This is a genomic window from Burkholderia sp. Bp8998, assembly GCF_003854235.1.
Lineage (GTDB): Bacteria > Pseudomonadota > Gammaproteobacteria > Burkholderiales > Burkholderiaceae > Burkholderia.
Genome location: NZ_QTQF01000015.1, coordinates 1 through 56413, shown reverse-complemented (window position 1 = coordinate 56413; position 56413 = coordinate 1). Strand labels below are relative to the sequence as shown.

General features: G+C 66.7%; 58 protein-coding genes and 1 riboswitch (1 of these 59 cut by a window edge). Of the genes, 5 read left to right on the top strand and 53 right to left on the bottom strand.

Annotation, left to right across the window (positions count from 1 at the left end; translation table 11 throughout):
* From DIE06_RS16795 to DIE06_RS16785, 3 genes are all read right to left on the bottom strand, one after another.
* Positions 1–106 carry the start of a cytochrome bc complex cytochrome b subunit gene (locus DIE06_RS16795; protein WP_124662374.1) on the bottom strand. It extends 1277 nt beyond the left edge of the window, so only the first 106 of its 1383 coding nucleotides appear in the window; it begins with the start codon at positions 104–106; the stop codon falls past the left edge of the window.
* Positions 103–723 carry a ubiquinol-cytochrome c reductase iron-sulfur subunit gene (gene petA, locus DIE06_RS16790; protein ID WP_124614659.1) on the bottom strand — a complete coding sequence of 207 codons (621 nt, stop codon included), beginning with the start codon at positions 721–723 and terminating at the stop codon, positions 103–105. Before petA ends, DIE06_RS16795 begins: the two co-directional genes overlap by 4 nt.
* Before the next feature lie 218 nt (positions 724–941).
* Positions 942–1688: a Nif3-like dinuclear metal center hexameric protein gene (locus DIE06_RS16785; protein WP_124662373.1), complete on the bottom strand. Its 747-nt coding sequence runs from the start codon at positions 1686–1688 to the stop codon at positions 942–944.
* A 21-nt stretch (positions 1689–1709) separates the two neighbouring features.
* On the opposite strand from DIE06_RS16785, the gene DIE06_RS16780 reads away from it, so the two are divergent.
* Positions 1710–2915: a Do family serine endopeptidase gene (locus DIE06_RS16780; protein ID WP_124662372.1), complete on the top strand. Its 1206-nt coding sequence runs from the start codon at positions 1710–1712 to the stop codon at positions 2913–2915.
* A gap of 229 nt (positions 2916–3144) precedes the next feature.
* Here the strand turns inward: DIE06_RS16780 and tatC are convergent, their stop codons facing one another.
* From tatC to DIE06_RS16635, 29 genes are all read right to left on the bottom strand, one after another.
* Positions 3145–3927, bottom strand: coding sequence for a twin-arginine translocase subunit TatC (gene tatC, locus DIE06_RS16775; RefSeq protein WP_124662371.1), 783 nt, complete (start codon positions 3925–3927; stop codon positions 3145–3147).
* Positions 3928–3968: 41 nt separating this feature from the next.
* Positions 3969–4499 carry a Sec-independent protein translocase protein TatB gene (gene tatB, locus DIE06_RS16770; protein WP_124662370.1) on the bottom strand — a complete coding sequence of 177 codons (531 nt, stop codon included), beginning with the start codon at positions 4497–4499 and terminating at the stop codon, positions 3969–3971.
* Positions 4500–4525: 26 nt separating this feature from the next.
* Positions 4526–4756 (bottom strand): Sec-independent protein translocase subunit TatA, encoded by a 231-nt coding sequence (gene tatA, locus DIE06_RS16765; protein WP_124662369.1) that lies wholly within the window; start codon positions 4754–4756, stop codon positions 4526–4528.
* Positions 4757–4849: 93 nt separating this feature from the next.
* Complete coding sequence (locus DIE06_RS16760) at positions 4850–5215, bottom strand: histidine triad nucleotide-binding protein (protein ID WP_124662368.1); 366 nt, start codon at positions 5213–5215, stop codon at positions 4850–4852.
* Positions 5216–5244: 29 nt separating this feature from the next.
* Entirely contained in the window at positions 5245–5637 is a 393-nt protein-coding gene (locus tag DIE06_RS16755; protein ID WP_124614618.1) for a hypothetical protein, read from the bottom strand.
* A 71-nt stretch (positions 5638–5708) separates the two neighbouring features.
* The gene (locus DIE06_RS16750) at positions 5709–6074 is read right to left on the bottom strand and encodes a phosphoribosyl-ATP diphosphatase (RefSeq protein WP_044845953.1); all 366 of its coding nucleotides are present in this window, start codon (positions 6072–6074) and stop codon (positions 5709–5711) included.
* Complete coding sequence (hisI, locus tag DIE06_RS16745; protein WP_124662367.1) at positions 6071–6487, bottom strand: phosphoribosyl-AMP cyclohydrolase; 417 nt, start codon at positions 6485–6487, stop codon at positions 6071–6073. Before hisI ends, DIE06_RS16750 begins: the two co-directional genes overlap by 4 nt.
* Entirely contained in the window at positions 6487–7260 is a 774-nt protein-coding gene (gene hisF / locus DIE06_RS16740; protein WP_124662366.1) for an imidazole glycerol phosphate synthase subunit HisF, read from the bottom strand. Before hisF ends, hisI begins: the two co-directional genes overlap by 1 nt.
* A gap of 106 nt (positions 7261–7366) precedes the next feature.
* Positions 7367–8122 carry a 1-(5-phosphoribosyl)-5-[(5-phosphoribosylamino)methylideneamino]imidazole-4-carboxamide isomerase gene (hisA, locus tag DIE06_RS16735; RefSeq protein WP_034183653.1) on the bottom strand — a complete coding sequence of 252 codons (756 nt, stop codon included), beginning with the start codon at positions 8120–8122 and terminating at the stop codon, positions 7367–7369.
* 163 nt (positions 8123–8285) lie between these two features.
* On the bottom strand, positions 8286–8927 hold the full coding sequence (hisH, locus tag DIE06_RS16730) for an imidazole glycerol phosphate synthase subunit HisH (protein WP_124662365.1): 642 nt from the start codon (positions 8925–8927) through the stop codon (positions 8286–8288).
* Entirely contained in the window at positions 8924–9544 is a 621-nt protein-coding gene (locus DIE06_RS16725; RefSeq protein WP_124662364.1) for a YchE family NAAT transporter, read from the bottom strand. Before DIE06_RS16725 ends, hisH begins: the two co-directional genes overlap by 4 nt.
* 62 nt (positions 9545–9606) lie before the next feature.
* Positions 9607–10194: an imidazoleglycerol-phosphate dehydratase HisB gene (gene hisB / locus DIE06_RS16720; protein ID WP_006751804.1), complete on the bottom strand. Its 588-nt coding sequence runs from the start codon at positions 10192–10194 to the stop codon at positions 9607–9609.
* Positions 10195–10259: 65 nt separating this feature from the next.
* Positions 10260–11333, bottom strand: coding sequence for a histidinol-phosphate transaminase (gene hisC / locus DIE06_RS16715; protein ID WP_044845957.1), 1074 nt, complete (start codon positions 11331–11333; stop codon positions 10260–10262).
* Between the two features lie 119 nt (positions 11334–11452).
* Positions 11453–12769, bottom strand: a complete 1317-nt coding sequence (gene hisD / locus DIE06_RS16710) for a histidinol dehydrogenase (RefSeq protein WP_124662363.1) — start codon at positions 12767–12769, stop codon at positions 11453–11455.
* Between the two features lie 24 nt (positions 12770–12793).
* Positions 12794–13447 (bottom strand): ATP phosphoribosyltransferase, encoded by a 654-nt coding sequence (gene hisG, locus DIE06_RS16705; protein WP_006751807.1) that lies wholly within the window; start codon positions 13445–13447, stop codon positions 12794–12796.
* Complete coding sequence (gene murA / locus DIE06_RS16700; RefSeq protein ID WP_124662362.1) at positions 13444–14793, bottom strand: UDP-N-acetylglucosamine 1-carboxyvinyltransferase; 1350 nt, start codon at positions 14791–14793, stop codon at positions 13444–13446. Before murA ends, hisG begins: the two co-directional genes overlap by 4 nt.
* A gap of 13 nt (positions 14794–14806) precedes the next feature.
* Positions 14807–15046: a BolA family protein gene (locus DIE06_RS16695; protein ID WP_006477131.1), complete on the bottom strand. Its 240-nt coding sequence runs from the start codon at positions 15044–15046 to the stop codon at positions 14807–14809.
* A 50-nt stretch (positions 15047–15096) separates the two neighbouring features.
* Positions 15097–15951: an ABC transporter permease gene (locus DIE06_RS16690; RefSeq protein ID WP_260433630.1), complete on the bottom strand. Its 855-nt coding sequence runs from the start codon at positions 15949–15951 to the stop codon at positions 15097–15099.
* Complete coding sequence (locus DIE06_RS16685; RefSeq protein ID WP_124662361.1) at positions 15948–16874, bottom strand: ABC transporter ATP-binding protein; 927 nt, start codon at positions 16872–16874, stop codon at positions 15948–15950. The genes DIE06_RS16690 and DIE06_RS16685 overlap by 4 nt, the downstream gene beginning before the upstream one ends.
* 192 nt (positions 16875–17066) lie before the next feature.
* Positions 17067–17342 (bottom strand): lipid asymmetry maintenance protein MlaB, encoded by a 276-nt coding sequence (locus tag DIE06_RS16680; RefSeq protein WP_124662360.1) that lies wholly within the window; start codon positions 17340–17342, stop codon positions 17067–17069.
* A complete protein-coding gene (locus tag DIE06_RS16675; protein WP_124662359.1) occupies positions 17339–17968 on the bottom strand; it encodes a phospholipid-binding protein MlaC in 630 nt (209 codons plus the stop codon). Before DIE06_RS16675 ends, DIE06_RS16680 begins: the two co-directional genes overlap by 4 nt.
* Positions 17969–18078: 110 nt before the next feature.
* Entirely contained in the window at positions 18079–19044 is a 966-nt protein-coding gene (locus DIE06_RS16670) for a VacJ family lipoprotein (RefSeq protein WP_124662448.1), read from the bottom strand.
* A 32-nt stretch (positions 19045–19076) separates the two neighbouring features.
* On the bottom strand, positions 19077–19637 hold the full coding sequence (gene mlaD, locus DIE06_RS16665) for an outer membrane lipid asymmetry maintenance protein MlaD (RefSeq protein ID WP_124662358.1): 561 nt from the start codon (positions 19635–19637) through the stop codon (positions 19077–19079).
* A gap of 24 nt (positions 19638–19661) precedes the next feature.
* Positions 19662–20429 carry a lipid asymmetry maintenance ABC transporter permease subunit MlaE gene (gene mlaE, locus DIE06_RS16660; protein ID WP_011655796.1) on the bottom strand — a complete coding sequence of 256 codons (768 nt, stop codon included), beginning with the start codon at positions 20427–20429 and terminating at the stop codon, positions 19662–19664.
* On the bottom strand, positions 20426–21247 hold the full coding sequence (locus DIE06_RS16655) for an ABC transporter ATP-binding protein (RefSeq protein WP_014898316.1): 822 nt from the start codon (positions 21245–21247) through the stop codon (positions 20426–20428). Before DIE06_RS16655 ends, mlaE begins: the two co-directional genes overlap by 4 nt.
* An 84-nt stretch (positions 21248–21331) precedes the next feature.
* Positions 21332–22456 (bottom strand): thiamine phosphate synthase, encoded by a 1125-nt coding sequence (thiE, locus tag DIE06_RS16650; RefSeq protein ID WP_124662357.1) that lies wholly within the window; start codon positions 22454–22456, stop codon positions 21332–21334.
* Complete coding sequence (locus DIE06_RS16645) at positions 22453–23268, bottom strand: thiazole synthase (RefSeq protein WP_039322226.1); 816 nt, start codon at positions 23266–23268, stop codon at positions 22453–22455. The genes thiE and DIE06_RS16645 overlap by 4 nt, the downstream gene beginning before the upstream one ends.
* Positions 23269–23306: 38 nt before the next feature.
* Complete coding sequence (thiS, locus tag DIE06_RS16640; protein ID WP_014898319.1) at positions 23307–23504, bottom strand: sulfur carrier protein ThiS; 198 nt, start codon at positions 23502–23504, stop codon at positions 23307–23309.
* Between the two features lie 32 nt (positions 23505–23536).
* Positions 23537–24673 (bottom strand): FAD-dependent oxidoreductase, encoded by a 1137-nt coding sequence (locus DIE06_RS16635; protein WP_124662356.1) that lies wholly within the window; start codon positions 24671–24673, stop codon positions 23537–23539.
* Between the two features lie 234 nt (positions 24674–24907).
* Positions 24908–25031, bottom strand: a riboswitch (TPP riboswitch).
* Between the two features lie 268 nt (positions 25032–25299).
* On the opposite strand from DIE06_RS16635, the gene DIE06_RS16630 reads away from it, so the two are divergent.
* Positions 25300–27069 (top strand): ABC transporter ATP-binding protein/permease, encoded by a 1770-nt coding sequence (locus tag DIE06_RS16630; RefSeq protein ID WP_124662355.1) that lies wholly within the window; start codon positions 25300–25302, stop codon positions 27067–27069.
* Positions 27070–27123: 54 nt separating this feature from the next.
* Here DIE06_RS16630 and thpR read toward each other — a convergent pair whose 3' ends face one another.
* From thpR to DIE06_RS16595, 6 genes are all read right to left on the bottom strand, one after another.
* Positions 27124–27672 (bottom strand): RNA 2',3'-cyclic phosphodiesterase, encoded by a 549-nt coding sequence (gene thpR, locus DIE06_RS16625; RefSeq protein ID WP_124662354.1) that lies wholly within the window; start codon positions 27670–27672, stop codon positions 27124–27126.
* Entirely contained in the window at positions 27669–29159 is a 1491-nt protein-coding gene (locus tag DIE06_RS16620) for a sodium:alanine symporter family protein (RefSeq protein WP_124662353.1), read from the bottom strand. The genes thpR and DIE06_RS16620 overlap by 4 nt, the downstream gene beginning before the upstream one ends.
* A 576-nt stretch (positions 29160–29735) precedes the next feature.
* Positions 29736–30230 carry an RICIN domain-containing protein gene (locus tag DIE06_RS16615; protein ID WP_124662352.1) on the bottom strand — a complete coding sequence of 165 codons (495 nt, stop codon included), beginning with the start codon at positions 30228–30230 and terminating at the stop codon, positions 29736–29738.
* A 282-nt stretch (positions 30231–30512) separates the two neighbouring features.
* Positions 30513–31979 (bottom strand): glutamate synthase subunit beta, encoded by a 1467-nt coding sequence (locus DIE06_RS16610; RefSeq protein WP_124662351.1) that lies wholly within the window; start codon positions 31977–31979, stop codon positions 30513–30515.
* Positions 31980–32064: 85 nt separating this feature from the next.
* A complete protein-coding gene (locus tag DIE06_RS16605; protein ID WP_124662350.1) occupies positions 32065–36768 on the bottom strand; it encodes a glutamate synthase-related protein in 4704 nt (1567 codons plus the stop codon).
* 289 nt (positions 36769–37057) lie between these two features.
* The gene (locus tag DIE06_RS16595) at positions 37058–37771 is read right to left on the bottom strand and encodes a transposase (RefSeq protein WP_124662349.1); all 714 of its coding nucleotides are present in this window, start codon (positions 37769–37771) and stop codon (positions 37058–37060) included.
* A gap of 193 nt (positions 37772–37964) precedes the next feature.
* Here DIE06_RS16595 and DIE06_RS16590 point away from each other — a divergent pair, with 193 nt between their 5' ends.
* Positions 37965–38696: an OmpW family protein gene (locus DIE06_RS16590; protein ID WP_124662447.1), complete on the top strand. Its 732-nt coding sequence runs from the start codon at positions 37965–37967 to the stop codon at positions 38694–38696.
* Positions 38697–38861: 165 nt separating this feature from the next.
* Here DIE06_RS16590 and ugpQ read toward each other — a convergent pair whose 3' ends face one another.
* The 12 genes from ugpQ to DIE06_RS16530 all read right to left on the bottom strand — a co-directional run bounded on the left by ugpQ (position 38862) and on the right by DIE06_RS16530 (position 51021).
* Positions 38862–39626, bottom strand: coding sequence for a glycerophosphodiester phosphodiesterase (gene ugpQ, locus DIE06_RS16585; protein ID WP_124662348.1), 765 nt, complete (start codon positions 39624–39626; stop codon positions 38862–38864).
* 28 nt (positions 39627–39654) lie between these two features.
* The gene (locus DIE06_RS16580) at positions 39655–40740 is read right to left on the bottom strand and encodes a sn-glycerol-3-phosphate import ATP-binding protein UgpC (protein WP_124662347.1); all 1086 of its coding nucleotides are present in this window, start codon (positions 40738–40740) and stop codon (positions 39655–39657) included.
* A gap of 32 nt (positions 40741–40772) precedes the next feature.
* Complete coding sequence (gene ugpE, locus DIE06_RS16575) at positions 40773–41618, bottom strand: sn-glycerol-3-phosphate ABC transporter permease UgpE (protein ID WP_059599794.1); 846 nt, start codon at positions 41616–41618, stop codon at positions 40773–40775.
* Positions 41615–42499, bottom strand: coding sequence for a sn-glycerol-3-phosphate ABC transporter permease UgpA (gene ugpA / locus DIE06_RS16570; RefSeq protein WP_124662346.1), 885 nt, complete (start codon positions 42497–42499; stop codon positions 41615–41617). Before ugpA ends, ugpE begins: the two co-directional genes overlap by 4 nt.
* A gap of 96 nt (positions 42500–42595) precedes the next feature.
* A complete protein-coding gene (gene ugpB / locus DIE06_RS16565) occupies positions 42596–43930 on the bottom strand; it encodes a sn-glycerol-3-phosphate ABC transporter substrate-binding protein UgpB (RefSeq protein ID WP_124662345.1) in 1335 nt (444 codons plus the stop codon).
* Between the two features lie 90 nt (positions 43931–44020).
* On the bottom strand, positions 44021–45229 hold the full coding sequence (locus tag DIE06_RS16560; RefSeq protein ID WP_124662344.1) for a deoxyguanosinetriphosphate triphosphohydrolase: 1209 nt from the start codon (positions 45227–45229) through the stop codon (positions 44021–44023).
* 41 nt (positions 45230–45270) lie between these two features.
* Positions 45271–46350 carry a 3-dehydroquinate synthase gene (aroB, locus tag DIE06_RS16555; RefSeq protein WP_124662343.1) on the bottom strand — a complete coding sequence of 360 codons (1080 nt, stop codon included), beginning with the start codon at positions 46348–46350 and terminating at the stop codon, positions 45271–45273.
* Positions 46347–46901, bottom strand: a complete 555-nt coding sequence (locus tag DIE06_RS16550) for a shikimate kinase (RefSeq protein WP_124501196.1) — start codon at positions 46899–46901, stop codon at positions 46347–46349. The genes aroB and DIE06_RS16550 overlap by 4 nt, the downstream gene beginning before the upstream one ends.
* 40 nt (positions 46902–46941) lie before the next feature.
* A complete protein-coding gene (locus DIE06_RS16545) occupies positions 46942–48612 on the bottom strand; it encodes a type IV pilus secretin PilQ (RefSeq protein WP_124662342.1) in 1671 nt (556 codons plus the stop codon).
* A complete protein-coding gene (locus tag DIE06_RS16540; RefSeq protein ID WP_124662341.1) occupies positions 48609–49475 on the bottom strand; it encodes a pilus assembly protein in 867 nt (288 codons plus the stop codon). The genes DIE06_RS16545 and DIE06_RS16540 overlap by 4 nt, the downstream gene beginning before the upstream one ends.
* Positions 49472–50101, bottom strand: coding sequence for a fimbrial protein (locus DIE06_RS16535; protein ID WP_124662340.1), 630 nt, complete (start codon positions 50099–50101; stop codon positions 49472–49474). Before DIE06_RS16535 ends, DIE06_RS16540 begins: the two co-directional genes overlap by 4 nt.
* Positions 50098–51021: a competence protein ComA gene (locus tag DIE06_RS16530; RefSeq protein WP_124662339.1), complete on the bottom strand. Its 924-nt coding sequence runs from the start codon at positions 51019–51021 to the stop codon at positions 50098–50100. Before DIE06_RS16530 ends, DIE06_RS16535 begins: the two co-directional genes overlap by 4 nt.
* A gap of 226 nt (positions 51022–51247) precedes the next feature.
* On the opposite strand from DIE06_RS16530, the gene DIE06_RS16525 reads away from it, so the two are divergent.
* Positions 51248–53635 carry a penicillin-binding protein 1A gene (locus DIE06_RS16525; protein WP_124662446.1) on the top strand — a complete coding sequence of 796 codons (2388 nt, stop codon included), beginning with the start codon at positions 51248–51250 and terminating at the stop codon, positions 53633–53635.
* 97 nt (positions 53636–53732) lie between these two features.
* On the opposite strand, the gene cyaY is transcribed toward DIE06_RS16525, so the two are convergent.
* On the bottom strand, positions 53733–54059 hold the full coding sequence (gene cyaY / locus DIE06_RS16520; protein ID WP_124662338.1) for an iron donor protein CyaY: 327 nt from the start codon (positions 54057–54059) through the stop codon (positions 53733–53735).
* Positions 54060–54095: 36 nt separating this feature from the next.
* On the opposite strand from cyaY, the gene lptM reads away from it, so the two are divergent.
* A complete protein-coding gene (gene lptM, locus DIE06_RS16515; RefSeq protein WP_124662337.1) occupies positions 54096–54377 on the top strand; it encodes an LPS translocon maturation chaperone LptM in 282 nt (93 codons plus the stop codon).
* 85 nt (positions 54378–54462) lie between these two features.
* Here the strand turns inward: lptM and msrQ are convergent, their stop codons facing one another.
* Positions 54463–55152: a protein-methionine-sulfoxide reductase heme-binding subunit MsrQ gene (msrQ, locus tag DIE06_RS16510; RefSeq protein ID WP_124662336.1), complete on the bottom strand. Its 690-nt coding sequence runs from the start codon at positions 55150–55152 to the stop codon at positions 54463–54465.
* A gap of 20 nt (positions 55153–55172) precedes the next feature.
* Entirely contained in the window at positions 55173–56168 is a 996-nt protein-coding gene (msrP, locus tag DIE06_RS16505; protein ID WP_124662335.1) for a protein-methionine-sulfoxide reductase catalytic subunit MsrP, read from the bottom strand.
* Positions 56169–56413: the final 245 nt, after the last annotated feature.

The following is a 56413-nucleotide window of genomic DNA, read 5'->3' as shown; positions in this document are numbered from 1 at the left end:
CGTAGTACTCGGAAAGGTGCTTCTTCCAGGTGGACGTGAGCGGGAAGCGCTGGTCGATCCAGCCGGTGAGACCTGTCGTGGACACTTCCTTGTTGTCGGCCATCACGCTTCTCCTTTCTCGTCCTTGCCGATCACGAGGGTCGTCGCCGACGTGAACATGTAGGGCGGGATGTCGAGATTCTGAGGCGCCGGCTTGTTCTTGAACACGCGGCCGGCGAGGTCGTAGGTCGAACCGTGGCACGGGCACAGGAAGCCGCCCGGCCAGTCATCCGGCAGGTTCGGCTGCGGACCCGGCGTGAAGCGTTGGCTAGGCGTGCAGCCGAGGTGCGTACACACGGCCATCACGACGAGAATGTTCTTGCGATCGGCCCGCGCGCGATATTCGTTCGCGCAATACGCGGGCAACGGCATCGAATACGGGGATTTCGAGGTCGGATCGGCCACTTCCTTGTCGGCCTTGACCACATCGGCCAGCATCGAATCGGTGCGATTCAGGATCCAGACCGGCTTGCCGCGCCACGGCACGGTGACCATCTCGCCGGGCTTCAGGCCGCTGATGTCGATCTCGACCGGGGCTCCGGCCGCTTTCGCTTTCGCGGACGGCGCAAGCGACGCCGCGAAAGGTATGACGGTGGCTACGCCTCCCACGCCACCTGCTACGGATGTCGCAATCAGCCAGGTACGGCGGCCGCTGTCGACGCGTTTCTCTTCCTTGTCTCGCATCACACGCCCCACTTCTGAGTTGGATTTTCCGTCACGACTTTTCATTCCGCCGCTAGTTTGCGCGAATGGAGTCGCCATTTACAAGGCCCGGAGATGAAAATCCCTTCGAAGTAATTGATAGTTAAGGGTTTTCCCCCACTATCGGAGCGATTAAATCACTTCGCTTTTAAGCATCCGCTACATTGCGAAATTTCGATGCGCCGCCGCAAATCCGTCGTTCAGACCGGATTATGAATGTCGATAAAAAGGTGTTCGATATCGAATTCTTCGGACAAGTGGGCGCCAAGCGCCTGGATTCCGTAGCGTTCGGTTGCATGGTGCCCTGCCGCAACGAACGCGACGCCGCTCTCGGCCGACGCGTGCGTGACGGATTCCGACACCTCGCCGGTCAGGAACACGTCGGCACCCGCGTCGATCGCCGCGTCAAAATAGCTTTGCGCGGCGCCCGTGCACCACGCGATGCGGCGCAATTGCATGTCAGGATCGCCGAGCACGAGCGGCGTGCGGCCGAGCACGCGCTCGACCTTCGCGACGAAGTGCTCGAGGGAGACGGGCATCGGCAGCGTGGCCATCCAGCCGAGGTCGCCGTCGCCAAAGCGCTGCTCGCCGATCAGCCCGAGCTTCTCGCCGAGCTGCGCGTTATTGCCGAACTCCGGATGCGCGTCGAGCGGCAGGTGGAACGCGAACAGGTTCAGGTCGTTCGCGAGCAGCAGCTTCAGGCGCCGGTACTTGCGGCCCGTGATCTGCGGCGCCTCGTTGCGCCAGAAGTAGCCGTGATGGACGAGCACCGCATCCGCCCCCCATTCGAGCGCGGCTTCGAGAAACGCGACCGACGCCGTCACGCCGGTGGCGATCTTCTCGATCTTGCGGCGCCCCTCGACCTGGAGGCCGTTCGGGCAATAGTCCTTGAAGCGCGCGATTTCAAGGGTATTGTTCAAGTACAATTCAAGTTCGATCCGATCCATATAAACCTCTAGTCTATTCAGATGCTTAGACGCTTCTGGCTGTTCTTCGCGCAGGCGGTGACCGTGCTGCTCGCGCTGATGTTCATCGTCGTGACGCTCAAGCCGCAATGGCTGCAACGGCAAGGACAGCTCGGCAAGCAGCTCGCCACGCCGATCGTCGCGCTGCGGGAAGTCGCGCCGGGCATCGGCGGGGCACCGGCGACCACGTCGTACGCCGAGGCCGCGCAAAAGGCGATGCCCGCCGTCGTCAACGTCTTCTCCAGCAAGGACGGCTCGCTGCCGCCCGATCCGCGCGCGAAAGATCCGCTGTTCCGCTACTTCTTCGGCGACCGCAACGCCCGCAAGCAGCAGGACGAACCGGCCGCCAATCTTGGCTCGGGCGTTATCGTGAGCCCTGAAGGTTACATTCTAACGAACCAGCACGTCGTGGACGGCGCCGACCAGATCGAAGTCGCGCTCGCCGACGGCCGCACGGCCACCGCGAAGGTGATCGGCAGCGATCCCGAAACCGACCTCGCCGTGCTGAAGATCAACATGACCAACCTGCCGACGATCACGCTCGGCCGTTCGGACCAGTCGCGGGTCGGCGACGTCGTGCTCGCGATCGGCAACCCGTTCGGCGTTGGCCAGACGGTCACGATGGGGATCATCAGCGCGCTCGGCCGCAATCACCTCGGCATCAACACGTTCGAGAACTTCATCCAGACCGACGCGCCGATCAACCCCGGCAACTCGGGCGGCGCGCTGGTCGACGTGAACGGCAACCTGCTCGGCATCAACACGGCGATCTACTCGCGCTCGGGCGGCTCGCTCGGCATCGGCTTCGCGATTCCCGTGTCGACCGCGCGCACCGTGCTCGAAAGCATTATCACGACCGGATCGGTCACGCGCGGCTGGATCGGCGTCGAACCGCAGGACGTCACGCCGGAAATCGCTGAATCGTTCGGGCTCCAGCAGAAGTCGGGCGCGATCGTCGCGGGCGTGCTGCAGGGCGGCCCGGCCGACAAGGCCGGCATCAAGCCGGGCGACATCCTCGTGAGCGTGAACGGCGACGAAATCACCGATACGACGAAGCTGCTGAACACCGTCGCGCAGATCAAGCCGGGCACGTCGACCAAGGTGCACGTCGTGCGCAAGGGCAAGGAGTTCGACGTGAACGTCGTGATCGGCAAGCGCCCGCCGCCGCCGAAGCAGACGCTCGACGAACAGGACAGCGACAGCGAGTGATCTCCGGCGGGCGCCGTATCGGTGCCGCTTGCAGGCCAAAGATGGAAAGGAAAAAGGGCAGCCAGATCGGCTGCCCTTTTGCTTTGCTCCCGAGATCCTTCTTCACCGTGAAGAAGTCGCGTTCGCCCTCGGCGTCTGCACCGTCCGATCGACCGCCCGGCTCCAACGTTGTCGAGGGGCCGCATCGACGGCGGCTACCTGCCGGCCGCCGCGCGCGCCGTTCGTTCCATCAACTCGCGGCGCCGTTCTCCGCCTCGGGTTCTTCCGTCGGCTTCGGCACGAAGAATCGCGCGGCCAGCAGCCCGATCTCGAACAGCACGACGAGCGGAAGCGCGAGCATCAGCTGCGAGAACACGTCCGGCGGCGTGACGACCGCCGCGACGACGAACGCGCCGACGATCACGTACGGCCGCATCTCCTTCAGCTTCTTCAGCGTCAGCACACCCATCCGGACGAGCAGCACGACGATGATCGGCACCTCGAACGTGACCCCGAATGCGATGAACATCCCGAGCACGAAGCTCAGGTAGTTGTCGATGTCGGTCGACATCTCCGCGCCGAGCGGTGCGTTGTAGTGCGCCATCACTCGGAAGATCGTCGGGAACACGAGGAAATACGCGAACGCCATCCCGCACAGGAACAGGAAGTAGCTGCTGCCGACGAGCGGCGCGACGAGCCGCTTCTCGTGCTGGTACAGCCCCGGCGCGACGAACGCCCAGATCTGGTACAGCACGATCGGCAACGCGATCACGAGCGCGACGAGCATCGTGACCTTCATCGGCACGAAGAACGAGCCGGTGACGTCGGTCACGATCATCCTGCCGCCCTTCGGCAGGTTTTCCATCAGCGGCCGCGCGAGCAGCCGGAAGATGTCGGGCGCCCAGTACACGAGCCCGAGGAACACGACGATCACGGCCAGCCCCGCGCGAATGATGCGATCGCGAAGCTCGACGAGATGGGAAATGAAGGTTTCTTCCGGGGCGTCGCCCGGATTCTGCTGGGGGTCGCTCACACCGGCCCTCGGTAGGATTGACGAGCGAGCATGCGCTCGGCTCAGAAGAAGCGCGTCGGCCGGCGCAGGCTGGCCGGCTGGTGGCGCGCGACACGCGCGGCGCCCGACTGCACGTGCGTGCGGCGGGTCGTCGCGCGCTTGTACCAGACAGGCGTCGCCGCCTGTTTCACCCGCCAGTTGCGACGCTTCGACGCGAGCGCGGCCGTGCTGCCGCGCCACGACGGCGCCGCGGGCGTGTCGGAGCCGTACGTGCCGGCGTCGACCGAGCCTTCGTTGGGACCGCCGACCGCGGAGTGCCACGTGTCGTTCAGTTCCTTCTCGTGCTCGCGCAGGTTGTCGTGAATCGTCGTCTCGACATTGCGCGCGGCCGCCTCGAAATCGGTTTTCATCGTCCGCAACGCGTCGAGTTCGATTTCGCGCGAGACCTCGGCCTTCACGTCGTTGATGTACCGCTGCGCGCGGCCGAACAATGCGCCAGCCGTGCGCGCGACGCGCGGCAGGCGCTCGGGGCCGAGCACCACGAGCGCGACGACGCCGATCAGCGCCATCTTCGAAAGACCGAGATCCAGCATCGCGAATGCCTGTCAGCGTGCCGGCGTTACGCCTTGTTCGAGTCGGAACGCGTCGTTTCCTTCGCGTTGACGTCGACCGAACCCGAGCGCGGCAGTTGCTGCGCGTCCGCCGCCGTCTCGCCGTCCTTCATGCCGTCCTTGAACCCTTTCACGGCGCTGCCGAGGTCGTTGCCGATGTTGCGCAGCTTCTTCGTACCGAAAACCAGCGCGACGATCAGCAGCACGATCAGCCAGTGCCAAATGCTCAATCCACCCATGATGAAACCTCTCCTCAACCACGCCGCGGCGCGGCGCAAATCGCCGGCGGCACGCCGGCTTCGACTATCGATGCGGGGAAACGCCCCGCTACGTCAACCCATCCGCAGCCACGGGCGCGGGCCGGCGAGAATATGCGCGTGCAGGTGGTAGACCTCCTGCCCGCCGCCGGGGCCCGTGTTGATCACCGTGCGAAAACCGGTTTCACCGCCCGTGTACGCGACGCCGAGCTGGTCGGCCAGACGCGCGACCAGCAGCATCAGCCGGCCGAGCATCGGCGCATCGGCGTCGCGTGCCGCCGACAGCGTCGGCACGTGCCGGCGCGGAATCACGAGCACGTGCGTCTCGGCCGCGGGGCGGATGTCGCGGAACGCGACGAATTCGTCGTCCTCGTGCACCTTCGTGCTCGGGATCTCGCCCGCCGCGATCTTGCAGAACAGGCAATTCGGATCGTGACTCATGTTGCTCCTGCGAAACGCCCGCGCACCCGTCAGAACCAGGCCTGCGGATCGAGCGTCTTGTTGTCGTTCAGGTATAGCCAACCCTTGATGATACGGTACAGCGTCCAGATCCATGTGACAAACATGACGACGAATCCCACCACCACGAACATCAGCGCGAAGCCGATCACGTAGGCGATCAGCGCGCGCCAGAACGTGCGGATCTGCCATTCGAAATGATCGGCGTACGGCGTGCCGGCCACGTCGCCGCGCTTCACGTAGTTGATGATGATCGCGATGATGCCGGTAACGCCGCCCGTCAGCCAATGAATCGCGTAGAGGCCATACAGCACGTGCGTCAGCGTGCGCAAACCGTTCAGTCGCTCGGCGTCCGCTGCGCCCGGCACCGATGGTGTCGGAAACTGGCTCGGCGTCTCGGTCATGATGCTACCCCCGTTGGATGACAATTCTTACAGCTTACCGCACTGTTGCCGGCGCGGCAGGCCGTCGGCCGTCACCCGCCGTTTTCCTCGCGCTCGCGGCGTTTGCGCAGCGCCTTTTCCTCGATGCCCGACAGCCCTTCGCGGCGCTCGAGCTCGGCGATCACGTCGGCCGGGCTCAGGTCGAAATGCGACAGCATCACGAGGCAGTGGAACCACAGATCGGCCACTTCGCCGACCAGCGCGGTCGGCGCGCCGCCCTGGCGCACGTCCTTGGCGGCCAGCACGACTTCCGTCGCCTCTTCGCCGATCTTCTTCAGCACCGCGTCGTCGCCCTTGTGGAACAGGCGCGATACGTACGATTGCTCGGGGTCGCCGCCCTTGCGGCTATCGATCACGGCCGCGAGGCGCAGCAGCGTGTCTTCGGTCGATTGCGTCATTTGTAGATGTGTTCGGGGTCTTTCAGCACCGGATCGACCGCGACCCAGTCGCCGCTGTCCACAGTACCTTCGAATTTCTGGAAGAAGCACGAATGCCGGCCGGTGTGGCATGCGATGCCCGACACCTGCTCGACCTTCAGCAGCACGACGTCCTCGTCGCAATCGAGCCGCACCTCGTGCACGTGCTGCACGTGGCCCGACTCCTCGCCCTTGAACCACAGGCGCTTGCGCGAGCGCGAATAGTAGACCGCGCGCTGCGTCTCGATCGTCTTCGCCAGCGCCTCGCGGTTCATCCACGCGAACATCAGCACGTCGTTCGTCGACGCTTCCTGCGCGATCACCGGCACGAGGCCGTTGTCGTCCCAGCGGACCTTGTCGAGCCAAGCGGGCAGGGATTTCGTATCCGTATTCATCACAGCCTCACCGCGATGCCCTGGTCGGCCATGAAGCGCTTCGCCTCGCCGACCGTGTGCTCGCCGTAGTGGAAGATGCTGGCGGCCAGCACCGCATCGGCGCGGCCGTCCTTGATGCCGTCCGCGAGATCCTGCAGGCAACCGACGCCGCCCGACGCGATCACCGGCACCGGCACCGCGTCCGACACGCCGCGCGTGAGCGCGAGATCGAAGCCCGACTTCGTGCCGTCGCGGTCCATGCTCGTGAGCAGGATCTCGCCCGCGCCGAGTTCGGCCATCTTGCGCGCCCATTCGATCGCGTCGAGGCCCGTGTTCTTGCGGCCGCCGTGCGTGAAGACTTCCCAGCGCGGCGTCTCGCCGTCGGCCGTCACGCGCTTCGCGTCGATCGCGACGACGATGCACTGCGAGCCGTACTTGTCGGCCGCGTCGCGCACGAGCTGCGGGTTCGCGACCGCCGACGAATTCATGCTGACCTTGTCCGCGCCGGCGTTCAACAGGCGCCGGACGTCCTCGACGGCGCGCACGCCGCCGCCGACGGTCAGCGGAATGAAGACCTGCGACGCGACGGCTTCGATGATCGGCAGGATCAGGTCGCGCTGGTCGGAGGTCGCGGTGATGTCGAGGAACGTCAGTTCGTCGGCGCCCTGGTCGTCGTAACGGCGGGCGATTTCGACGGGGTCGCCGGCATCGCGCAGTTCGACGAAGTTGACGCCCTTGACGACACGCCCGGCAGTCACGTCCAGGCAGGGGATGATGCGTTTAGCTAGAGCCATGATGTTGCGCCAAATGCCGCGATGGGACGGCCGGTTACGGGCACCTCGCGCGAGGTGCCCGGTCGGGACCGCCTGCTGGCGGCCCCGGCGAACTGAACGACGACGCTCAGGCGTTGTCGAGTTCGCCGTTCAGTTCGTCCGCGCGCTTCTGCGCGGCCGCGAAATCGAGATCGCCGGAGTAGATCGCACGGCCGCAGATCACGCCTTCGACGCCGTGCTCTTCCACTTCGCACAGGTTCTCGATGTCCGTGAGGTTCGACAGGCCGCCGCTGGCGATCACCGGGATGCCGACCGCCTGCGCGAGCTTCACGGTCGCCTCGATGTTGATGCCCTGCAGCATGCCGTCGCGGCCGATGTCCGTGTAGACGATCGACTCGACGCCGTAGTCCTCGAACTTCTGCGCGAGATCGATCACCTCGTGGCCCGTCAGCTTGCTCCAGCCGTCGGTCGCGACCTTGCCGTCCTTCGCGTCCAGCCCGACGATGATGTTGCCCGCGAACGCGGTGCACGCGTCCTGCAGGAAACCCGGGTCCTTCACGGCCGCGGTGCCGATGATCACATAGGACAGGCCGGCGTCGAGATACTTCTCGATCGTCTCGAGGCTGCGGATGCCGCCGCCGAGCTGCACGGGGATTTCGTCGCCGACTTCGTCGAGGATCGCTTCGATCGCCTCGAGATTCTTCGGCTTGCCGGCGAACGCGCCGTTCAGGTCGACCAGATGCAGCCGCCGGGCGCCGAGATCGACCCACTTGCGGGCCATCGCCGCCGGGTCCTCGGAGAAAATCGTGGCCTGGTCCATATCGCCCTGTTTGAGGCGCACACACTGACCGTCTTTGAGATCGATGGCCGGAATCAGCAACATAGCAATCGGGTGTCGTCGTGGAAAATGAAAAGAATCCGGCGCGTACCGGCCAAACCGGTGCCGCGCCGTCTCGCTAGTTTAGTACAACTCTTTCAGAGCATAGGCGGGCGAGCCCCGCGCGACGGGCCTTTCCGGCCCGCCAACTGTGGCACGCACGCGACGTTCACGGCTTCCAGTGTACGAAGTTGCGATACAGACGCAACCCGACCTCCGCGCTTTTCTCGGGGTGGAATTGGGTCGCGAAGAGATTGTCCCGCGCGACCGCGGACGTAAACGGCGCGCCGTATGCCGTTTCGCCGACCGTGTGCGCCGGGTTGTCCGGCGTCACGTAATAACTGTGTACGAAATAGAAGTATGCATCGTCGGGCACGCCGTCCCACAGCGGGTGCGGCCGCGACTGGCGCACGCGGTTCCAGCCCATCTGCGGGACCTTGAAGCGCGAGCCGTCGTCCTGCAGCTGGCCGTCGAGTTCGAAGCGCACGACCTTGCCGGGCAGCAGGCCCAGGCCCTTCGTGTCGCCTTCCGCGCTCCAGTCGAACAGCATCTGCTCGCCGACGCACACGCCGAGCAGCGGCTTCGTGCGCGACGCCTCGATCACCGCTTCCTGCAGCCCCGACTCGCCGAGGCAGCGCATGCAGTCGGGCATCGCGCCCTGGCCGGGCAGCACGACGCGGTCGGCCGCGCGAATCGCGGCCGGCGTGTCGACGATCGCCACGTCGGCGGCCGGTTCGGCCTTCTTGAGCGCCTGCGCGACCGAGCGCAGGTTGCCCATCCCATAATCCACAATCGCAATCGAAGTTTTCATCTCAGTGCAGGCAGTAGCGCCCTCAGTCCATTGACGATGAATTCCACCGCCAGCGCCGACAGCATCAAACCCATCAGCCGCGTGGCGATGTTGATGCCGGTGCGGCCGATCCAGTTCGCGATCGGCTCGGCAAGCCGCATCGCGAGAAAACACAGCAGAGCCAGGACCGCGCCGATCGCGACGAGCCCGGCTCGCTCATACCAGTGATGCGAGTTCGCCGCATAGATGATCACCGTGCTGATCGAGCCGGGGCCCGTGAGCAGCGGAATCGCCAGCGGCACGACCGCGATGTTGTCCTTCAGCTCGGCCTCGTGGCGCTCCTCCGGCGTCGATCGCGTGTTGCCGATCTGCGCGTTCAGCATGTTGATCGCCATCAGCAACATGATGATCCCGCCGCCCACTTCAAGGGAGCCGACCGAAATGCCGAAGAAGTCGATGATCTGCTGCCCGAGCAGCGTCGTCACCGTCATCACGCAGAACACCGACACCGACGCGATCCGGATCGTGCGGCGCCGCTCGTCGTCCGTCTGCTGCGCCGTCAGGCTCAGGAAGAACGGCACGGCGCCGACCGGGTTGATCAGCGCCAGCAGCGAAATGAACGATTTGAGCAGATCCATCGCAAGCCGGCGCGCCGCGCCGAAGCCGTGAGGTTGTCCTTGGCGTCCTGTCCGTTCGAAAGTTAGAGGCTGCCCTTGGTCGACGGAATCTGCCCCGCCGCGCGCTCGTCGAGCTCCACCGCCGCACGCAGCGCCCGGCCAAAGGCCTTGAACACCGTTTCGAGCTGATGGTGCGCGTTGATCCCGCGCAGGTTGTCGATGTGCAGCGTGACGCCCGCGTGGTTCACGAACCCGCGGAAGAATTCGATCGACAGATCGACGTCGAACGTGCCGATCCGCGCGCGCGTGAACGGCACGTGGAATTCGAGACCCGGACGGCCCGAGAAGTCGATCACGACGCGCGACAGCGCCTCGTCGAGCGGCACGTACGAATGGCCGTAGCGGCGGATGCCCTTCTTGTCGCCGATCGCCTTCGCGACGGCCTGACCTAGCGTGATGCCGACGTCCTCGACCGTATGGTGGTCGTCGATATGCGTGTCGCCATGCGCTTCGACCTCGAGATCGATCAGACCATGGCGCGCGATCTGGTCGAGCATATGGTCGAGAAACGGCACGCCGGTGGCCAACTTCTGCCGGCCCGTACCGTCGAGATCGAGCTTCACACGGATCTGCGTTTCGCTGGTATTGCGAACGACTTCCGCCACACGCATGGCAATTCCTTGAATGAGTCTGATGTAAATGGGGATTGATCGTCGCGCGCCGCCGCGCCCTGGGCTCAACCGGGCAGCGCGAGTTTCAAAGCAGCCAGCAGGCGCGCGTTTTCGTCGGGAGAACCGACGGTCAGTCGCACGCATTCGGCCAACAACGGATGCATTTTACTCACGTTTTTGACCAACACCCGCTCGGTGAGCAACGCATCGAACACGGCCGCCGCGTCCGGCACGCGCACCAGCAGGAAATTGCCGGCGCTCGGGAACACCGTCGCGCCCGGCAGCGCGGCCACGGCCTGCGCAAGGCGCGTACGTTCCGCACGCAATTCGGCCGCCTGCGCGTCGAGCACGTCGAGGTGGTCGAGCAGGAAATCGGCGGTCGCCTGGGTCAGCACGTTGATGTTGTACGGCGGGCGCACCTTGTCGAACTCGGTCAGCCACGTCGGCAGCCCGGCGAGATAGCCGAGGCGGATCCCCGCGAGGCCGAGCTTCGACACCGTGCGCATCACGACGACGTTGTCGAACTCGGCGGCGCGCGGCAGCCACGAGCGCTCCGCGAACGGCTGGTACGCCTCGTCGATCACGATCAGGCTGTGGCGCGCGGCCGCGATGATCCGCTCGACGTCGGCTTCGTCGTACAGCGTGCCGGTCGGGTTGTTCGGGTACGCGAGATAGACGATCGCGGGCCGGTGCTCGGCGATCGCCGCGATCATCGCGTCGGCGTCGAGCGTCAGGTCAGCCTTGAGCGGCACGCCGACGAATTCGAGCTGCGCGAACTTCGCGGACAATTCGTACATCACGAAGCCCGGCACCGGCGCGAGCACCTTCGCGCCCGGCTTTGCGCATGCCACCGACATCATGCTGATGATTTCGTCCGAGCCGTTGCCGAGCAGCACGTCGCACGCGGCCGGCACGCCCATCGCGCGGCGCAGCTTGTCGAGCAGCGCGCCCGGGCGCGGCGCCGGGTAGCGGTTCAGCGCGACCTGCGCGAGGCGCTCGCCGAGCGCCGCCGCGAGCGGCGCGGGCAGCGAATACGGGTTCTCCATCGCGTCGAGCTTCACGAACCCGCTCGCGTCGGGCACCGGGTAGCTCGTCATCGCGAGCACGTCGCGGCGGATGATGTCTTGTGGCGTCGTCATGGTCTCAAGCCGGCGTGCATCGCGCCGGCGTCAAATGGTCGGCAAGGCGGCGGCTGCCGCCCTGCTCCGGTCTCCGGGCGACCGAAGCCGATGCGTCGGCATCGGCTCCGGCGCGCGCGTCACCCCTTCATCCGGAGTTCGGCGCTGCGCGCGTGCGCCTGCAGCCCTTCGCCGTATGCAAGCTCGGAGGCGATCTCGCCCAGCGTCTGCGCACCTTCGGCGCTGACCTCGATCAGGCTCGAACGCTTGATGAAGTCGTACACGCCGAGCGGTGACGAAAAGCGCGCGGTGCGCGACGTCGGCAGCACGTGGTTCGGGCCCGCGCAGTAGTCGCCGAGGCTTTCGCTCGTGTAGCGGCCGAGGAAGATCGCGCCGGCGTGGCGGATCTGCTGACCCCATTGCTGCGGCTCCAGCGCGGAAATCTCGAGGTGCTCCGGCGCGATGTCGTTCGCGATCCGGCACGCTTCGGCCATGTCGCGCACCTTGATCAGCGCGCCGCGGCCTTCGAGCGACGCGCGGATCACGTCCCGGCGCGGCATCGTCGGCAGCAGCTCGTCGATCGCCTTCTCGACGCGCTCGAGGAATGCGGCGTCCGGGCACAGCAGGATCGACTGCGCGAGTTCGTCGTGCTCGGCCTGCGAGAACAGGTCCATCGCGACCCAGCTCGGATCGGTCGTGCCGTCGCACAGCACGAGGATTTCCGACGGGCCGGCGATCATGTCGATGCCGACCGTGCCGAACACGCGGCGCTTCGCCGAGGCGACGTACGCATTGCCCGGCCCGCAGATCTTGTCGACGGCCGGCACGGTTTCGGTGCCGTACGCGAGCGCGCCGACCGCCTGCGCGCCGCCGATCGTGAACACGCGATCGACGCCGCCGAGCAGCGCCGCGGCGAGCACGAGGTCGTTCTTCACGCCGTCCGGGGTCGGGACCACCATCACGATCTCGCCGACGCCCGCGACGCGCGCGGGAATCGCGTTCATCAGCACCGACGACGGATAGGCGGCTTTGCCGCCCGGCACGTACAGGCCGACGCGGTCGAGCGGCGTGACTTTCTGGCCGAGCACCGTGCCGTCGCTTTCCGTGTACTGCCAGCTATGGGTGCCGCACTCGATCTTCTGCTTCTCGTGGTACGCCCGCACGCGTGCGGCAGCGGCTTCCAGCGCCGCGCGCGCCTTCGGCGCGAGGCCGTCGAGCGCCGTCTGCAGCGCGTCCTGCGGCAGTTCGAGCGCGGCGACGCTGTTCGCGTCCAGCCGGTCGAAGCGGTTCGTGTACTCGAGCACCGCGGCGTCGCCGCGCGACTTCACGTCGGCGAGAATCTTCGCGACCGACTGCTCGATCGCCTCGTCCTCGCTCGCCTCGAACGCGAGCACCGCACGCAGCGCGGCGTCGAAGCCGTCGCTCGTCGAATCGAGTTTGCGGATGGTGATGGCCATGGGAGTTCCGTTACGGTGATGCGCTCAATTGCCATTCTGCGACGCGCGTTCGAACGCGTCGAGAATCGGCTTGAGCGCCGCGCGCTTCAACTTCAGCGCAGCCTGGTTCACGACGAGGCGCGACGAGATCGCCATGATCTCCTCGACCTCGACCAGATTGTTCGCCTTCAGCGTGCCGCCCGAGCTGACGAGGTCGACGATCGCGTCGGCCAGCCCGACCAGCGGCGCCAGCTCCATCGAGCCGTACAGCTTGATCAGGTCGACGTGCACGCCCTTCGCGGCGAAGTGTTCGCGTGCCGTTTCGACGTACTTGGTCGCGACCCGCAGGCGCGCGCCCTGGCGCACCGCGTTCGCGTAGTCGAAGCCGGCCGGCACGGCCACCGACATCCGGCAGCGTGCAATGTTCAGATCGATCGGCTGGTACAGGCCCGAGCCGCCGTGCTCGACCAGCACGTCCTTGCCGGCCACGCCGAAATCGGCCGCGCCGTATTCGACGTAGGTCGGCACGTCGCTCGCGCGCACGATGATCACGCGCAGGTTCGGATCGGTCGTCGGCAGGATCAGCTTGCGCGACGTTTCCGGATCCTCGGCCACCTGCACGCCAGCGGCCGCCAGCAACGGCAGGGTTTCCTCGAAAATCCGGCCCTTCGACAGGGCGAGGGTCAACGGCGCGGTCATGCTTGGCTCCCGGAGAGGCGGCGCACGTTCGCGCCGACGGCGGTCAGTTTGGTTTCCATGCGGTCGTAGCCGCGGTCCAGGTGATAGATGCGGTCGACGAGCGTTTCGCCTTCGGCGCGCAGCGCGGCGATCACGAGGCTCGCCGACGCGCGCAGGTCGGTCGCCATCACGTTCGCGCCGGACAGCTTGTCGACGCCCGTCACGAGCGCCGTATTGCCGTCGATCGTGATGTTCGCGCCGAGCCGGTTCAGCTCCTGCACGTGCATGAAGCGGTTCTCGAAAATGGTCTCGACGACCTGCGCGGTGCCCGTCGCGACCGAATTGAGGGCCATGAATTGCGCCTGCATGTCGGTCGGGAACGCCGGGTATTCCGACGTGCGGATCGTCACCGCCGACGGGCGGCGGTCCATCTTCACGCGCAGCCAGCTGTCGCCTTCCTCGATCGACACGCCGGCCTCGCGCAGCTTGTCGATCACCGCGTCGAGGATGTGCGGGCGCACGCCCGTCAGCATCACGTCGCCGCCCGCCGCGGCGACCGCGCACAGGAACGTGCCGGCCTCGATACGGTCGGGAATCACCGAATGGCGTGCGCCATGCAGCCGCTCGACGCCCTGGATCACGAGGCGGTCGGTGCCGATCCCGTCGATCTTCGCGCCCATCGCGACCAGCAAGTGTGCGAGATCGCTCACTTCCGGCTCGCGCGCCGCGTTCTCGATCACCGTCTCGCCGTCGGCCAGCGTCGCGGCCATCAGCAGGTTTTCCGTCCCCGTCACCGTGATCATGTCGGTCACGATGCGCGCGCCCTTCAGGCGCTTCGCGCGTGCCTCGATGAAGCCGTGCTCGATGCTGATCTCGGCGCCCATCGCCTGCAGGCCCTTGATGTGCTGGTCGACCGGCCGTGCGCCGATCGCGCAGCCGCCCGGCAGCGACACCTTCGCCTCGCCGAAGCGCGCGAGCAGCGGCCCGAGCACGAGGATCGACGCGCGCATCGTCTTGACGAGCTCGTACGGCGCGACGAGGTTGTCGACACGCGATGCGTCGAGCTGCACGCGGCAGCCGTCCGCTTCGCTCTTCACGCCCATCTGGTTCAGTACCTTCAGCGTGGTGCGCACGTCCTTCAGGTTCGGCACGTTGTCGAGCTCGACCGGCTCGGCGCTGAGCAGCCCCGCGCACAGGATCGGCAGCGCGGCGTTCTTCGCGCCCGACACGACGATCTCGCCCGACAAGCGGCGACCGCCTTCGATCACCAGCTTGTCCATCCCATGTCCCTGCGATTCCCCGTTGGCGGCCGGGTGTGCCGTGGCGACGCTCTGGACGGCGTCGCGCTCGTTGACGGTGACTTGCACTCAGTGGTTCCGGTTATGCGTTCTGCCATTCGGCGGGCGTCAGCGTCTTCATGCTGAGCGCGTGGATTTCCTGCTTCATGCGATCGCCGAGCGCCGCATAGACGAGCTGGTGCCGCTGGATCGGCCGCTTGCCTTCGAAGGCCGCCGACACGATCGTCGCGAAGAAATGCTGGCCGTCGCCTTCGACTTCCAGATGAGTGCAGGCGAGACCGCCGGCGATGTATTGCTTGACCTGTTCGGGAGTCGGCAACATGAGGGGCTCCTGTCGGCGCGCGCCGCCCGTGGCGGCCGCCGCCGTCGATATCAATGACGCAGTTTGTAGCCGGTCGCGAGCAGCCGCATCGCGAACATCGCGAGCAGCACGAAGAAACCGGTGACGATCGCGAGGCTCGCGAGCGGGTTGATGTCGGACGCGCCGAAGAACCCGTAACGGAAGCCGTCGATCATGTAGAAAAACGGGTTGAGACGCGAGATCTCGCGCCACACGGGCGGCAGCGAGTGCGTCGAATAGAACACGCCGGACAGGAACGTCAGCGGCATGATCAGGAAGTTCTGGAACGCGGCCAGCTGGTCGAACTTCTCGGCCCAGATCCCGGCGATCAGCCCGAGCGTCCCCAGGATCGCCGAACCGAGCAGTGCGAACGCGATGATGAACAACGGTGCCGCGAAATGCATCGGGATAAACCAGATCGTCACGACGAACACGCCGGTGCCGACCGCGAGCCCGCGCACGACGGACGCGAGCACGTACGCGCCGAAGATGTCCTTGTACGACAGCGGCGGCAGCAGCATGAACACGAGATTGCCGGTGATCTTCGACTGGATCAGCGACGACGAGCTGTTCGCGAACGCGTTCTGCAGCACGCTCATCATCACCAGGCCCGGGACGAGGAAGCTCACGTACTCGACGCCCGGATACACTTCGACGCGGCCCGACAGCGCGTGGCCGAAGATCGTCAGATACAGCAGCGCCGTCACGATCGGTGCGCATACCGTCTGGAACGACACCTTCCAGAAGCGCAGGAGTTCCTTGTAGAACAGCGTTCGGAAACCGCTTCCCGCTACTCGCCCGACAGCGCCGGGTTCAGGAGTTTGGCGGGAACGAGGGGGCTGCGCCCCCCCGAGCGAACGCAGTTCGCGTGTGGGTTGTTTATTCATGCCAGCCCCTCGACGACTTCTGCCCCGTTCATCACCTGGACGAACACATCCTCGAGATCCGCCTTGCGGACCTCGATCTCGTCGAACGTGCAGCCCGCCGCGCGGCATTGCGCGAGGATGCGCTCGACGTCGTCGTAGTTCGACAGGCGCAGCAGATGCTCGCCCGGCGCACGCGCGGCCGGATCGGTCTCCAGCCCGCGCAATTCGGCTGGCAGCGCACCCGTTGCGAACCGCAGGTACAGCTGCAGCCCCGCGAAGCGGCGCAACAGCGCGTCGGTGCGATCAAGCGCGACGACCTCGCCGCGACGGAGCATCGCGATGCGGTCGCACAGCGACTCGGCTTCCTCGAGGTAATGGGTGGTCAGGACGATCGTGTGGCCCTCGCGGTTCAGCCGCGAGATGAATTTCCACAGCGTCTGGCGCAGTTCGACGTCGACGCCGGCAGTCGGCTCGTCGAGCACGATCACGGGCGGCCGGTGCACGAGCGCCTGCGCGACCAGCACGCGGCGCTTCATCCCGCCCGACAGCGCGCGCATGTTCGCGTCGGCCTTCTCGGTGAGGTCGAGATTGGCCATCACTTCGTCGATCCAGTCGTCGTTGCGGCGCAGCCCGAAATAGCCGGACTGGATCCGCAGCGTTTCGCGGACGGTGAAGAACGGGTCGAACACGAGTTCCTGCGGCACGACGCCGAGCGCGCGGCGCGCACCCCGGAAGTCCTTGACGACGTCGTGGCCGCGCACCGAGATACTGCCTTCATCGGCCCGGGCAAGCCCGGCGAGGATACTGATGAGCGTGGTCTTGCCTGCGCCGTTCGGGCCGAGCAGACCGAAAAACTCGCCCTCCTCGACCGACAGGCTGACGCCCTTGAGCGCCTGAAGCGATTTGTAGCGCTTCCTGACGTGACGGATTTCTATGGCTGACATGACTGTGCGCGGCGCAAGGGCCGCGACGCCTATTCTGTGCTTGCTGCGAATGAAAATGGGGGCCGGACGCCGATTGGCTGCCCCGCAAAACGCTTGATTATAGGGCAAACCGGCGGGTGGAGCCGGCGCCGGAGGCGCGCGGCCGGAAGCGTGCGCGCGCCGGCTGGCGCGGCAGGCTTCGGTCGGACAGGGTCAATGTCGCCCGGTGCCGTCGATGAGCGCGTCGACGCCGTAGGCGCGCGCGAGGCTGGCGAGCTTCGAGGGGAGATTGAGGATATCGAGGGTCGCGCCGCGGGCTTTGGCGGCACGTTGCCATGCGAGCAGCACGGCGAGCGCGGACGAGTCGAACTGCGTCAGCGCCGCGCAATCGACGGCGGTCGCGCCCGCTCCGATGCGCGCGAGACCGTCCGCGAGCGCGGACTTCGCGCTCGCGACGGTCAGCGAGGAGTCGGCCGCGAAGCCGCTCACGACGCCTGCTTGCCGGCGGCAAGTTCCTGGTTGCGCTGCGTCAGGAACTTGATCAGCCCGTCCACGCCGCTTTGCTGGATCTTCTCGTTGAACTGCTGCTGGTACGTCTGGATCAGCCACGCCCCGAGCACGTTCAGGTCATACACCTTCCAGCCATTGGCCGTCTTGTACAGGCGGTAGTCGATCTGAACCGGCTGGCCGTTGTTCATCGCGACCGTCTTCACGACCACGTCGGTATCGGCCGGATCGGCGCGGAACGGCGGGTACTGGATCTGCTGGTCCGGCTTCAGTTGCGCAAGCGCGCCCGAATACGTGCGGATCAGCAGCAGCTTGAACTGCTCCTGAACCTGCTGCTGCTGCTCGGCCGACGCCGCGCGCCAGTTGCGACCCATCGCGAGCTGCGTGGTGCGGCGGAAGTCGGTGTACGGCAGGATGTCCTTGTTGACGATCGTAATGATGCGGTTGGTGTCGCCTTGCTTGATCGTCTGTTGCTTGACCTCGTCGAGCACCTGCTGCGTCGCCGTCTTGATCAGCGACTGCGGGTTCGATTGGTCGACTTGCGCGTGAACTGCGCTGCCGAACGAGAACAGCGCCGCGAAAACGGGGATCAGGAACAGTTTTTTCATCATAGTGACCTGCATGAAGAGTCGATGCAAAGGTTGGAGCCGGTAGCTTACGCGCAAGTTCGCGCGCGCTACCGACTGAATCGTTTCGGGCTGTAACGAATGTAAGCGGGTCAGTGCAGCCGGATGCTCGGGAAGCGGAACCCGCCCGGCGACGGCGGCGTCACCTGCATCGGCGGCACGGTCGTCGCGCTGGCCGGGTTCGGCACTTCCGCGGTACCCGACGCCGGTGCGGCGACGGCCGCGCCCGACGCGCCGGCCGGTGCCGTCGCGCCGCCGACTGCCGCTGCGCCCGCCGTACCGGCCGCGCCGGCTGCCGCCGGCGCCGCACCGTCGTCCGGCAGGTCGTACTTCGGCAGCGCATCGTTGCTCGACGTCGCCGAGGCCTCGCCCCGCGCGTTGTCGATCAGCATCTGGCGGCGTTGCAGGTACGCGTTGCGCACGAACGAGTACTTGTCGAGCGCCGCAGCATCCAGCACGTCGCCCGCGCCGAGCAGGTTCGCACGCGTGTTGACGAGGTTCACGCCGAACAGGCCCCAGCTCAGGCCGTCCGGCTTCACGTAGGTGAGCGGGTTGCCGACGTAGTCGACGCCGAGGCCAGCCGTGTCGCGCAGCGTGCTCGGGCCGAGCAGCGGCAGCACGAGATAGGGGCCCGAAGGCATGCCGTAGCGGCCCATCGTGATCCCGAAGTCGGCCGTGTGCTTCGGCAGTTTCGCGATCGTCGCGACATCGAACAGGCCGCCGACGCCGAACACCGTGTTGATCACGACGCGCATGATGTCGCCGACGCCGTCCGCGATCCGCAGCTGCACGATGTTGTTCGCCGCGATGTACACGTCGCCGATGTTCGAGAAGAAGTTCGTCACGCTGTCGCGCACCGGCTGCGGTACCACGTACTGGTAGCCCTTCGCGACCGGCCTGAGCGCGTACGTGTCGACCGTGTCGTTGAACGTGTACATCGTCCGGTTGAAGCCTTCGAGCGGATCGCCCTTGGTCGGCGTCTGCACGGTCGCGCAACCGCTCAACGCGGCGACTGCCGCCACGGCGAGCGCGGCGTGCCTGATGCGGATCGTCTGCATGGTCATTACCCTCTTGTCTTTCTCTCGTGTGGTTATTGGGCGGCCGAACCGGACACCGCGGACGCCGGCACCGCGACCGGTGCGGGTGCGGCGGGCGCAGCCGATGCCCCGGCTGCCGGCTTGGCGCCGCCCGCGTCGGCTGCCTTGCTGTACAGGAACTGGCCGATCAGGTTCTCGAGCACGATCGCCGACTGCGTCATCGTGATCGTATCGCCCGCCTTCAGCATTTCGGTGTCGCCGCCCGGATCGAGGCCGATGTACTGCTCGCCGAGCAGGCCCGACGTCAGGATCTTCGCCGACGAATCCTTCGGGAACGGGTACTGGCCGTCGATATCGATCGTCACCAGCGCCTGGTAGGTGTTGGGATCGAAGCCGATCGCCTTCACGCGGCCGACCACGACGCCCGCGCTCTTCACGGCCGCGCGCGCCTTCAGCCCGCCGATGTTGTCGAATTTCATCCTCACCGAGTAGGTCGGCTGAAACGACAGCGAGCTCATGTTGCCGACCTTGAGCGCCAGGAACAGCACCGCAAGGAAGCCCACCACCACGAACAGGCCGACCCAGAAGTCGAGAGCAGTCTTTTTCATCGTCATCCCAAAATTTGGCTTGGCTGAGGCTTAGCTGAACATCAGCGCGGTCAGCAGGAAATCGAGGCCGAGTACGGCGAGCGACGCGAACACGACGGTCTTGGTCGTCGCGCGCGACACGCCCTCGGGCGTGGGCTTCGCTTCATACCCTTGAAACAGCGCAATGAAGGTCACGGCGAACCCGAACACGATGCTCTTGATCACGCCGTTGCCGACGTCGGCCCACACCTGGACCCCGCCTTGCATCTGCGACCAGAACGCGCCCGGATCGACGCCGATCAGCACGACCCCGACGAAATAACCGCCGAGCACGCCGACCGCGTTGAAAATCGCGGCGAGCAGCGGCATCGCGATGATGCCGGCCCACAGGCGCGGCGCGATCACCGTCTTGATCGGGTCGACGGCCATCATCTCGAGCGCGGTGAGCTGCTCGCCGGCCTTCATCAGGCCGATCTCGGCCGTGAGCGACGTGCCCGCGCGGCCCGCGAACAGTAGCGCGGTCACGACCGGGCCGAGTTCGCGCACCAGCGACAGCGCGACCAGCAGGCCGAGCGCCTGCTCGGACCCGTAGCGATTCAGCGTGTAGTAGCCCTGCAGGCCGAGCACGAAGCCGACGAACAGGCCCGACACGGCGATGATCACGAACGAATAGTTGCCGAGGAAGTGGATCTGCTTCGTGACCAGCCGCGGCCGGCGCAGCAGCGGGAAGAATTCCAGCACGAGGCGCACGAACAGCCGCGTGCCGTAGCCCGCGCGCTCGAGGCCGCCGATGACGTAACGTCCGATCGCGCTGATCATGCGCGCCCTCCGCCGAGCCCGAAATCCGCTGCCAGCGGCGGGCTCGTGTAATGAAATTTGAACGGGCCGTCCGGCGCGCCATCGATGAACTGGCGCACGCTCGGATCAGTCGACGCGCGCAGCTCGTCGGGCGTACCCTGCGCGAGCACGCCGCCGTTGGCCAGAAAATACACATAATCGGCAATCGCGAACGATTCCGGCACGTCGTGCGTGACGAGGATCGACGTCGCGCCGAGCGCCTCGTTCAGCGTGCGGATCAGGTTCGCGGTGATGCCGAGCGAGATCGGATCGAGGCCCGCGAACGGTTCGTCGTACATGATGAGCTGCGGGTCGAGCGCGATCGCGCGCGCGAGCGCGATGCGGCGCGCCATCCCGCCCGACACCTCGGACGGCATCAGGTCGCGCGCGCCGCGCAGGCCGACCGCGTTGAGCTTCATCAGCACGAGGTCGCGGATCAGGTCTTCGGGCAGGTCGGTGTGTTCGCGCAGCGCGAACGCGACGTTCTCGAACACGGACATGTCGGTGAACAGCGCGCCGAACTGGAACAGCATGCCCATCTTGCGGCGCAGCGCGTACAGGCCGTCGCGCGTCTGCGCGCCGACGTCGGCGCCGTCGAACAGCACCTGGCCGCGGCGTGCGCGCACGAGGCCGCCGATCAGGCGCAGCACGGTCGTCTTGCCGCAACCCGACCCGCCCATGACGGCGACGACCTGGCCGCGCCCGAAGCGCAGGTTCAGGTTCGACAGGACGAGGCGGTCGCCGTAGCCGAAGTCGACGTCGCGAAGTTCCAGCAGGGTCTCGGTAGGAGTGGGGCTCACGGAGCTGACAGTCCTTTTACGCAGAACGCCGAATTATAGGGCCTGCCTTGGAATGATGTCGTGACGCCGTTCCGGGCCCTGCGGTCAATGATTGTCAAATTGTCGGGCAAAACATTGCTGCGACGCAACAATCGCCGCCCGATAATCGCTGGCACCCGTGACCGCACTGACGACCGCGACGCTGCCGACGCCCGTTGCCAGCACGTCCGGCAACGCGTCGAGCCCCACGCCGCCGATCGCGACGAGCGGAGCCCGTGCCCCTGCGAAGCGCGCATAGCGGGCAATCCGCGCCAGGCCCTGCGGCGGCGCCGCGACTGCCTTGGTCGCCGTCGCGTACACGGGGCCGAGCGCCAGATAGCTCGGGCGCTCGTGCAATGCCCGCAACATCTCGTAATAGCCGTGGCTCGACAGTCCGAGCCGCAGGCCGGCGCGCGCAATCGCGGCCAGATCGGCCGTTTCCAGGTCTTCCTGACCCAGATGTACGCCGTACGCACCCGCTTCTACCGCGATCTGCCAGTGATCGTTGATGAACACGCGCGCATCGGGATAGCGGCGCCCTGCCGCGACCGCACGCGCGACCTCCTGGCGCAACGCGTCCGGGTTCGCTTCCTTCACGCGCAGCTGCACGGTCCGCGCGCCGCAATCGAGCGCGCGCTCGACCCATTCGGCGTCGGGAACGACCGGGTAGAGGCCGAGTTGCGCGGGGCACGGCGGGAATGCGGGCTCGGGTGCTGCAGCCAGGCCGGCGACGCGCGGGAACCGCGCGGCGTCGACCGGCCACGCATCGGCATCGCGCGTTTCGTCGCCGTCGCGCCACGCCAGCGCGAGCACCAGTGCATCGATCGGCGCGAAACCACAATCGAGGAACGCCGCGAGCGCCGCGATCCAGTCGTCGGCGAGCGGATGCGCGGCTTCCAGCGCGTAGCGCGCGCCCGCGGCATGCAGCACCGCGCCATGCTCGTCGAACTCGATCGCGACCGCGTCCGGTGATGCGGGGCGCGATGCGGCCGACGCGCGCGCCTGCGCGGCATGGTCGCCGGCCGACACGATCAGCACGTCGCCGTCGACCGGCACGTCGGGCGCCGCGACGCAGAGCCGCCACCGCGTCGTGCCGGTCGGCCAGTCGCCCAGCCGGGCGCGAATCCGTTCGGCCGCTTCGGCCAGCTCATCGGCCGGCGGCCAGAACGCATCGGCGAAGCGCGCGCTCATGCGCCGCCCCCGTCCTGATGCCAGAACGGCATCCCGACGACCGGCGTGCTCGCATGCGCGGTCTCGCGCGCATCCATCGGCCCGGCGAGGTAGGCCGCACGGCCGGCCTCGACACCCTGCGCGAACGCGCGCGCCATGATCTCCGGGTGCGTGGCCTGCGACACGGCCGTGTTCAGCAACACGCCGTCGAATCCCCACTCCATCACCTGGCACGCGTGCGACGGCACGCCGAGCCCGGCATCGACGATCAGCGGCACGTCCGGCAACCGCTCGCGCAGCACGCGCAGCCCGTACGGGTTCACGACGCCCTTGCCGGTACCGATCGGCGCGCCCCACGGCATCAGCGCCTCGCAACCGACGTCGAGCAGGCGCCGGCCGATCACGAGATCCTCGGTGCAGTAAGGCAGCACCTTGAAGCCGTCCTTGACCAGTTGCGCGGCCGCCTCGATCAGCCCGACCGGGTCGGGCTGCAGCGTGTAGTCGTCGCCGATCAGCTCGAGCTTGATCCAGTCGGTGTCGAAGACCTCGCGCGCCATGTGCGCGGTCGTCACCGCCTCGGCGACGGTCTGGCAGCCGGCCGTGTTCGGCAGCAGCGGCACCGCGTGACGCTTGAGCAGGTCGAAGAAGCCGGCCTCGGCGGTGCCGCCCGTCATCTGGCGGCGCAGCGCGACCGTCACCATCCCGGGGCGCGACGCGGCGATCGAATCGGACAGCGACTGCAGCGACGGATAGCGCGACGTGCCGAGCAGCACGCGGCTTGCGAAGGTTTCGCCGTACAGCGTCAGCGCGTCGGCGGAAGTGAGGGACGTCATGTCGTTTTCCTGGAAGAGCGGGGGCGAACCGGCGGCGCTCAGCCGCCCGCGACGGGGTGCACCACGTCGAGCTTGTCGCCCGTCGCGAGCGCGCGCGCCGCATGCTGCGTGCGCGCGACGAAATTGCCGTTCAGCGCGACCGCGTATGGCGGACGTGCGCCGTACGCGGCGAGCGCGTCGGCCACCGTCGCGCCGTCGGGCAGCGTCAGCGTCTGTTGGTTGATCTGGATATCCATGAGGCTTGATCGAATTCGGTCGGCGGCGCGCGTCAGGCCGGCTGGCGCGCGTCGTCGCGGTGATGAAGGAGCGTCGGCCAGCGCGCGGCATCGCGCCACGCGGCGAACGCGTCGGCATCGGCGAACGCGCCGCCGAGTGCCGCTTGCGCGAACGCGGCCGCCGCCTGCGCGACTTCCGGCGCGATCATGAAGCCGTGCCGGTACAGGCCGTTGACGGCGAGCGTCGTCGCGCCGTCCCAGATCACCGCCGGGCGGTGATCGGGCAATGTCGGGCGGCACTGCGCGTTGAGCTCGAGGATGCGCGCCTCGCCGAACGCCGGGTGCACGGAGAACGCCGCGCTCAGCAGTTCGAGCGCCGAGCGCACGCTGACGGGCGACATGTCCTCGCCCTCCACCTCGGTTGCGCCGATCACGTACAGGTCGTCCTGTTTCGGCGCGATGTACAGCGGATAGCGCGGATGTAGCAGCCGCACGGGCCGCGTGAGCCCGATGCCGGGCGCACGCACGCGCGCGACTTCACCGCGGATGCCGCGCAGCGCGGGGAGCACGGATTTCGCGCCAAGCCCGCGGCAATCGATCGTGAAATGCGCGTCGGGCCGGTTCGCATCGTCGATCGTCGCGTGCCAGTGCAGCTCGGCGCCGCGTTGCGCGAGGCCCGCCGCGAGTGCGCGCAGCGCCTGCCGGTTGTCGAGCTGCCCTTCGCGCGGCAGCATCAGGCCGCGCGCGAAGCGCCCCGCGAGCGCGGGTTCGGCCGCGTCGACCTGTGCACCGGCCAACGCGACGAAGCCGCCGTCGAACAGTTCGGCCGGCGCGTTCGCGCGCACGCGCCGCTCGAACAGCGGCGCCTCGGCACGATCCGCGTGATGCCAGACGACGAGCGTGCCGTGATGCTGAAAGAACACGGGTTCGGGCAGTTCCGCGAGCCATTGCGGCCAGCGCGCGAGCGATGCGGCGCCGAGCTCGGTGATCAGCAACTCGGCACTCGCCGCCTCGGCGAGCGGCGCGAGCATCGCGGCCGCGACCCACGCGGCCGACTGCTCGCCGTCCGGGCCGCCGCGTTCGTACAGCGCGACGCGATGCCCGTCGCCCGCGAGCCGCCAGGCGATCAGGCGGCCGACGAGGCCGCCGCCGAGTACCGCGAAATCCGGCCGGGAAGCGAGGAGGTTCATCGCACGCCCTCCCCCCGAACCGCGCGGACGCGTGCGACGGACGTCGACGTGCACACACCGTCCCGTGCGAACGCACGCGACAGTGGATCGGGAACAGCGCAAAAGACTGAAGATTGAGCGGTCATCATTCCTTCCGTAACGCGCGACGCGCGTACCCAAAAGGACGAAACCGGCAGCAAAGGCCGGCCGGGCGGGACTCGGGCGCTGACCATGTGGGATGGCAGCCAGCGCGGCCCGGCGGGATCAGAAACTTCCCTCGCCGGTATTACCCGGATCGGGTGCGAAGGGTCTTTCTCAGCCTCGCCGCGTTGCCCGGAACTGTCCGTCGGCCGCGCTCGAAGCACCCCTGTTTCGTCGTCGGCCATTAGACCATAAAAGCGGAAAGCCCCGCAAACTGTCCCCTTGCGGCAAATTCGCCGTCGCGCCGCGCCGCTCTGGCACAATGCCCGCAGGCCGGCCGCGCGAGCGGCCGGTTGCCGCGTCACCGTCGGCCTTAAGTGCCGTTTAAGACGCGCGGGCCACCATCCGGACGCTCGCCGTCAGTCGGCACCTCGTCCCGGATTGCCGTATCGCGGCGCGCGTCCGGCTTCGCCCGGCCCGCGCGCCGGCTACTCATCAGGAAGCACATGACCCAATCGATCGATTCCGTCCGCTCCGCCTCCGACGCGCTGCAGGACGAGCGCCCGGTATCCGCATGGAGCCTCATCAAGCCCTACTGGGTGTCGTCCGAATGGAAAGTCGCGTGGGGGCTGCTGGTCACGATCATCGCGATCAACCTCTGCGTGGTCTGGATCAACGTCAAGCTGAACAAGTGGAACGCGCAGTTCTATAACGCGCTGCAGTCGAAGGACGTCCACGACTTCCCGAACCTGCTGATGCAGTTCTCCGCGCTCGCGTTCGGCTTCATCATCCTCGCGGTGTACGGCCGCTACCTGCGCCAGATGCTCGGGTTCCGGTGGCGCCAGTGGCTCACCGACCGGTTTCTCGACCAGTGGCTCGGCGATCGCGCGTTCTACCGGATCGAACGCGACCGCCTCGCCGACAACCCCGACCAGCGGATCACCGACGATCTCCAGTCGTTCGCGACGACGACGCTCGCGTTGTCGCTCGATCTGCTGTCGACGGTCGTCACGCTCGTGTCGTTCATCACGATCCTGTGGTCGCTCGCCGGCGCGCTGACGCTCTCGCTCGGCGCGACGCCGATCACGATCCCCGGCTACATGGTGTGGGCGGCCGCGCTGTACGCAGTGGTCGGCTCGCTGATCATCCAGAAGGTCGGCCACCCGCTCGTGTCGATCAACTACCAGCAGCAGCGCGTCGAGGCCGACTTCCGCTTCGGGCTGATCCGCGTGCGCGAGAACGCCGAGCAGATCGCGTTCTACGACGGCGAGAAAACCGAGACCGGCAACGCGCAGAGCCTGTTCATGCGCATTCGCGACAACTGGTGGCGCGTGATGAAGTACACGAAGCGCCTCACGTTCGTGCTGAGCTTCTACGGGCAAATCGCGATCATCTTCCCGCTCGTCGTCGCGGCGCCGCGCTATTTCGCGGGCGCGTTCTCGTTCGGCGTGCTGATGCAGATCTCGTCCGCGTTCGGTACCGTCAGCGATTCGTTCTCGTGGTTCATCAACAGTTACTCGACCCTCGTCGAATGGCGCGCGACCGTCAACCGTCTGCGTGAATTCAAGCGCGTGATGGGTACGTCGCACCTGAAGGAAAGCCTGTCGCCCGCGACCGAGCACGGCGGCATCAACCTGCACTACGTCGATGCCGCGAAGCTGTCGACGTCGTCGCTGAAGCTCGCGCTGCCGAACGGCAACGCGCTCGCGAACATCGGCAACCTGACGATCGAACCCGGCTCGCGCTGGCTCGTGATCGGCAAGTCGGGTTCCGGCAAGAGCACGTTCATGCGCGCGCTCGCGGGCCTGTGGCCGTTCGGCGACGGCGCGATCGACGCGCCGGTCGGTGCGCGGATGATGTTCGTGCCGCAGACGAGCTACTTGCCGATCGGCACGCTGAAGGCCGCGCTCACCTATCCGGCCACGCCCGACGCGTTCACCGACGACGCATGCCGCGACGCGTTGCGCGCGTGCCGCCTCGAAGACTACGTCGAGCGCCTCGACGAGACCGGCCACTGGACGCGTGTGCTGTCGCCGGGCGAACAGCAGCGCCTCGCCGGCGCGCGCGTGCTGCTGCACAAGCCGGACTTCCTGTTCCTCGACGAAGCGACGAGCGCGCTCGATGCCGACAACGAAGCGCGGCTCTATCACCTGTTCGCCGAACGGCTGCCGAAGGCCGCGATCGTCAGCATCGCGCACCGCGAGGCGCTGGCCGCGTTCCACGTCGGCACGATCAACGTCGAACGCGTGAACGACAGCGACAAGGTCGCCGCGTAACCGCAAAAAAGGCCGGCGCATACCGCGCCGGCCTTCTCTTCCTCGTCCTTCCCGCTACGCCAGCGCGACCGGCGCCGACACGATCGGCACATGCGACACGCCGTCGTGCGACAGCCGGCTTTCAAATAGCGTCAGCGCGACGAAACGCAGCGCGACCGGCCGCCCGGTCGCACCGCCGCGCGCAGGCTGCCCGTCCGCGTCGCGCGGTAGCCGCGCGAGCGTGACGTGCGGCCGGAACGGCCGGCGGTCGGCCGGCACGCCCAGTTCGCGCAGCAGCGCGGACACGTCGGCATTCAGCGCCGCACAGGCGGGATCGGGCGCCAGTTCCGCGACGATCAGCCTCGCGCGCGGCAGGCTCGGCCACCACGCGATCCGCTCGACCAACTGTAACGGCAGCGCGTGCCGAGCCGCGAGGGCCGGCAGGCGCGCGGCCAGCGCATTGCACAGCTCGCGTTCGATTGCACCGATGAACGCGAGCGTCACGTGCAATTGAGCCGGCATCGTGCGCCGCGCGCCGCGGGTGACCGGCAACGCGTGCAGCGCATCGCGCGATGCCGCATCCGGCACCAGCGCGACGAACGCACGGAGCCGGTCGCCGTTCATGACTCGCGCACCGCCACGCGCGCTTCGACCACCGCATCCTCCGAAGCCGGACGCTGCGGCAGCGGACCGTGCTCGCCCCACACGTCGGCGGGCAACATGCTTGCAAGCTCGGGAATCGTGTTGCGCGTGAACACCGGATCGGCGACACCTTCCGCGCGCTGGCGGCGATAGTCGCGCCACGCGGCATGCGCATACTTGCCGAGCGCGAGGATCGCGACCAGGTTGATGATCGCCATCAGTCCCATGCTCGTATCGGCCATCGCCCATACGAGCGGCAGTTGCCCGACGCTGCCGAACATCACCATCCCGAGCACCGCGATGCGGAACAGCGGCAGCACGCCGCGCCGCTTTGTGATGAATTCGACGTTGCCTTCCGCGTATGCGTAATTGCCGATCACCGACGAGTACGCGAAGAAGAAGATCGCGACGGCCATGTAGATGCCGCCCCAGTCGCCGACGTGGCTCGCGATGGCACGCTGCGTGAGCGCCGCGCCTTCCATGCCGGTGCCGAGTTCGTACTGGCCCGACAGCAGGATCACGAACGCGGTCGCGCTGCAGATCACGATCGTGTCGACGAACACGCCGAGCATCTGGATCAGCCCTTGCACGACCGGATGCCGCACGCTCGCGGTCGCGGCCGCGTTCGGCGCGCTGCCCATGCCGGCCTCGTTCGAGAACAGCCCGCGCTTCACGCCCATCGCGACCGCCTGGCTGACCGCATAGCCGGTCAGGCCACCCGCCGCCTGTTCGAGCCCGAACGCGCTCTTCACGATCAGCGCGATCACGCCCGGCACAAGGGTGACATGCGTCGCGACCGCGTAGACCGCCAGCGCGAGGTAGCCGATTGCCATCACCGGCACGATCACCTGCGCGACCGACGCGATGCGGCGAATCCCGCCGAAGATGAGCGGCGCGGTGAGCAGCACGAGGCCGAGGCCGACCGTCTCGCGGCTCCAGCCGAACGACGTATGGAACGCGTCGGCGATCGCATTGGCCTGCACCGCGTTGAACACGAAGCCGAACGCGAGAATCAGCGACAGCGAGAACAGCACGCCGAAGCCGCGCGAACGCAGGCCCGTCTGGATGTAGTACGCGGGGCCGCCACGATAGCTGCCGTCCGGATGCGACACCTTGAAGATCTGCGCGAGCGTCGCCTCGACGAACGCGGACGACATCCCGACGAGCGCCGTCATCCACATCCAGAAGATCGCGCCCGGCCCGCCGATCGTCAGCGCGACCGCGACGCCCGCGATGTTGCCGGTGCCCACGCGGCTCGCGAGCCCGGTCGCGAACGCCTGGAACGACGAGATGCTGCCCGGCTCGCCCTTGCTGCCGACCAGCTTGATGCTGAGGAGCAGCGCCTTCAGCTGGATCATCCGGAACCGCAGCGTGAACCACGCGCCCACGCCGAGCAGCAGCGCGATCAGCACGTAGTTCCACAGCACGCCGTTGACGGCGTCGATCAGGCCTTGTACGAGTGCTTCCATCCAGAGTCCTTGTAAATGGGGTCAGTCAAATGCGGCGGCCACGCGAACGCGACCGGAGGGGCGTCATGATATGACAGTTTTCAAGGATTATTACAAAACGAAAGGAAACGGGATCGCGAAAAATCAGCGCCCGATGTGATCAGGTTAGGCGACGCTTCGGGGAGATGCGGGGGTATGCGACGGGGGCGCGGCGAGTGCATGCCCGGGGCTTGCGTCATGCCCCGGATCCCTGCCCGTTGTCACACGGCGAGCCTGGCTCGGCGAGCAGCGATCCCAAGCGGAAATACCGTAGCGGGCGAGTCGCGATCTTTGACGCCCGAAAACAATCGCAACAGTGAATCACCAAACAGAAATGGCGATAAAAACGAATTTATTCTTTAAGCATTTTTTCACCACCCGTTAATCGCACCCTCCAGAGACCCCCAAGCTCTAAAAATAGAAATAAACCGCGCGAATCTGATACAGTTTCTTGCAATACCGATTGATTTCCGTTAAAAAATTCACCCGTCGACAACGCGCAGGCGTCCACGTCAGTCGCCGCGGGCATCCTCTGCCCGCGGCGACCGCAAACAATTCTTATGCTCGTAGCGAGTGCGGCGCTCTTTCGGCGACTGCCTGGAAGGCATGAACCGGCGTCCATTGTTGTGCGTGGGTCCCGTTGTAGGGGAATGCCCAGACGAGGTTGTTGGCTTGCAGACTATCGTAATGATCGTCGATCACGAGGCCGGTGTTGGCGAGTGACGTGATGTAACCGGGGCGAATGGAGATGCTCCACCGCTGCGAAGGCGCTCCCGTGAACGGACGCAGGACCAGCGGGGTCTCGGGGGCGACCTTGCCGTTTGCGAAGTCGACCGCCAGCTTGCCTCCGCCGTTCGAATCGCTGAAATCCAGAATGATGAAACCAAGGGTGGGATCGTAGTCCCACAGGGTCTGCACATTCGGGTCGGTGAAATAGCGAAGTTGCACCGGGGCATCGGGGCCGATCACGCTGCCGTTGGTATTGTTTTGGGCAACACCGAGGACGCGCGTCGGATCCTGCGTAAACTGAAACGACATCGATACATACGCCATGATTTTCTCCAAAGGGTATGAAAACCAGACCGTTCAATATGCCCGAATTAATCGGACGAAAATCACTATAGGTGGCAGCAGACCCCGATTCAACCTCTATTTCCAGATAAATATCGATATTTTTGTTTTTATAAATGGTCGATTTAATTGATGCCGAATTAATTGTCGACAGCTCACGGAAAATCCCGGCCAACCCAATCGCCGCAGGCTCGCGCCCCATAAAAAAACCGGGCGCCCTTTCGAACGCCCGGTTTTCATCAGAACCTGCTTACGCGATTGAGCTTACCGCGGCAGTTCCGAATGCCCCATCAGGTACGCATCGACCGAGCGCGCGCACTGGCGGCCTTCGCGGATCGCCCAGACGACGAGCGACTGGCCGCGGCGCATGTCGCCTGCCGCGAACACCTTGTCGACCGACGTGTAGTACGAGCGATCGCCTTCGGTCGCCGCACGCGCGTTGCCGCGTGCGTCCTTCGCGACGCCGAACGCCTCGAGCACGGTGGCTGCCGGCTGCGTGAAGCCCATCGCGAGCAGCACCAGGTCGGCCTTCATCTCGAACTCGGAGCCCGGCACTTCCTGCATCTTGCCGTCCTTCCATTCGACGCGCGCCGCGATCAGCTTCTCGACCTTGCCGTTCTTGCCTTCGAGACGCTTCGTCGCGACCGCCCAGTCACGCTCGCAGCCTTCCTCGTGCGACGACGACGTGCGCAGCTTGATCGGCCAGTACGGCCACACGAGCGGCTTGTTTTCCTCTTCCGGCGGCTGCGGCAGCAGCTCGAACTGCGTGACCTGCTTCGCGCCGTGACGGTTCGACGTGCCGACGCAGTCCGAACCCGTGTCGCCGCCGCCGATCACGATCACGTGCTTGCCCTTCGCGACCAGCTGGTCGACGAGCTTGTCGCCCGCGTTCACGCGGTTCTGCTGCGGCAGGAAGTCCATCGCGAAATGCACGCCGGCGAGCTCGCGGCCCGGCACCGGCAGGTCGCGCGGCGTTTCCGAACCGCCCGCGATCACGACCGCGTCGAACTCTTCCTTCAGCTTCTCCGGCGAAATGGTTTCCTTCGCGAGGCTGCCGATCGACTCGGGCAGCGGATCCTTGCCGATGAACACGCTGGTGCGGAACGTCACGCCTTCCGCTTCCATCTGGCGCATGCGGCGATCGATCAGCCACTTCTCGAGCTTGAAGTCGGGGATCCCGTAACGCAGCAGGCCGCCGACGCGATCGTTCTTCTCGAACACCGTCACGTCGTGGCCGGCGCGCGCGAGCTGCTGCGCGGCGGCGAGACCCGCAGGGCCCGAACCGACGACCGCCACCTTCTTGCCGGTCTTGTGCTCGGGCGGCAGCGGCTTCACCCAGCCTTCCGCCCAGGCCTTGTCGATGATCGCATGCTCGATCGACTTGATGCCGACCGGATCGTTGTTGATCCCGAGCGTGCAGGCTGCCTCGCACGGTGCCGGGCAGATGCGGCCCGTGAACTCGGGGAAGTTGTTGGTCGAATGCAGGACTTCGATCGCCTGCTGCCAGTCCTGGCGGTAAACGAGATCGTTGAAGTCCGGGATGATGTTGTTGACCGGGCAGCCGTTGTTGCAGAACGGGATGCCGCAATCCATGCAGCGTGCGCCCTGGACCTTCGCGTCCGCGTCGGTCAGTGCCGCGACGAATTCCTTGTAGTGCTTCACGCGCGTGAGCGGTGCTTCGTACGCCTCGTGGCGGCGTTCGAACTCCAGAAAACCGGTTGCCTTGCCCATAAGGTGCTCTTCTGTTCGGTGTATCAGGTGGGGGAGCCGCGCGCGGCAGTCAGGCGCGCGCGGCATTCGCTATGTCGTTCGTCGCTCAGGCGGCCAGCACTTCCTTCGCCGCCTTCTTCGCACCGATCTCGCCCAGCGCGCGCTTGTATTCGTGCGGGAACACCTTCACGAACTGGCGGCGCGCCGCGTCCCAGTTTTCCAGCAGCGACTTCGCGCGCGGCGAACCCGTGAACTGGAAATGACGCTCGACGAGCCCCTTGAGCAGCGCTTCGTCCGTCGTGCCTTCGTGCCAGAGCGCGCGGTCGACCGTACGCTCCTGCTCGGCCTGCTGCAGCACCGGATCGAGCGCGACCATCGACTTGTTGCACTTCGCCGCGAACGTGCCTTCCGGATCGTAGATATATGCGAGACCGCCCGACATGCCGGCCGCGAAGTTGCGCCCCGTCTCGCCGAGCACGACGACCGTGCCGCCCGTCATGTATTCGCAGCCGTGGTCGCCCGTGCCTTCGACGACCGCCGTCGCGCCCGAGTTGCGCACGCAGAAGCGCTCGCCCGCGACGCCGCGGAAGAAGGCTTCGCCTTCGATCGCGCCGTACATCACCGTGTTGCCGCAGATGATGTTTTCCTCGGACTTGCCGCGGAAGTCGTTGGTCGGGCGGATGATGATCCGGCCGCCCGACAGGCCCTTGCCGACATAGTCGTTGCCGTCGCCGACGAGGTCGAGCGTCACGCCCTTCGCGAGGAACGCGCCGAAGCTCTGGCCCGCCGTGCCCTTCAGCTGGATATGCACCGCGTCGTCGGCGAGGCCGTCATGGCCGTGCTTCTTCGCGATCACGCCCGACAGCATCGCGCCGACCGTGCGGTTCACGTTGCGCACCGGCTGGATGAACGACACATGCTCGCCGTTCTCGATCGCGGCCTTCGCCTTCTCGATCAGCACGTGGTCGAGCGCGCGCTCGAGGCCGTGATCCTGCACGTCCACGTGACGCGGCGCGACGTCCTCGCACTCTTCCGGCTGGTAGAACACGCGCGAGAAGTCGAGGCCCTTCGCCTTCCAGTGCTCGATGCCCTTGCGCGTATCGAGCAGGTCGGCACGGCCGATCAGGTCGTCGAACTTCGCGACGCCGAGCTGCGCCATGATTTCGCGCACTTCCTCGGCGACGAAGAAGAAATAGTTCACGACGTGCTCGGGCTGGCCCTTGAACTTCGCACGCAGCACCGGATCCTGCGTCGCGACGCCGACCGGGCACGTGTTCAGGTGGCACTTGCGCATCATGATGCAGCCTTCGACGACGAGCGGCGCCGTCGCGAAGCCGAATTCGTCCGCGCCGAGCAGCGCGCCGATCACGACGTCGCGGCCCGTCTTCATCTGGCCGTCGGCCTGCACGCGAATGCGGCCGCGCAGGCGGTTCAGCACCAGCGTCTGCTGCGTTTCGGCGAGGCCGAGTTCCCACGGCGTGCCCGCATGCTTGACCGACGACAGCGGCGATGCGCCCGTGCCGCCGTCATGGCCGGCGATCACGACGTGGTCGGCCTTCGCCTTTGCGACACCGGCCGCCACCGTGCCGACGCCGACTTCCGACACCAGCTTCACCGAGATGCTCGAGCTCGGGTTCACGTTCTTCAGGTCGTGGATCAGCTGCGCCAGATCCTCGATCGAGTAGATGTCGTGGTGCGGCGGCGGCGAGATCAGGCCGACGCCCGGCACCGAGTAACGCAGCTTGCCGATGTATTCCGACACCTTGTGACCCGGCAGCTGGCCGCCTTCGCCCGGCTTCGCGCCCTGCGCCATCTTGATCTGGATCTGGTCGGCCGACGCGAGGTACTCGGCGGTGACGCCGAAGCGGCCCGATGCGACCTGCTTGATCTTCGAGCGCAGCGAATCGCCATCCTTCAGCGGAATGTCGCTGACGATCTCGTCGCCGATCACCGACTTCAGCGTCTCGCCCGACTTGATCGGAATGCCGCGCAGTTCGTTGCGATAGCGCTTCTCGTCCTCGCCGCCTTCGCCGGTGTTCGACTTGCCGCCGATCCGGTTCATCGCGATCGCGAGCGTCGCGTGCGCTTCGGTGCTGATCGAACCGAGCGACATCGCGCCCGTCGCGAAGCGCTTGACGATGTCCTTCGCCGGCTCGACGTTTTCGATCGGGATCGCCTTGGTCGGCTCGACCTTGAACTCGAACAGGCCGCGGAACGTCATGTGACGCTTGGTCTGGTCGTTGATCAAGTGCGCGTATTCCTTGTACGTCTGGTACGAGTTGCTGCGCGTCGCGTGCTGCAGCTTCGCGATCGAATCCGGCGTCCACATGTGGTCTTCGCCGCGCACGCGGTATGCGTACTCGCCGCCCGCGTCGAGCATGTCGCGCAGGACCGGGTTGTCGCCGAACGCGTCGCGGTGCAGGCGGATCGCTTCTTCCGCGACTTCGAACAGGCCGATGCCGCCGACCTTCGAGGCCGTGCCCTTGAAGTACTTCTCGACGAGGTCGCTCGACAGGCCGAGCGCTTCGAAGATCTGCGCGCCTGTGTACGACATGTACGTCGAGATGCCCATCTTCGACATCACCTTCTGCAGGCCCTTGCCGACCGCCTTCGTGAAGTTGTAGACGGCCTTCTCCGGCGACAGGTCGCCCGGCAGGCCTTCGGCCATCTTCGCGAGCGTTTCCATCGCGAGGTACGGGTGCACGGCTTCCGCGCCGTAGCCCGCGAGCAGCGCGAAGTGGTGCGTCTCACGCGCGGAGCCCGTCTCGACGACGAGGCCCGTGCTCGTGCGCAACCCTTGCTGGACGAGGTGCGTATGGATCGCCGACGTGGCAAGCAGCGCCGGAATCGCGACGTGCTCGGCGTCCGTCTTGCGGTCCGACACGATCAGCATGTTGTAGCCCGACTTCACCGCGTCGACGGCTTCCGCGCACAGCGACGCGAGGCGTGCCTCGATGCCTTCCTTGCCCCACGCGACCGGGTAGCAGATGTTCAGCTCGTACGCGCTGAACTTGCCGCCCGTGTACTGGTCGATCGCGCGGATCTTCGCGATGTCCTTGAAGTCGAGCACCGGCTGCGACACTTCGAGACGCATCGGCGGGTTGATGTTGTTCGTGTCGAGCAGGTTCGGCTTCGGGCCGATGAACGACACGAGCGACATGACCATGTTCTCGCGGATCGGGTCGATCGGCGGGTTCGTGACCTGCGCGAACAGCTGCTTGAAGTAGTGATAGAGCGTCTTGTTCTTGTTCGACATCACCGCGAGCGGCGAATCGTTGCCCATCGAACCGACGGCCTCTTCACCCTGCTGCGCCATCGGCGCCATCAGGAACTTCAGGTCTTCCTGCGTGTAGCCGAACGCCTGCTGGCGGTCGAGCAGCGCGGCGCCCTGCGTGCGGCCGGCCGCGACATCCTCGGCCTTCGGCTCGATCTCGTCGAGCTTGATGCGCACGGCGTCGATCCAGCTCTTGTACGGCTTCGCGTTCGCGAGGTTGTCCTTCAGTTCCTTGTCGTCGATGATGCGGCCGTGTTCCATGTCGATCAGGAACATCTTGCCCGGCTGCAGACGCCACTTCTTGACGATCTTCGATTCAGGGATCGGCAGCGTGCCGGCTTCCGACGCCATGATGACGAGATCGTCGTCGGTCACGATGTAGCGCGCCGGGCGCAGGCCGTTACGGTCGAGCGTCGCGCCGATCTGGCGGCCGTCGGTGAACGCGATCGCGGCCGGGCCGTCCCAAGGCTCCATCATCGCGGCGTGGTATTCGTAGAACGCGCGGCGGTTCTCGTCCATCAGCGTGTGCTGTTCCCACGCTTCGGGGATCATCATCATCACCGCGTGCACGAGCGGGTAGCCGGCCATCACCAGCAGTTCGAGACAGTTGTCGAACGATGCGGTGTCCGACTGGCCCGGGTAGATCAGCGGCCACAGCTTGGGCAGATCGTCGGCGAGCACGTGCGACGCGATCGCGCCGGTACGCGCGTTCAGCCAGTTCACGTTGCCCTTCACGGTGTTGATCTCGCCGTTGTGCGCGATCATCCGGTACGGGTGAGCCAGTTCCCAGGCCGGGAACGTGTTGGTCGAGAAGCGCTGGTGCACGAGCGCGAGCGCCGACACGACGCGCGCGTCCTGCAGGTCGCGGTAGTACACGCCGACCTGGCCCGCCAGCAGCAGCCCCTTGTAGACGATCGTGCGCGCCGACATCGACGGCACGAAGTATTCCTTGCCGTGCTTGAGCTTCAGTGCCTGGATGCGGTGGCTCGCGGTCTTGCGGATCACGTACAGCTTCCGCTCGAGCGCGTCCGTCACCATGATGTCCTTGCCGCGGCCGATGAAGATCTGGCGGATCAGCGGCTCGCTCGCCTTGACCGTCGGCGAGATCGGCATCGCATGGTCGACCGGCACGTCGCGCCAGCCGAGCACGACCTGGCCTTCGGCCTTCACCGTCCGCTCGAGCTCCTGCTCGCACGCGAGACGCGATGCGTTTTCCTTCGGCAGGAAGATCATGCCGACCCCATATTCGCCAGCCGGCGGCAGATTCACGCCCTGCTTCGCCATTTCCTCGCGATAGAACGCGTCCGGAATCTGGATCAGGATGCCCGCACCGTCGCCCATCAGCGGATCGGCGCCGACCGCGCCACGGTGATCGAGGTTCTCGAGGATCTTCAGACCCTGCTGAATGATCTCGTGGCTCTTCTTGCCCTTGATGTGAGCGACGAAGCCGACGCCGCAGGCGTCGTGTTCGTTTTGCGGGTCGTACAGACCTTGTGCGGCGGGCACCGCGGCGAGCGGCTGCTGGTGGTCGTTCATGGGGACACCGTCGTAAAGGGGGCCTGGAGGCCGTTGAACCATTTTCTTGTTGCCGTCGATCCCGCTCCCGACGGGAGACGGCACGGCCGACAGTGGTTGGGCGAGCTTCACCCAAGCCACCGGAATTCGGAATATACGCGACGAATCAAAGGAATAGCAACAAAAACCGCTTGGTCGAACCCCAATTAAACAGATGCTCCGATCTGGTGCCACTTTATTGGGGTCGCATTGCTTTGGTGCAAAAAGAAGCGGCGCCCGCAGCGCCGCCTCGTGATCCGCCTTTCCCGCGTTACTGCTGGATCGGCGGCGTGTTTTCACGCACCTTTCTGGGGCGTCCGCGCGGCAGCGGCGACACGCGGCGGTTCGCGGTGCGCGCCGCCCACTCGCGGTAGTTTTCGCCGCCGAGCACCCAACCCTTCAGCGTCGCCTGCTGAAGCTGATCGGCCTGCCGCTCGTCGAGCGGCTGCTCGCACAGTTCCTTGTACGCGCGCTGACGGTCGAACGGCGTGTTGCCGAGCGCCCAGTAGAGCGGATGGTCGGTGATCAGGCTGTCGACGGTGAGCCCGACGTGGTGCCGGTAGCTCGACCAGCGATAGGCGTCGGGCGTCGCGACCAGCTGCGAGCGCACGGGGCTCATCTCGACCACGCGGCTCGCGAGCAAGAAATAGCGCTCGCCTTCGATCACGGTGGCGCGATAGCGGCCTTCCCACAGGGTGCCGCGGCGCGAATAACGCCGGTTGAAATGCGCGACGTAGCGGCGGCCGACCGCCTGCATCGCCTTCGGCAGGCTCGCCTCGTCGCTCGGCGTCACAAGGAGCTGCACCTGACGCGGAAGCAGCACGTAGGCATGTATCGAAAGATGGTGATCGCGTGCCGCGGCCTTCAGACAATCGATGAAGAGTTCGTAGTCCTGGTCGTCGACGAACGCGGGTTGCTGATCCAGGCCGCGCAGTATCACGTGCTGCGGCTGGTCGGGAACGTAGAGTCGTGCTAACCGTGCCATGCTGAATGTCCGTTTGAACGCGTTAGGAAATACCCGAAGGTCCGAAAATGCGCACCTGCGTAGAATGCTTGTCCCGGCGGGGCGCGGAAGCGTACGGTCGTGCGAATCCTAGGGAGAAAGCTCTAACTTCCGAGCTTGTTTGGTTTTAAACGCAGTCGTCATAATGAGCACGCCTTTGATCGGAGGAGACACAATGAAACGAAAACTGGCCATTACGGGGGCCGCAGCGCTCGCATTCGCATTTGCGGGCGGTACGGCACACGCACAATCCGCAGGTGATTTCTACGTCAGCACCGGCTGGTTCCACCTGTCCCCGCAGGACAGCAGCGACCCACTGTTCCTGTACGGGGTCGGCGGCACGCCCATCAACCAATCGATCCCCAACACGGGCGCCGGCATCAACGACGCCGATACGCTTGGGCTCGCAGCTGGCTACTTCGTCACCGACCACATCTCCACCGAGCTCGTCATGGGGATACCGCCGAAGTTCGACATTACCGGCAAGGGTCAGTTCGAAAAGTTCGGCATACTCGGCCGTGCGTATCAGTGGAGCCCCGCCCTATTGCTTCGCTACCACTTCAATGACGCCAACGCGAAGTTCCGTCCGTATGTCGGCGTCGGCGCGACGTATGTCTGGTTCACCGGCGCAAAGATCACAAACAGCAGCTTCGAGAACGGCGTGCTCGGTGGCCCGACCAGCGCTACGACCAGCAACCAATGGGCCCCCGTTTTCAATGCCGGCTTCACGTACAACTTCACGAAACACTGGTTCGGGGGCCTGTCGATCTCGTACATCCCGGTCAGCGTGACCGCAACCTTCACGACGGCCCGCCGGACGCCGGTCGGCACCCTGACCGAGACGTCGAAAGCGAAGATCTCGCTCAACCCGATCGTCACGTACCTGAACATCGGCTACCGCTTCTAAGCGTAGTCGAATATTTGGGGAATGGTTAATCCTGCTGCAATTTGTAGCGGAATTTTCCTCGAGTAACGGGCCCGCGATGCAAAACGCCCCGGTCGGAATCCCGCCGGGGCGTCGTTTTTTCGCGTCAGGCACGTTCCCGCGCAGGGTTTTGCCGGATGCGCGGCGTTACACGATGTCGTCGAGCGCCGTCGGGCCGATCAGGTCGATCCGGTCCGTGCAGACCGCATCGACGCCCCAGCGCACGAGTTCGCGCGCCCGGCCGAGGTCGTTGACCGTATAAACCAGGATGCGCAGCCCGGCCGCCTTGATCGCTCGCACGAGCGGTTCGTCGAGTTCCTTGTGGCTTGCGTGCAACGATACGCAGCCGAGCGCGCCAACGACCTGCGCATGCCAATCGTCCGGCACCGCCTCGTACAGCATCCCGCGCGGCAGCGCCGGCGCGCTTGCGCGCGCCTGTTGCAGCGCGTCGAACGAGAACGACGACAGCAGCGGCGGCACGGGCGCACCGTGCCAGTACGCTGCCGCATCGGCGGCCACTCGTGACCCGGTCTCGCGCTCGCGGCCGGGGCACGGCTTGATCTCGACGTTCGCGGCCAGCCCGTGCGCGATGCAGCGCGCCGCAGCAGCCTCGAACGTCGGCATCCGCTCGCCCGCGAAACGCGTGTCGAACCAGGCACCGGCGTCGAGCTCGGCCAGCGCCGCATAACGCATGCCCGCCGCCGGCCCGCTGCCGTTCGACGTGCGGTCGACCGTGTCGTCGTGCAACAGGAAGCTCACGTCGTCGGCGGACAGCTTCGCATCGAACTCGACCATCCGGTGACCGCGCCGCGCGCCCTCGTCGAGTGCGGCGAGCGTGTTCTCCGGCGCAAGCGTGCCGCCGCCGCGATGGGCGACGACGCGCGGATAGGGCCAGTCGGTACGGGAAGTCATCGTGCGCCTCGCAGCAGGTCCGTCAGGCTCAGCCGGCACGCTTGCCGGTCTCGGGATCGAAGAAATGCAGCCGGTGCGCGGGCAGCGCGGCGCCCAGCGCCGTGCCGCGCGCGGGACGATCCGCGTGCGGCAGCCGCACCGCGACGTCGTGGTTACCCCAGCGGCCGTGCGCGAGGTTGTCCGCACCCAGCAGTTCGCACGAGTCGACCGGCAGCGTCGCCTGCGCGACACCCGGCTGCGGCGTCATGTGCTCCGGCCGCACGCCGAGCACCCAGTCGCGCCCGGTGGCGATCGCGGTGCCGATGCCGGGCGCGCCGGCGACCGGCAGCGCCGGACCGCCGCCCGCGACCGTAAACGTCGCGCCATCCTCCGACAGCCGGCCGTGCATCAGGTTCATCGCCGGCGAGCCGATGAAGCCCGCGACGAACACCGTCGCCGGCTTCTCGTACACGTCGACCGGCGCGCCGATCTGCTCCGCATAGCCGCGGTTCATCACGATCACGCGCTGCGCGAGCGTCATCGCCTCGATCTGGTCGTGCGTCACGTATACGCTCGTCGTCGCGAGCCGCGCATGCAGCCGCTGGATCTCGAGCCGCATCTGCACGCGCAGCTTCGCATCGAGGTTCGACAGCGGCTCGTCGAACAGGAACACCGACGGCTCGCGCACGATCGCACGCCCCATCGCGACGCGCTGCCGCTGGCCGCCCGACAGTTCACGCGGCCGCCGCGCGAGCAGCGGCTCGAGCTCGAGGATCTTCGCGGCCGCGGCCACCCGTGAGTCGATCGTCGCGCGCTCGATGCCGCGGATCTTCAGCCCGTAGCCCATGTTCTGCGCGACCGTCATGTGCGGATACAGCGCATAGTTCTGGAACACCATCGCGATGTCGCGATCCTTCGGCTCCAGCGCGTTGACGACGCGATCGCCGATCGCGATCTCGCCGTCCGTCACCGTCTCGAGCCCCGCGATCATCCGCAGCAGCGTCGACTTGCCGCAGCCCGACGGGCCGACCAGCACGATGAATTCGCCGTCGGCGATCTCCACGTCGATGCCGTGCAGCACGTGCTGCTTGCCGTCGTAGGATTTCCTGACGCCCTTCAAGCTCAGCGCAGCCATACTTGGTTCTTCTCCCGGTTGCCGTCCGTGGTTCATTTCTCGGAATCGACGAGGCCGCGCACGAACCAGCGCTGCATCGCCAGCACGACGACGAGCGGCGGAATCATCGCCAGCAGCGTCGCCGCCATTACGTATTGCCACTCGGTCGCGGCGTCGCCGCTCGCGATCATCGTCTTGATGCCCACCACCGCCGTCGACAGCGACGCCTCCGTCGTGATCAGGATCGGCCACAGATACTGGTTCCAGCCGTAGATGAACGTGATCACGAACAGCGCCGCGATGCTCGTCTTCGACAGCGGTAGCACGACGTCGCGGAAAAAGCGCAGCGGCCCCGCGCCGTCGATGCGCGCGGCGTCCATCAGCTCGTCGGGCAGCGTCATGAAGAACTGGCGGAACAGGAACGTCGCGGTCGCCGATGCGATCAGCGGCAGCGAAAGCCCGGCGTAAGTGTTCGTCAGGTTCAGCGTCGACACGACCTGCACGGTCGGGAAGATCCGCACCTCGACCGGCAGCATCAGCGTGATGAAGATCAGCCAGAACGCGGTGTTGCGGAACGGGAAACGGAAATAGACGATCGCATACGCGGACAGGATCGACACCGCGATCTTGCCGACCGCGATCCCGAGCGCCATCACGAAGCTGTTGACGAGCAGCCGGCCGAACGGCGCCGTCGTGCCGCCGCTGCCGTGCCCCCAGATGTAGGCGATGTTCTCCAGCAGGTGCGTGCTCGGCACCAGCGACAGCGGGATCGTGAACACTTCCTGCGCGTTCATCGTTGCCGCGCAGAACGCGACGTACACCGGGAACACGATCAGCACGACACCCGCGATCAGCACCGCGTGGCAGAACAGGTCGAAGCCCTTGCGATTTTCGATCATGCGTATTGCACCCTGCGTTCGACGAAACGGAACTGGATCACCGTGAGCCCGACGACGATGATCATCAGCACGACCGACTGCGCGCCCGAGCTGCCGATGTCGAGCCCCTGGAAGCCTTCCGTGAAGATCTTGTAGATCAGCGTCTTCGTGCTTTGCGCGGGGCCGCCCGCGGTGGCCGCGTCGATCACCGGGAACGTGTCGAAGAACGCGTAGACGAGGTTCACGACCAGCAGGAAGAAGCTCGTCGGCGACAGCAGCGGCAGCACGATGTGGAAGAAGCGCCGCACCGGCCCGGCACCGTCGATCGCCGCCGCCTCGATCAGCGAGCGCGGGATTGCCTGCAGCCCCGCGTAGAAGAACAGGAAGTTGTAGCTCACCTGCTTCCACACCGACGCGAGCACGACGAGGAACATCGCCTGGCCGCCGTTCAGCGCGTGATTCCACACGATGCCGCCCTTCGCGAGCGCATAGGTGACGAGGCCGATGCTCGGGTTGAACAGGAACGCCCACAGCACGGCCGCGATCGTCGGCGCGACCGCATACGGCCAGATCAGCAGCGTGCGGTACACGCGCGCGCCGCGGATCACGCGGTCGGCGCAGGCGGCGAGCAACAGCGACACGACGAGCCCGCTGACCGTGACGAGCGAGCTGAACACCAGCGTCGTGCGGAACGAGTCGAGGTACAGCGGATCGGCGAACAGGTGGGCAAAGTTCGCGAAGCCGACGAATTCACTCGACGTGCCGAACGCGTCCTGCATCTGCGTCGACTGCCACAACGCGACGCCGGCCGGCCACAGGAAGAACACGGCGGTGATCGCGAGCTGCGGCGCGATCAGCAGGTACGGCAGCAGGCTCGCGCCGAAACGGGAACGGGATTGCATCGCGGGCATCCGGTCAGGCAAAACGGAAAGGGAACCGCGCCGCCGGCCGCGCGCGCCCATGCGGCGCGGCGACCGGCGGCACGAACGCGATGCGGGTCAGCCGCCCGACTTCTCGAAGCGGCGCAGCAGCTCGTCGCCGCGCGACGCCGCCGAATCGAGTGCGTCCTTCGGCGACTTCTTCTGCGCCCAGACCTGCTCCAGCTCTTCGTCGACGATCGTGCGGATCTGCGGCATGTTGCCGAGGCGCAGCCCCTTCGTATAAGGCAGCGGCGGCTTGTTCATCATCTGCTTGATCGCGGTTTCCGCGCTCGGGTTCTTCGCATAGAAGCCCTGCCGGCGCGTGAGGTCGTACGCGGCCGTCGTGACCGGCAGATAACCCGTTTCCTGGTGCCACTTCGCGGCGATCGGCGGCGAGGCCAGGAACGCGAGGAATTGCGCGACGCCCTTGTAGGTCGCCGGATCCTTGCCGGCCAGCACCCACAGGCTCGCGCCGCCGATGATCGCGTTCTGAGGCGCACCCTTCACGTTCGCGTCGTACGGCATCATGCCGGTGCCGTAGCTGAACTTCGCGAACTTCTGCACGTTCGCGAGCGCGCCCGACGACGTCGTCAGGATCCCGCAGTCGCCGCTGTAGAACTTCGCGGACGCTTCGTCCTTGCGGCCCGCATACGTGAACGTGCCGTCCTTCTGCATCTGCTGCAGGAACGCGATGTGCGCGATCTGCTGCGGCTTGTTGAATTCGAGCGCCGCGTCGGTGCCGTCGAAGCCGTTGTTGCGGCTCGCGAACGGCAGCGCATGCCACGCGCCGTAATTCTCGAGCTGGATCCAGCCCTGCCAGCCGGTCGTGAAGCCGCACGCCATCCCGGACTTGCGCAGCTTTTCCGCGTCGGCCTGCACGTCGGCCCACGTCTTCGGCGGCTGGTTCGGATCGAGCCCGGCCTTCTTGAACGCGTCCTTGTTGTAGTAGAGCACCGGCGTCGAGCTGTTGAACGGCATCGACACGAGATGGCCCGTCTTCGCGTCGCTGTAGTAGCTCGCGATGGTCGGCACGAACGCCTTTTCGTCGAGCGGCACGCCGGCCTGCTTGAACACGTCGTAGACGGGCACGACGGCCTTCTTCGCCTGCATCATCGTCGCGGTGCCGACTTCATAGACCTGGAGGATCGCCGGCGCGTTGCCGCTGCGATAGGCGGCGATGCCGGCCGCGAGTGCCTGGTCGTAGGTGCCCTTGAACACCGGCACGATCTTGTAGTCACCCTGCGATGCATTGAACTGCGCGGCGAGTTCATTCACGCGCTCGCCGAGCGCCGACTCCATCGCATGCCAGAACTGGATCTCCGTCACGGCGAACGCCGCATGCTGCATACCGAACATGAGCGCGCCACCCAGCGCGATCGAGCGAACCACTGTCCCCGCAGGCTTCTTCTTCATCGACCTCTCTCCTATGAAAACGTTACCAACAGCGTGTGCAACATTCCCATCGCCATTGAACCGGCGAAGTCTAGTGATCGTTTGTGACAGTCAGTTGTCGTTGATGACGAACAGGCGCTGATATTCCTTCAGCGCGAAGCGGTCGGTCATGCCGGCGATGTAGTGCGCGACGAGGCGCGGCTGCTGCGCTTCGTCGTCCGACTGATACGGCGGCGGCAGCAGGCGCGGATCGTCGATGAACGCGTCGAACAGCCCGGTGACGACGCGCTGCGCCTTGTTCGCCATTCGCATCACCTTGTAGTGGCGATACAGGTTCTTGAACAGGAAACGCTTGAGGGCGGCCGCCTGCGCGGCGATCGCCTCACTGTGCGCCACGAGCGGCGGCGCGGCGCGCACGTCGTCGAGCGACGCGGGTGCGACGCGCGCGAGATTGCGCGTGGTCTCGTCGATCAGGTCGACGATCAGCGTGTTGATGATGCGGCGCACCGTCTCGTGCACGAGGCGGCGGCCTTCGAGATGCGGGAATTCGGCGAGCGCCGCGTCGTAGTGGCGCTGCCACAGCTCGACTTCGGCGAGCTGATCGATCGTGATCAGGCCGGAGCGCAGGCCGTCGTCGACGTCATGGTTGTTGTATGCGATTTCGTCTGCGATGTTCGCGAGCTGCGCTTCCAGCGACGGCTGGCGGCCTTGCAGGAAACGCTCGCCGAGCGCGCCGAGCTTGCGCGCGTTCTCGCGCGAGCAGTGCTTGAGGATGCCTTCGCGCGTCTCGAAGCACAGGTTCAGGCCGTTGAACGCGCCGTAGTGCTCCTCGAGCTCGTCGACCACGGCCAGGCTCTGCAGGTTGTGCTCGAAGCCGCCGTGCTCGCGCATGCACGCATTCAGCGCGTCCTGCCCGGCATGGCCGAACGGTGTATGACCGAGATCGTGCGCGAGCGAGATCGCTTCGACGAGATCCTCGTTGAGCCGCAGGTTGCGCGCGACCGAACGCGCGATCTGCGCGACTTCGAGGCTGTGCGTGAGACGGGTACGAAACAGGTCGCCTTCGTGATTGACGAACACCTGTGTCTTGTATTCGAGCCGGCGGAACGCGGTCGAATGAACGATGCGGTCGCGGTCGCGCTGGAATTCGGTGCGCGCCGCCGGCGGCGTTTCCTGATGGCGGCGGCCGCGCGACTGCGACGCGTGGGCGGCATACGGAGCGAGATGGGCTTCCAGCGCCGCCAGCGTCGGCGGCTCGGCCAGCGCCGCGACGGATGCGCGGCCGGCTTTGGTCGGTTTGCTGCTGGATGTCTCGCTCACGTCTCCTCCATGTCAGGGGCGCCGGGGCATCCGGGGCGCCGTTACCGGGTCGTCTGCGTCAGGGTGGCGAACACGGCTTCGTCGGGCGCCTGGGTGATCAGCGTATCGCCGAATCGCTTCAGCAGGATGAACTTGATCGCACCGGCTTCGGCCTTCTTGTCGACGCGCATCAGGTCCATGTAGCGCGCATCGCCGAGTGCCGGCCCGCGGACCGGCAGATGGGCGGCGGCAATCACCGCATCCAGCCGCTGCCGCGACGCTTCGTCGAGCAGGCCGAGCCGCACCGACAGGTCGCCCGCCATCACCATCCCGCAGCCGACCGCTTCGCCGTGCAGCCATTCTCCGTAGCCGAGCCCGGCCTCGATCGCATGGCCGAATGTATGGCCGAAATTCAGGATCGCACGCAGGCCGCCTTCGCGTTCGTCGGCCGCGACCACGCTCGCCTTGATCTCGCACGAGCGCTTCACCGCATGCGCGAGCGCGGCCGGCTCGCGGCGGTTCAGTGCGTCGACGTTCGCCTCGATCCAGCCGAAGAATTCCGCATCGGCGATCGCGCCCGTCTTGATGACCTCGGCCACGCCGGCCGCCAGCTCGCGATCGGGCAACGTGGTCAGCGCGCCGATATCGGCGATCACGGCCTGCGGCTGGTAGAACGCGCCGATCATGTTCTTGCCGAGCGGGTGGTTGATGCCCGTCTTGCCGCCGACCGACGAATCGACCTGCGACAGCAGCGTCGTCGGCACCTGGATGAACGGCACGCCGCGCATGTAGCACGCAGCGGCGAAGCCGGTCATGTCGCCGATCACGCCGCCGCCGAGTGCGACGAGCGTCGTCTTGCGGTCGGCGCGCTCGGTCAGCAGGCCGTCGAAGATCAGGTTCAGCGTTTCCCAGTTCTTGTAGGCCTCGCCGTCCGGCAGCACGACCGTCGAGACGCGCTTGCCGAGCGGCGCGAGCGCCGCGCGCAGCGCGTCGCCGTAAAGCGGGTCGACCGTCGTGTTCGTGACGATCGTGACCGACGAACCGGTGATGTGGGGGGCGAACAGTTCGGTGCGGCCGATCAGGCCGGCACCAATGTGAATCGGGTAGGCGCGGTCGCCCAGGTCGACGTTGATGGTAATCATGCTTGTAGCGGCTTGGCGATGACGCCTGCCAGTTCGAGTTGCATCAGCACCATGTTGACGAGGCCGTTGACCGACGGGCGGCCGGTCTCGATGATGAAGTCCGCGCATTCGCGGTACAGCGGGTCGCGCACTTCGTAGAGCGCTTCGAGACGCGCCTTCGGATCGTCGGTCTGCAACAGCGGGCGGTTCTTGTCCTTGCGTGTTCGCAGCCACAGATCGTGCGGATTGGCGCGCAGATAAATGACGATGCCGTTTCCCTTCAGGCAATCGCGATTCTCGGGCCGCAGCACCGCGCCGCCGCCCGTCGCGAGCACGATGTTCTCGCGCTGCGTGAGATCGGCGATCACCTGCGATTCGCGGTCGCGAAACCCGGCCTCGCCCTCCATCTCGAAGATCACCGGAATGCGCGCACCCGTGCGGGCCTCGATTTCGTGGTCGGAGTCGAAGAACGTCCTGTCGAGCCGGCGCGCGACCGCGCGGCCCACGGTGGTCTTACCCGCTCCCATAAGGCCGACGAAAAATACGTTTGCATGTGGGTCCCGCGCTTGCAACGGCTTCCTCTGCTTGAATCTTGCTGGTGTGTGGCGCAGCTTACTGGCAAAGCGGCTGCCTTGTCGAGCCTGCGCCGCCGGCTTCCGGCCCCGTTTTTCCCGCATCCGCGTCGCCCGCGCCGGCCGTCTCGCAACGCGCGCCGACGACCGTCGGCGTGATGAAGACGACCAGTTCGCTGCGCTGCTCACGCCGCGCGCGGTGCCGGAAAAGCGCGCCCAGAACCGGTATTTTGCCCAAGAGCGGCACCCGCGTCACATCATCCCGGTTCAACTGCTCGTAAATCCCGCCGATCGCGACCGTTCCGCCATCCTCGACCTCGACACGCGTCTGGACGTGCTTCGTATGAATCGCCGGGCCAGCCGCCGTCGGCTCGCCGATGCTGTCCTTCGCCACGTCCAAGTCGAGCACGACGCGCCCGTCGGGTGTGATCTGCGGCTCGACCTCGAGCTTCAGTGTCGCACGGCGGAACTGCACGCCGCTCACACCGTTGCCGACCTTGGCCTGGTACGGCAGCTCCGAGCCCTGTTCAACGATCGCCTTCACGCGGTCGGCCGTCACCACGCGCGGACTGGAAACGATCTGGCCCCGCCCCTGCGCCTCGAGCGCGCTCAATTCAACGTCCAGCACGCGGCTGAGCGGCGCGGCGAACAATGTGAAGCCGGCCGTCGCCGCCTCGAAGCCGCCGAGCGGTCGTGCGGCCAGGTCGAGCGCGTTGCGCGTGTCCGCCGCGAATGGCGCGCCGTCGGCCGCGGGCGCCCGTCCCTGCGCACGCAGCGCGACGCGTGCGCCGAGGTTGCGCGAGAAGCCCTGCTCGCCTTCGACGATACGCGCCTCGATCCGGACCTGCCGCGACGGCCGGTCGATCGCGTCGATCAGGCCCGCGATCTGTACGATGCGGGGCGCAAGATCGGTGACGAACAACAGGTTCGTGCGCGGATCGGCCGCTGCAGCGCCGCGTTTCGACAGCAGGCGCTGGCCCGTCGCCCCGGCCAGCAACCGCTGCACGTCGTGCGCGCGCGGGTAATGCAGTGCGAAGGTCCGGCTCGCGAGCGGCTCCAACTCGGCCGCGCGTGCGTGCGTTTCGAAGCGCTCGCGCTCCCGCGCGGCGAGTTCGGCCGCCGGCGTGACCCAGACCACGTTGCTGCGCCGGGACATCACCAGCCCGTGCGTGTCGAGCAACGTGTCGAACGCATCGCGCCAGCGGACATTGTTCAGACGTAACGTCACGGTGCCGCGCACCTGTTCGCCGACGATGATGTTGAGCCCGGTGAATCGCGCGAGCGCGCCGAACGCGGCCGCGAGCCCGGCGCCCTGCAGATTCAGCGAGATCCGCCGCGCGTCGTCCGCATCACCGGGATGCCGCGCCGCGGCGTCGCTCATGCGCGTCGGCGGCGGCAATGGAACCGGCGGCCCTTCCAGCCGGGGCACCGGTGCGGTTGTGTCCGGCTGACGCGCCGCGCGCGCCGCCTGATCGAACGGCAGCGGGCCGTCATGCGCGGGCGCTGCAACGTCCACGCCTTCCGCGCTGTACGCCGCGCCGGGCGCGCCCTGCGGCAGCGGTATGTCCTGTGCGTGCGCCTGCATCGATGCGATCGGCCAGCCGGCCGGCGGCAAAGGCGGCAACGGGGGCAGAGGCGGTAGCGCCGCATGCGCCGCGGCCACGCGCGATCCGAGCCAGAATGCGATCGCCCACCATCCGCACTTCGTCATGGGCGACCTCCGTCGTCCACGACGAACCGGCGCGCACCATCGGCCGTCGCAAGCGTCACGGCACCGGCATCGACGCTCACCACGCGCGACACCCCGAACGCTTCGCCCGGCGCGACGGTCGCGAATACGCCATCGCCCGCGTCGAACAGCGCGAGCCCGGTGCGTACGTCGCGAATCGTGCCGACCAGGCGCGGTGCCGCATCGACGGCCACTGTGGGCGAACCGGCGCCGCCGAATGGATCGTCGCTCGGCGCACCGGCCAGCACCGGTACCGCGCCATCCCGGACGCGGGCCCCTGACAGCGCAGGAAACACGTCAATCGTCAAGTCCACTCGCGACGCGGGCGGTTTCCGCTCGATATGCAGCCTCGACGGCACCACCAGCGCGGGAAAGCCCGCCAGCCCGCCCATCAGCCGCAGCAGCGCCGGAAAACCGCCCTCGGCGACGATCCGCACCGTACGACGGCCATCCGGCGCCGCATCGTCAATGTGCCGCGGTTCGATCGACACGATCCGGAGTCCGCTCGCGCCGGCCAGGTCCGCCAGCTCCAGCATCAGCGCGGGCCACCCTGGCGCACGCGGCGAGATGGGGTCGCGCCCGGCAGCCGGGCCTGTGTCGCGCCGTGGCGCGGCCGCGAGCAGCCGCTGTGCGTCGGCGGCACGCACTTGTGCCGTTGCCAGCAACGCGCGACTGCGTGCGAGCCCGCTCGCGTCGACGGCATCCATCAGATGAATACTGCCCGCCATCACGAATGCGAATGCCAGCGCGCAGCCGACGGCATGCGCGGCGGCCGGCGACATCCGCGTCACGCGGCCGAGCCACTTGGCACCGTCACGCATGGACCGATGCACGATCGCCGTCATGCGTCGCCTCCGACTGCCTTCTGCCTCGGCGGCGCGTCGTGCCAGCGCACCTGCACGGAAAACCGGAACGGCACGGCCGAGCCCGTGACCGGCGTGGCCGAAGCCGGTGTCAGCGCACCGACATCGAATCGCCACTCGCGCTGCTCGGCCGCGATCCGTGCGAGCCATCGCGCGGCCGCCCGGTAACTCGTCGCGCGTGCGTCGAGCACGGCGCCGGACGATGTCGTGCGCAAGGCCTCGAGCCGAACGGTATCGTCGCGCACCTGCGCCAGCGTCAGGAGCAGCCCGGCGACACGCCGGTAAGGCGCGGCAAGCCCGACCGCCCGTGCATCGCGTTGCACGAGATCGGCGGCCGCGCCGGCGGCGCGCCGTGCGGCATCGACCCGTGGCTGCAGCTGCCGCAGCCGCGCCTCCACACGCGTACGCTCGGCATCCACGCGCCATCGCCACACTGTTGCCGCCCCCGTCCACACGCAGGCCCCGAGTATGCCGAGCACGATCGCCGCCCCGCACTGCATGGCACGGCGCCGCCGCAATGCCTGCGCGAGCCGCTCACGGTACGGCAGCAGATTGAAGCCGCCGAGCGCGGCATGGCCGGCGGCAACCCGCCCGAACCCCGCCGTCATTCCCACACCCCGCGCAGCGCCAGCCCCACCGCGAGGGCAAACGCCGGACCGCCCGGCGCGCCGGCGGACTCGCCCGGCAGCCCGTCCCATCCGGTGCAATCGAACGGCACCGCGGCCACCCCGAGTGCGTCGCCGATATCGGCGATCGACGTGCCGCAGCGGACGATGCAGCGCTCGTCGCCGGCCACGAGCACGCAGCGCACCGGCTCGAACACGCACTGGCGCAATGCGTCGGGGAATGCCGCCTGCACGTCACCGGATACCGAGAGTACCGGCGCGGCGATCGCGCCATCGACCCGCCAGCCGCGCACGCCCGTGTCGCAAAACCAGAATGCAGCGTACGGGCCGTGCGCGTCGGGTTCGAACTGCGCGGCATAGCGCAACGCGCGAAGCGCGGCGGCCGACTCGCCGTCGACGGCCGTCAGATCGATGCCGGCCTGCGCGGCCACGTCGATCCGCCGCTCGAGCAATGCCTGCGGCGCCACGGCGACCGCAATCTCGCCCGCGCACGCGCCGTCGTCCTGCCGCCAGTCGAACGCGAGGCTGTCGGGCGCCAGCCCCGAGATCCGTTCTGCCGCCTGCCGGGCGGCGTCCGCGATGTCGTCGCGCCCGGCCAGGTCGAGCGTCGCGGTCCGCATCTCGTCGTCGCGCAGCGCCATCACACCGCGCGCGTCGCAGTGCACGCCCGCCGCCGATAGCCGCGACACGGCCGCGGCCAACGCGCGTGCGACCGCGGCCCAGCGCGCGTCATCCGGCCCGCCCGCCAATCCGACCGGCTCCCGCTCGAGCCCTTCGACCCGCACATCCACGACCCGGCCGCGCCGGCTCAGCACGGCCACCCTCACCTCGTCCGCCCCGACGTCGATGCCCGTCGAACGGTGCCTGCCCGGCGCGAACCGCGCCGCCCATCGTCCTGCCATCCCAGCCTCCCGCGATCGTTGCGGCCCACGCCGCGTTTCCGAGGCCTGATTCTGCAAAGCGGCGCGCATGCCCGACAGTCGGCCGGACGGCCAGCCATGGCGCGGAACGGCCGCGCGGACGCTATGCTGGCGGCATCGCGATGCGCCGCTTTCCGGCGGGCGCCCCCCGCGTCAGGACCGGTCTTACCGGGCAGCTATAATCGCGGGACTGTTTTCCGGTATGCCTATGCAATCCACGTCTCCTACGTCCCCGCCTCCCGCGCCCGAGCCGAAGAAGCGGTCCTGGTGGCTGAAAGTCCTGATCGGCCTCGCCGCGATGTGCGTGGCCCTCGTCGTGGCCGGCGGCCTCGTGCTCGGCTACGCGCTCGTCGTCGCATGGCCGAACATGCCGTCGCTCGACGCGCTGACCGACTATCGTCCGAAGGTACCGCTGCGCATCTACACGTCCGATCATGTGCTGATCGGCGAATTCGGCGAGGAACGCCGCGACATCGTCCATTTCAAGGACGTGCCCGACTCGCTCAAGAAGGCGATCCTCGCGATCGAGGATGCGCGCTTCTACGATCACGGCGGCGTCGACCTCACCGGCATCGCCCGCGCCGGCTTCGTCGCGCTGACGAACGGCCATGCGTCCCAGGGGGCGAGTACGATCACGATGCAGGTCGCGCGCAACTTCTTCCTGTCGAGCGAGAAGACCTATACGCGCAAGATCTACGAGATGCTGCTCGCGTACCGGATCGAGCGCGCGCTGACGAAGGATCAGATTCTCGAGGTCTACATGAATCAGATCTATCTCGGCCAGCGGGCGTACGGCTTCGCGAGCGCCGCGCGCGTGTATTTCGGCAAGGATCTGAAGGACATCACGCTCGCCGAAGCGGCGATGCTGGCGGGGCTGCCGAAGGCGCCGTCCGCGTATAACCCGGTCGTCAATCCGAAGCGCGCGAAGGTGCGTCAGGAGTACATCCTGCAGCGAATGCTCGAGCTGAACTTCATCACGCGCGCGCAGTACGACGAAGCCGTCGCGCAGCCGCTCGTCGTCAAGGGCGCGGGCCGCGAGTTCAGCGTGCACGCCGAGTACGTCGCCGAAATGGTCCGACAAATGATGTACGCGCAGTACCGCGAGGAAACCTACACGCGCGGCTTCAACGTCGTCACGACGATCGATTCCGCCGACCAGCAGGTCGCGTACACCGCGCTGCGCAAGGGCATCATGGATTACGAGCGCCGCCACGGCTATCGCGGGCCGGAAGGCTTCATCGAGCTGCCGGCCGGCGCCGACGACCGCGAGCAGGCAATCGACGATGCGCTGCTCGAGCACCCCGACAACGGCGAGCTGATCGCGGCGGTCGTCACCGCAGCCACCCCGCGCCAGATCACCGTCGCGTTCATCGACGGCAGCAGCGCGACGATCGAAGGCGACAACCTGCGCTTCGCGTCGGGCGCGCTGTCGACCAGCGCGCAGCCTAACCGCCGCATCCGCCCGGGCGCGATCGTCCGGGTCGTGAAGAACGACGCCGGCAAGTGGTCGATCACGCAATTGCCGCAGGTCGAAGGCGCGTTCATCTCGATCATCCCGCAGGACGGCGCAATCCGCTCGCTTGTCGGCGGCTTCGACTACAACAAGAACAAGTTCAACCACGTCACGCAGGCGTGGCGGCAACCGGGCTCGTCGTTCAAGCCGTTCATCTACTCGGCGTCGCTCGACAAGGGCCTCGGGCCGGCCACGGTGATCAACGACGGCCCGCTGTATTTCAGCGCCGCGGAAACCGGCGGCCAGCCGTGGGAACCAAAGAACTACGGCGGCGGCTTCGAAGGCCCGATGTCGATGCGCACCGCGCTGCAGCGCTCGCGCAACCTCGTGTCGATCCGGATCCTGAACCATATCGGCACGAAGTACGCGCAGCAGTACATCACGCGCTTCGGCTTCGACGCCGAGCGCCATCCGGCCTACCTGCCGATGGCGCTCGGCGCTGGCCAGGTCACGCCGTTGCAGATGGCCGGCGCGTACTCGGTGTTCGCGAACGGCGGCTTCCGCGTGAATCCGTACCTGATCGCCGAAGTGACGGATCCGAACGGCGCGATCGTCGCGCGTGCGCAGCCGCTCATCGCCGAGCAGAACGCGCCGCGCGCCATCGACGCGCGCAACGCATACGTGATGAACAGCCTGCTGCAGAGCGTCGCGCAGCGCGGCACGGGCGCGCGTACCAACGTGCTGAAGCGCACCGACCTCGCGGGTAAGACCGGCACGACGAACGACTCGCACGACGCGTGGTTCGCCGGCTACCAGCACACGCTCGCGGCGATCGCGTGGATCGGCTACGACAACCCGCGCAGCCTCGGCGATCGCGAAACCGGCGGCGGGCTGTCGCTGCCGGTCTGGATCGACTACATGGGCGCGGCGCTGAAGGGTGTGCCGGAGTTCAAGCCGGCGATGCCGGACGACGTCCAGGCGCTCGGCAGCGAGCTGTACTTCACCGAGTTCACGCCGGGGCACGGCTTCGTGTCGACGGTCGGCGTGCCGCAGGCGCCGGCGGTGCAGAGCACCGATGAACCGGTGCCGCACGTCGACGAGCAGGAGAAGCAGGACATCATGAACCTGTTCCGCGGCCACTGACACGCACGGCCCGAACATGAGAAAAGCGCCCCGCGGGGCGCTTTTTCTTTGTGCTTCGACCCGGCGTATCAGCGCCCGGCCGGGCGCGCGCCGGACGTTACGCGCTGAACGTGATCGGCAGGCCGGCCTGCTGCGTCGCATAGTCGGTGAGTGCCGCGAAGAACTCGGTACCGGTGCGCGTATCGCGCCATTCGCCGTCCACGAAACGGTAATGGAAGCCGCCCGCCTTCGCGGCAATCCACAGTTCCTTCATCGGCGGCTGGAGATTGACGATGATCTTCGAGCCGTTCTCGAACGTCAGCGTCAGCACGCTGCCGTTGCGCTCCAGATCGATGTCGTGATCGCCGTCGTTCGCGGCGTCCACGGTACGCTCGACGGCCGCCAGCACGGCCTCGGCACGGGCCAGGTATTCAGTATCGGACATGCTAAACTCTATCGGTTAAATTGTTCAGGGACGATCATGCGAGTCGTTTTCCGGATGAGCGCGATTGTAGCGGCTTTGGCGATTCTTGCCGGCTGCGGTCAACGCGGCCCGCTCTATCTGCCCACCGTGCCCCCGCTGCCGGCGAAGCCCATCCAGCAGCAGGACACGCCGCCGTCCGACGTCACCCCCACCGACGAAAACGCGTCGTCCGACAGCATTCCCGATTCTTCCGGCACGCCGCTCACGCTGTCGCCGGAGTTGTCGAGCGATGCGTCGAAGGCCGCGACGCCGGCATCCGGTCCGGCCGCCACGCAGTAATCGCGCGCCGCCGCTCGCGCGGTTTCCTTCGCGACCAAGGCGATGACTTCCCGTCATCGCCTTTTGTTTTTTCCCGCCCGCCTCGTCACGCACGGACGCGCCGCCAGCCCCATTCAAGCAGCCGCCAGCCGAGCAGCACCGCAACGATCGCCGCATAGAGCTTAGGCTGCGCGAGGTTGTGCTTGCCTGCCCTCATCCACCAGAAATGCAGCACGCCGAACAGCGCGATCGCATAGATTGCGCGATGCAGCGTCGCCCAGTGACGGCCGAGCCGGCGCACCATCGCGCGCGGCGAGGTCGCGGCCAGCGGAATCAGCAGCACGAACGCGGCGAAGCCGACCGTGATGAACGGACGCTTGCCGACGTCCTTCAGGATCGCGAGCACCTCGAACCACTTGTCGAACCACAGATACGTCGTGAAATGCAGCGTCGCATAAAAGAACGCGAACAGGCCGATCATCCGGCGAAAACGCAGCAACGCGGGAACACCCGTCACGCGCCGAAGCGGCGTGACGGCGAGCGTGAGGCAGAGCATCACCAGCGTCCAGAGACCGGTCGAACGCGTGATGAATTCGATCGGGTTCGCGCCGAGGCGATCGGTCAGCCCGAACAGCACGAGACGTGCGAGCGGATAGAGGCCAGCCGCGAAAACCAGCACCTTGGCCGGCGCGAGCCAGCGCGGCGCGGCGGCACGCACCGCGCCGACCCGGGAACTACCGAGGGTGGCCGTGCGCGTACCGGACGCGTGCCCCGGCGGCAGCGTCGAAGGAGGCATGTCGTTTCTCACCGTCGCACTCAGAAATTCTTTTTCAGGTCCATGCCCTGATACATCGACGCGACGAGATCGCCGTAGCCGTTGAACATCAGCGTCTTGCGCTTCGGCGTGAAGAAGCCGTCCTCGCCGATCCGGCGCTCGGTCGCCTGGCTCCAGCGCGGGTGATCGACGTTCGGGTTCACGTTCGAATAGAAGCCGTATTCGTTCGACGCATACGTGTTCCAGCTCGTCTTCGGTTGCTTGTCGACGAAGCGGATCTTCACCAGCGACTTCGCGCTCTTGAAGCCGTACTTCCACGGCACGACGATCCGCACCGGCGCGCCGTTCTGGTTCGGCAGCATCTGGCCGTAGACGCCCATCGTCAGCAGCGTCAGCGGGTTCATCGCCTCGTCCATCCGCAGCCCTTCCGAGTACGGCCAGTCGAGCACCGGCGTCGACAGCCCCGGCATCTGCGACGGATCGGCCAACGTGATGAACTGCACGTATTTCGCGTTGCCGGTCGGCTGCACGCGCTTGATCAGTTCGGACAGCGGCACGCCGATCCACGGGATCACCATCGACCATCCTTCGACGCACCGCAGCCGGTACACGCGCTCCTCGAGCGGTGCGAGCTTCAGCAGTTCGTCGAGATCGAACACCTTCGGGTGCAGCACCTCGCCCTCGACGCTCACGCGCCACGGGCGCGGCCTCAGCGTGCCGGCGCTCTGGGCCGGGTCACCCTTGTCGGTGCCGAATTCGTAGAAGTTGTTGTAGGACGTGATGTCCTTGAACGGCGTCACCTTGTCGGCCGCGACGAACTTCGGGTTGGTTTTCGCCGCGAGCTTCGCGGCTCGTGCGTCGGGCGACGCATAGGCGGCGAATGCCGCGCCGCTGCCCCCGAGCATTCCGCCCGCCGCCGCCAGGCCGGCGGCCTGCAATACGCGCCGCCGGTTCTCGAACACCGCGCGCGGCGTGATCTGGCTCTGCGCGATATCACCGCCGGTCAGTACGGTGCGCAAAGGGTGTTTGATCCACATCGTGCTGCTCCTCCTGCATGCGCGGCGCGCACGCTTCATGAGCGTTCGACCCGACCCATCCTGCGCCGTTCGACGCCCGGACCGCCCGCCCGTTACAAAAGAAAACCGCCGGGCACGCAGTGCGCCGGCGGTCTTTTGTCGGACCCGCGTCGGAAAACTTACAGCTTGCCGTAGCTGTGCAGCCCGGACAGGAACATGTTGACGCCGAGGAACGCGAACGTCGTCACGAGCAGGCCCGTGAGCGC

Coding starts and splice junctions, on each gene's coding strand:
- DIE06_RS16535 (WP_124662340.1), bottom strand. CDS start 50,101: ATGACGGCGGGGTTCGGGCGGGTTGCCGCCGGCCATGCCGCGCTCGGC.
- mlaE (WP_011655796.1), bottom strand. CDS start 20,429: ATGATCAGCGCGATCGGACGTTACGTCATCGGCGGCCTCGAGCGCGCG.
- thiS (WP_014898319.1), bottom strand. CDS start 23,504: ATGGATATCCAGATCAACCAACAGACGCTGACGCTGCCCGACGGCGCG.
- DIE06_RS16780 (WP_124662372.1), top strand. CDS start 1,710: ATGCTTAGACGCTTCTGGCTGTTCTTCGCGCAGGCGGTGACCGTGCTG.
- DIE06_RS16590 (WP_124662447.1), top strand. CDS start 37,965: ATGAAACGAAAACTGGCCATTACGGGGGCCGCAGCGCTCGCATTCGCA.
- msrP (WP_124662335.1), bottom strand. CDS start 56,168: ATGTGGATCAAACACCCTTTGCGCACCGTACTGACCGGCGGTGATATC.
- lptM (WP_124662337.1), top strand. CDS start 54,096: ATGCGAGTCGTTTTCCGGATGAGCGCGATTGTAGCGGCTTTGGCGATT.
- hisD (WP_124662363.1), bottom strand. CDS start 12,769: ATGGCCATCACCATCCGCAAACTCGATTCGACGAGCGACGGCTTCGAC.
- ugpA (WP_124662346.1), bottom strand. CDS start 42,499: ATGCAATCCCGTTCCCGTTTCGGCGCGAGCCTGCTGCCGTACCTGCTG.
- DIE06_RS16530 (WP_124662339.1), bottom strand. CDS start 51,021: ATGGCAGGACGATGGGCGGCGCGGTTCGCGCCGGGCAGGCACCGTTCG.
- DIE06_RS16645 (WP_039322226.1), bottom strand. CDS start 23,268: ATGACGTCCCTCACTTCCGCCGACGCGCTGACGCTGTACGGCGAAACC.
- ugpE (WP_059599794.1), bottom strand. CDS start 41,618: ATGATCGAAAATCGCAAGGGCTTCGACCTGTTCTGCCACGCGGTGCTG.
- thiE (WP_124662357.1), bottom strand. CDS start 22,456: ATGAGCGCGCGCTTCGCCGATGCGTTCTGGCCGCCGGCCGATGAGCTG.
- DIE06_RS16690 (WP_260433630.1), bottom strand. CDS start 15,951: ATGAATAAACAACCCACACGCGAACTGCGTTCGCTCGGGGGGGCGCAG.
- DIE06_RS16785 (WP_124662373.1), bottom strand. CDS start 1,688: ATGGATCGGATCGAACTTGAATTGTACTTGAACAATACCCTTGAAATC.
- hisC (WP_044845957.1), bottom strand. CDS start 11,333: ATGACGACGCCACAAGACATCATCCGCCGCGACGTGCTCGCGATGACG.
- tatB (WP_124662370.1), bottom strand. CDS start 4,499: ATGCTGGATCTCGGTCTTTCGAAGATGGCGCTGATCGGCGTCGTCGCG.
- ugpB (WP_124662345.1), bottom strand. CDS start 43,930: ATGAAGAAGAAGCCTGCGGGGACAGTGGTTCGCTCGATCGCGCTGGGT.
- hisB (WP_006751804.1), bottom strand. CDS start 10,194: ATGCGTGTGGCGGAAGTCGTTCGCAATACCAGCGAAACGCAGATCCGT.
- cyaY (WP_124662338.1), bottom strand. CDS start 54,059: ATGTCCGATACTGAATACCTGGCCCGTGCCGAGGCCGTGCTGGCGGCC.
- DIE06_RS16595 (WP_124662349.1), bottom strand. CDS start 37,771: ATGGCACGGTTAGCACGACTCTACGTTCCCGACCAGCCGCAGCACGTG.
- DIE06_RS16620 (WP_124662353.1), bottom strand. CDS start 29,159: ATGGAAGCACTCGTACAAGGCCTGATCGACGCCGTCAACGGCGTGCTG.
- DIE06_RS16610 (WP_124662351.1), bottom strand. CDS start 31,979: ATGGGCAAGGCAACCGGTTTTCTGGAGTTCGAACGCCGCCACGAGGCG.
- DIE06_RS16635 (WP_124662356.1), bottom strand. CDS start 24,673: ATGAACCTCCTCGCTTCCCGGCCGGATTTCGCGGTACTCGGCGGCGGC.
- DIE06_RS16615 (WP_124662352.1), bottom strand. CDS start 30,230: ATGGCGTATGTATCGATGTCGTTTCAGTTTACGCAGGATCCGACGCGC.
- DIE06_RS16760 (WP_124662368.1), bottom strand. CDS start 5,215: ATGAGTCACGATCCGAATTGCCTGTTCTGCAAGATCGCGGCGGGCGAG.
- DIE06_RS16695 (WP_006477131.1), bottom strand. CDS start 15,046: ATGTTGCCGACTCCCGAACAGGTCAAGCAATACATCGCCGGCGGTCTC.
- DIE06_RS16540 (WP_124662341.1), bottom strand. CDS start 49,475: ATGACGGCGATCGTGCATCGGTCCATGCGTGACGGTGCCAAGTGGCTC.
- DIE06_RS16685 (WP_124662361.1), bottom strand. CDS start 16,874: ATGTCAGCCATAGAAATCCGTCACGTCAGGAAGCGCTACAAATCGCTT.
- aroB (WP_124662343.1), bottom strand. CDS start 46,350: ATGATTACCATCAACGTCGACCTGGGCGACCGCGCCTACCCGATTCAC.
- msrQ (WP_124662336.1), bottom strand. CDS start 55,152: ATGCCTCCTTCGACGCTGCCGCCGGGGCACGCGTCCGGTACGCGCACG.
- hisF (WP_124662366.1), bottom strand. CDS start 7,260: ATGGCTCTAGCTAAACGCATCATCCCCTGCCTGGACGTGACTGCCGGG.
- DIE06_RS16580 (WP_124662347.1), bottom strand. CDS start 40,740: ATGGCTGCGCTGAGCTTGAAGGGCGTCAGGAAATCCTACGACGGCAAG.
- DIE06_RS16725 (WP_124662364.1), bottom strand. CDS start 9,544: ATGGATCTGCTCAAATCGTTCATTTCGCTGCTGGCGCTGATCAACCCG.
- hisH (WP_124662365.1), bottom strand. CDS start 8,927: ATGAAAACTTCGATTGCGATTGTGGATTATGGGATGGGCAACCTGCGC.
- petA (WP_124614659.1), bottom strand. CDS start 723: ATGCGAGACAAGGAAGAGAAACGCGTCGACAGCGGCCGCCGTACCTGG.
- DIE06_RS16630 (WP_124662355.1), top strand. CDS start 25,300: ATGACCCAATCGATCGATTCCGTCCGCTCCGCCTCCGACGCGCTGCAG.
- hisG (WP_006751807.1), bottom strand. CDS start 13,447: ATGACCGCGCCGTTGACCCTCGCCCTGTCGAAGGGCCGGATTTTCGAG.
- DIE06_RS16545 (WP_124662342.1), bottom strand. CDS start 48,612: ATGACGAAGTGCGGATGGTGGGCGATCGCATTCTGGCTCGGATCGCGC.
- DIE06_RS16675 (WP_124662359.1), bottom strand. CDS start 17,968: ATGAAAAAACTGTTCCTGATCCCCGTTTTCGCGGCGCTGTTCTCGTTC.
- tatA (WP_124662369.1), bottom strand. CDS start 4,756: ATGGGTGGATTGAGCATTTGGCACTGGCTGATCGTGCTGCTGATCGTC.
- DIE06_RS16755 (WP_124614618.1), bottom strand. CDS start 5,637: ATGACCGAGACGCCGAGCCAGTTTCCGACACCATCGGTGCCGGGCGCA.
- hisI (WP_124662367.1), bottom strand. CDS start 6,487: ATGAATACGGATACGAAATCCCTGCCCGCTTGGCTCGACAAGGTCCGC.
- mlaD (WP_124662358.1), bottom strand. CDS start 19,637: ATGACGATGAAAAAGACTGCTCTCGACTTCTGGGTCGGCCTGTTCGTG.
- ugpQ (WP_124662348.1), bottom strand. CDS start 39,626: ATGACTTCCCGTACCGACTGGCCCTATCCGCGCGTCGTCGCCCATCGC.
- thpR (WP_124662354.1), bottom strand. CDS start 27,672: ATGAACGGCGACCGGCTCCGTGCGTTCGTCGCGCTGGTGCCGGATGCG.
- DIE06_RS16605 (WP_124662350.1), bottom strand. CDS start 36,768: ATGAACGACCACCAGCAGCCGCTCGCCGCGGTGCCCGCCGCACAAGGT.
- DIE06_RS16670 (WP_124662448.1), bottom strand. CDS start 19,044: ATGCAGACGATCCGCATCAGGCACGCCGCGCTCGCCGTGGCGGCAGTC.
- DIE06_RS16525 (WP_124662446.1), top strand. CDS start 51,248: ATGCAATCCACGTCTCCTACGTCCCCGCCTCCCGCGCCCGAGCCGAAG.
- hisA (WP_034183653.1), bottom strand. CDS start 8,122: ATGTTGCTGATTCCGGCCATCGATCTCAAAGACGGTCAGTGTGTGCGC.
- DIE06_RS16750 (WP_044845953.1), bottom strand. CDS start 6,074: ATGACGCAATCGACCGAAGACACGCTGCTGCGCCTCGCGGCCGTGATC.